This is a genomic window from Paenibacillus pinisoli (assembly GCF_003605435.1).
Lineage (GTDB): Bacteria > Bacillota > Bacilli > Paenibacillales > Paenibacillaceae > Pristimantibacillus > Pristimantibacillus pinisoli.
Window position 1 is genome coordinate 285,728 of the sequence record NZ_QXQB01000002.1, and the last position, 57,671, is coordinate 343,398.

Sequence of the window (57,671 nt, forward strand, 5' to 3'; positions counted from 1 at the left end):
TGTCATAAGGCTCACTCCATTCTGGCCGCTCTGCACAGCGATTCGTTCATCACTTGCTCTTCACGGCCGTCCGCCACACTTTATCGAGCGCAGCTATGACATCTTCCTGAGTAGCATCCTTCACGTAGTAGCTTTGAAGCTGCTTCGCCGCCTCGTCCGTCACGCCATTAGGCAGCTTAAGATCGAGATAGGCCTTGCCTTTGGATACGTATTCGCTAGCTTCGTTCACCCACGGGAACACCTCGTACGTATGCACCGTTGCAATCGGATTGAACTTCAGCTCCTCGAACAGCGCCGAGGAATCCTTATCGTCCAGCATATAGTTCAGCAGGTCCAGCGCCACCTCTTTGTTTGCGCTTTTTGGAGACAAAGCAAGAGAAGTCGAGGTCGCCAGATTGATCATGGTATCGGAAGCTTCGTTGCTGACCGGCAGCGGGGCTACCCCAAATTCCATATCCGGATTGACCTTCAGAATCGTCTCCGCATTCCAAGGGCCTTGCACCCACATTGCCGCCTTGCCGTTCGCAAAGTCAGCGGAGCCCGCTTCATTGCCTGTCTCGAAGGGCTTATCGGAGCCGTTCGCCATAATCAGATCGATAATATCGAATACCGAGCGGACATCGGCGTAGGACGCTTCGCCCGCATTCATCCCCTCAATCCAGTCAGGATGGGATGCGGACACCGTGCCGCCAAGCGAGAGCGCCATCATGAGCTGCGGAATCCAGGATTCCTGGAAGGCCAGCAGGAAGGGCTTGACGCCTGCCGCTTGCAGCTTCTCGGCAGCTGCTTTCATCTCGTCCAGCGTCTGCGGAGGGGTAATGCCGTTATCTCTGAAAAGCGTCTTGTTGTACAGATACCCCCACGACAAGCTCTCCATCGGAAGCGCAGCGACCTTGCCGTCATACTTCACCGTCTCGGCCACAGCCTCATACAGCTTGCCCACGAATGGCTGTCCGGTCAAATCCGCAATATAGCCAGCTTCATAATACGTTGGAATGTCATTGGCATGAAGCGTGAACAGATCCGGCGCATCGCCCGAGGACAACCGGGATTGCAGGATTTGCTTCGCCTGGTCGGCGTTCGGCATCTCGAGCTGGATCGTCACGTCGATGTTTTTCTCCGCCAGCTGCTTCTCCTTGAACTGGTCGAAGTATTGCTCGAATTGATCTTTGAAGCGCGGGAAAGTCATAAATACTTTCAGCTCTACCTTCTTCGGCGCTTCCGATACTCCGCTTCCGGCGGTCTGGCTCGGCGATGGCTTCGGTTCATTTCCTTTATTCCCCGAGCTGCAAGCGGAGACCAGCGTGAGGACCATCGTTAACGCAAGCAGCAGACAAAACGCTCTCTTCATTGTTCATTCCCCCTATTCGTAAGTTGCAGCTTCAGTATACCGAAGGAATGAAGCGCTTTCTTTTGAGAAATTTAACGTTTGCTATTGTACGATATTGATCCGTCCCCCCGCGTAGCGGCTGCCTCTAGTCCCGGCGCAGCTGTCCCGGGGTCATGCCAAAATGCTTCTTGAATACCCGGTAGAAATACGCAATGTCCTCGTAGCCGGCCAGCTGGGCCGCATGCTTGATCGACATGCCTTCGTCGGCGATCAGTCCTCTGGCCTTCTCCATCCGCCGCCGGACAATATAATCCGTCAAGTTCTCGCCGACGGAAGTCTTGAACATCCGGCTCAGATGCTCCTTGCTGACCAGGAACTGGCCGGCGACTGACTCCAGCGAGATCGGATTCTGGTAATGGGCATCGACATATTGCCTCACATCCGCCATATCCAGACGATTCCGCGATTGCCGGAGCAGGAGCAGCGCTTCGATCGCCTTTCCGTACAACGAGCCAACTTCCTTCAGCGGTCCTGCAGGACTTGTATCCCTGCCGATACGCGCCTCCTCTCCGGGCAGCAGCGACGCAAACGACAGCTCCTGCTCCGACAGAAATTGCTCCAGCATCAGCATCAAATCGTTGGCTATGCGGAGCGCGCTGCCCGCTTCCAGGCCTGCGCCCCGATCGTCCAACTCCTGCATCAGCTTGCCGCAAGTCGCTGCCGCCGCTTCTTTGTTAAGCTCCATCAAATACGTGTAGATGCGCTCCCGCATATCTCCGTACCGCTGCATATCCGCGCCGCTTGCAAATAAGGGCGCAAGCTCCCTCCACGCTGGCTGATTGGCACGTTCCAGCTCCGCCTTGCTCTGCGCAAGAGCAGCGTCCAGCTCCTCCGGCTTGATCGGCTTCAGCAAATATTCCACGGCCTTGGAGCGGATGGCTTGCTTCAAGTAGACAAAGTCGTCATAGCCGCTCATCACAATAATTTTCAGCTTCGGATAACGCCCATGCATAGCCTGCAGCAGCTCCGCACCGTCCGTTCCCGGCATTCGCATATCCGTTATGACAATGTCGGGCTGAAGCTCGCCAATTTTGCGCAGCCCTTCATTGCCGTCCTCCGCCTCGCCGATAACGCTCAGCTCCAATCGGGACCAGTCGCCAAGCGCCTTCACGACTTCTCTGGACCACGGCTCGTCATCGATGATGAGAACCTTATGCATCCCTCTCTCCCCCTCTCTGCTCATTTCCCGTATCCGGCTTGCTTCTTGTGACCGGCATCGTCAGCACAACCATTGTCCCTTCGCCGGCCCGGCTGAACAACCGCACGCCATACGGCTTGCCATACCGGAGCTGCAAGCGTGCATGAACGTTCTGCAAGCCGATTCCTTTCCGCTCCCGCATCTCTCCCGAAGCTGCATATGGCTCTCGCTCCCCTCCATCCAGCTCTGTCCTCAGCTCAGTCAATTTGGATGAGCTCATGCCAAGCCCATCATCCTTCACTATAATGGCGAGACGCCCTCCGATGACGCGAATACGCACATCCAGACGCCACTTCCCTTCCTTCCTCTGTAGCCCGTGTTCGAATGCGTTCTCCACAATAGGCTGCAGCGTGAATTTGGGAATGCGCGCATCCCCGGCGTCCTCCTGGGCAGTCAGTTCAACGGTGCAACGGCCGATAAACCGCTGCTCTTGAATAAACAAATAGTTCCCCGTATGGGCAAGCTCCTCGCTCAGGCTTACCGTCTGGTCATCATCCGAACGGATCGAATAACGAAGCAGGTCGCCGATCACATGCGTTATGCGGTAGATCTCCGGCGCTCCCTTGGCAAGCGCCATCCCTCCGATCATGTGAAGCGTATTATTCAAAAAATGAGGATTAATCTGGGCTTGCAGGGCGATCAATTGCGCGTTTTTCACTTCGATTTGATGCTGGTATTCATTTTCGATCAGCGATTTGATCCGGCCCATCATAAAGTTGTAGCCTGCTTCAAGCAGTCCGATCTCGTCCTTGCTTTGCACGGACTTCATCTCAAAGTCGTGAATATGCGACTTGCGCATCGTCTTGGCCAGGCTCACGATCGGACGGCTGATGCGCAAGGATACGATAATGGACAGCAGTATCGATACGGCTGTGAACACCGCTCCCGTCCACAGACCTGCCGTCATCGTTTTTTGCGCGCTTTGGTTGACCGTTGCAACCGGGATCGCCTTGACCACATCCAGCTGGCCGCTGCCGACACGCTTGGCGAACAAATAATAGTTCGGCGTCTTGCCGAAGGATACCGAGGCCGGCTCGATGTTCATCGCATGCAAGCCCTCCTTCAGCTCTTCCGTCAGAGCAGACATGGAGGAGCCCGGCAGCAGCTCGCCTTCATCATTTATGAGGAAGATGACGCTTTCGGGCTCCGATTGCAGGATCGTGGAAGCCTGCTCCCATACCCGGTCGTTGATCCTCACCGATATTCCTCCAACAAGCGCCTGCCCCAAAAATTCGTTCATGGAATGATAGGCGGCGAGCGTGTCTCCTGAAGCCTTGAAGTAAATGCCGATCGGCTCCGCCAGCATCCGGCTCCATGGTCCCTGCGCGATATCGAGCGAATGAACCATGCCGCTGGTGGCGAAGTGAACGGTATAAGCTCTCCCCGTCGCATGCAGGTACAAGGTCAACTGATCGATTTTGCGGGAAAACGAATAAAATGCGGTATTCAGCGAACCGAACAGCCCATTCTGCAGCTGATACCGTTCTCCCGCTTCCAGCTCTTCCGCAGCGGACAAGCCTTCCATCCATTCCGACTGAATATGAAGCGAATAGAACAGCGTATCCATCTGCTGGATCAGCTCAGTCAAATATTGGCTGGCCCACATCATGCGGGATTCGTTGGCATCCAGCATCTCTTTCTCCACTGAATCTCTTGTATTGTTCGTCGCTTGCCAAGTGACTGTTATGACAGGCAGCGTCGTCAAGCAAATCATCAGCAGCATGAGACGGAAGCGAATGCTTATTCCTCTGAGCGGCATAGTCTCCTCCTGCTCCCGGCTGGCGGGCAGTATGTGTTGCCACTTTCTTCGACTGGAAGAAAGCGTTTTCCTGCTGCTGCAAAGCGGATCCTGCCTTGTACTTTCTGACAATCGTCCGCGCTGCGGCCATTTCGATCTGGATACTATATACGATCAGGCTGCGATGCGCATTCTCCATTATTGACCTCCTTTATTGCATTTTTTTGATCCTATGAATGAGAGGCTTCCTATCAGAAACCGCATCTAATGAAAAGCCGCCGCGAAGGTTCCCCTCACGCGGCGGTTGTTCATGATGAATAGAATTTATTTGTTATAAATGCGGTACACGATGACAGCTGCTTCAGCGCGGGTCGTATGGCCCAGCGGATTCAGCTTGCCGTCGCTGCCCTTCACAATATCATTCGCCAGCAGAAGCGACGCGCTTTCCTTCGCGTACGAAGCCAGCTTGCCCAGATCGGAGAAGCCTCCCAGCAAGGATGCATCCCCGCCCTTCAGCGGCTTGCCGGATACCGCTAGCGCTCTGGCTGTCATCGCCATCATCTCTTGTCTCGTGATGGACGCGCCCGGATCGAACGTTCCATCCGCGCGGCCGGTTACGATGCCAAGAGCTCGGGCGGCAAGTACGGCATCATAGTAGTAATCCCCTTCGGCTACATCGGAGAAGCCGAGCATGCCTTCCACATTGGCCTTCGCTTCCCATCCAAGCGCCCTGGCAAGCAGCAGCAGGAAGTCTGCCCGCTTCACTTGCCGTTCAGGCGCATAAGCTTGCTCCGAGATGCCGTTAATGACGCCTTTGGCCGCCATTACTTCAATCTCATGCTTCGCCCATGCGTAACGTCCCAGATCGCCGAAGCTCTTCTCGACATACACGACTGCGAATGAGCTGAAGTGCGAGGTTGTGAATATGACTGCCTTGGAAGCAGACCTGTATTGGCCGCTTGGCACGGCATGCGCTGCGCCATCATTGTCGATGTACCGGACTGTCAGCCATTCAGTGTTGCCGCTCTCTTGCTCTGCCGGCTGATAAGGAACGGATACATGAACCGGCGCGTCCGGATTGCTCCATGGTACAGGAACGCCATCAATAGCCAGATGCAGCTCCACAACCGGGCGAGTGCCGATTTGCGCCTTCAGCTCGTCACTCAGATTCGTCCTGTCAGCCTCCCGAATAATGATCGACAGCTTCTTCGCTTCGGCTGCGGCAGATTGACTCACCATATGGCTAGGCACTTCAATCGTTCCCGTCGGCGTCACAATGACCAGATAGTAATCCAGTCCGCTGTGCGAGATGCTGTCCTTCGGCAATACCACCTCATAACCCTTCGCGCCGTCAGCTACTGGCACACGAATCGTAATCCGCTGTACAGTGCCCGATGTTCCGCCGGACAGTGCATCCTCCAGCGCCGCTGCCGTAATCTCCGTCGTCGCGATTCCGGTAGCTTCATCCACTACAGGAGCAGGAGCTGTAATTTCTTTGCCATCCACTACTTCCGGCTCTTCCGTCACCGGCGGCGTAATCACTTCGCCTCCGCCTGTGCCTGTGCCAGGTGAAATTTGATACGTGAACGGTGCGATAAAGCTGTCTTGCATGCCATCCTTCACCGCGATCGCGCGAATAACGGCAAGTTCGTTCATCACGATCGCCCTGCTGTATTTCTCGCCATTGCCTTTGCTAGGCACACTGCCATCCAGCGTATAGTAGATGGCCGCTCCTTCTGTAGCGGAGCTCAGCGTCACGCTGCGCGAACCGTTGTAGGCGCCAACTTTAAGCGATGCTTTCGGCAAGGCAACTGTGCCGCCTCCGCTTTCTTGCACCGGCTCCGACGGCTCCAGCGAGAACCAATCCAGGTTCGCCCCTTCGCCCCCAAAGTTCAGCCTTAATGTCTGCACGCCTGCTGGCAGCTGTACGACATGGGAAACTTCCTGATAGCTGTCCCAACCTCCGGTTGCTCCCATCGGTACCGTTCCGTACGACGCGCCGCTTTCGTTGCCGATTGTCATTCTGACGCCCGACTGCGGAGTCCCGTAACGGTATACGACCTTATAGTAACCGCCTTCTGTTACATGGACAGTATAATCGACATGGCCGCCGGCTACGGTAAAGCCGATATTGCGGAATTCGTTCGCCGCTCCGGCATTATTGGTCTGAACCGCTGCGCTGCTTGCTTTTGTATAGGTCTCTGCTTCTACCTTCAGCGTGCCGTTCCCTGCACCCGTCGCAGGCACGGCAAGCTTCTCGAACTTAATGCCTCTCAGCTCATAGCTGCCCGCTCCCGCAGCCAGTCGGATGCGCTGCTCGCCTTTCGACAGCTGCAGCTCCGTGCGCATTTGCACAACCTGGTTATACAGGTTCGGCACAGTCATGGCTGTTTTGTCCGCTCCGCCGCTCGTCTGCCATACAATGCCATTGTATGCCTGCGAATTGGAGGTCACAGTCAAGATGGCCATGTACTTGCCGGACTCTGGTACGTCGACCAGATATTCGGCATAGTCTCCCGCGTCAATGCCTGTGAGTCGGCTTGTTGCGCCGGAGCCGGATACGGTAAGCCCCTTCATGCTATGGAAGCGGTCAAGCGCGTTCAGATCAAGCAGGCCAATCGGCTCGCTCACATTGACCGTTCCTTCAAGGACGGTGTGGGCTGTCAATTCGCTGCCGCCCGCTGAATCGCCGTATGCGGTCACCGGCACATGAACGTTCAACAGAAGATCATCGTAATAGGTCGTGCCGTTCCAAGCCAGCTTCAGCTTCACTTGCGTTGCCGACACCCACTCGGCAGAAGCAAGGGATACGCCGCCGCGGTCAACAGCAGGTCCCGATAGGGTAATCGCATCAGCGTGATCAGCCAGCAGCTTGCCGCCGGTGATCGTCACTACGATTTCTTTGCCGTCTGCACTATAGCCTACTTGCGCTGGAGATACAGAGATAGACTCCGGATCATTCACCGCTGTGAACAGAATAGACGCGGTAAGCGTTCCTCCTGCTGCTCCGTCTGCTTCATCAGAAACCGCGGACAGCAGAGCTGTACGGTCAGAATCGTAATCCTCCACGGCTGCGCCTGCAAGCGTGACAACCGCAGTAGAATCATCCGTTCTCTCTACACTTGCTACAGTAATGCCATCAAGGCCGATAATAGACCAGTTGTCTTTGTTCAAATCTGCCGCAAAGCTACCGTTAAGCAGATGTACCGTTATTTGGGCCCCTGCTTCGCTGCCTTCTACGATCGGCTGCTGCTCCGGTACCAAAGCGGCTCCGATTGCAATGAAGTCAAGCCGGCTAACCGTGCCTGCGACATCCAGCCGGATCTTGTTGATTCCATCTCCAAGCGAGAGTGTGCCTGAAGCCCGGCCGAAAGCGCCTGTTGTGCCCGGCAGCGGCACAACGGATTGCTCTTCATCGTTGACGGTAACTTTAACTTCACCGCCAGCTGCTGGTGCTGCGTACTGATAGGTTACGCGGTAGTCGCCTGCACCCGAAGCGAGGACGGTATATTCCACCCAGTCACCCTGGTCGGCGCCGGTTAAGGAGTTCCCTTGCGTGACTACGCCATATGCGATGCTATAACGGCTGCCCTCTACCAAACCCGGCAGCGCAGTGACGCCCGAATCCGCCGCGCTCAGCGCGATGCTGCGGATGGTATAGCCGCTGCCGCCAGCATTCAGCGTCAGCAATTGCTTGCCGGCTTGAAGGCTAATCAGGCTGCGAACCTTCGCGGAATTGCCGCCTGTGTCCTGCACCAGCGCAATCGCTTCGCCTGTGCCGATCTGAAGCTCTGCTTCTTGCGGCGAGCCGCTATATTCAATATCCGCGTAGTAAGTTCCGCCTTCCTTCACTTCCGTCACATAGCGGAAGGCTGCTTGATCCGTCTCGGAGAATCCGCCAACCGCATCTCCTTGAACGGCATATTGCCCTTCCGCCGATGCGAATGCGCTGGCTGCAACTTCTGCCTTCGGCTGAAGCGCCTGGGCGCGGTCGAAGCGATAAGTCGCCACGGACTTAGCCGGCAATGTCGCGTTGATCTGCAAGCCGTCAACCAGAATCTTGAACGGCTGCGGATCGGCCGTACGGTTAATGACTACCGTTACGATCTCCTTGCCGTCCGGGCTTGCAAAAGCAACGTTCGTTACCGTCGATGCGGAGCCATAGTTGCTGTCGATGCGGACATACCCCGGCTTCACGAACTTGGTGTAATGACCCATCAGGTAGTACTCCGGCAAGATCCAGTAGTTGTCCGGATTCGAGGAATCCTGAATGACCGGCGTCGGATCCGGGATGCCTACCCATTGGTGGGTTGCAATATCGCTGTCGAGCATCGTCACCCAGCTGTTGTAGCTTCTTGCATAGTTGCGGAAGTATTGGGCGATCCGGTCTGCGCCAGTTGTTCCCCATACCGCTCTCTCTGTCAGGTATACGCTCTTCTCAGGGAACATCTCTTGCAGCACGCTCATCATGGACAGCTCGCCGCCGTAATCGTGGAACGCGGTTCCTTCGACTGCATCGTACGCGCCTTCCAGCTCGTCGCCCAACACCAGAGCTGGGAAAGCCATCGTGTCGCCAGGATTATGGTCGAACATCCACAGCTTCACGGATTGGATACGCGGATTGCTGTTCGCATCCAGCCGCTCTCTAAGCAGCTTGGCGAGTCTGGAGGTCTGCTGCCAGGACATCGCCGTGCTTGGATAATCGATCTCCAGCAGCGGCTCGTTCTGAAGCGTCATGCCTTCGAAGTAAATGCCGTGATCGGCATAAGCTTCCAGGAACTTCTCATAGTACTTCGCTACAAGCGGCAAGTACTCTTCCTTCACTTGGCCTCTGATCATGCTGTCCGTCGTCTTCATCCAGCCCGGCGGGCTCCATGGGGACGCAAAAAACTTCATATCCGGATTAATCTGCTGAATCTTCTTGACCGTCGGGATGATGCCCAGATCGATATCCTTCTGGATCGAGAAGTGCTCCAGCTTCTCATCCGTTTGGCCCGGAGGCATATCGTTGTACGAATAGAACTTCTGTGCCGTAAAGTCGGATGTGCCGATCGTCAGACGAATCAGGCTCATGCCGATGCCATCCTCCGGATGCACCAGCTTTCTGAGCAGCTCATCCTGCTTGCCCTGAGACATTTTCATCAAATTATAGATGGTTGATTCTTCCATGGACGAGCCTATGCCCATCATCGATTGGTACGTTTTGTCCGGATTAAGGGTAATCGCCGTCACATCGCCGCCATCCGGCAAGCGGAGATCCAGATTGGCTCCCGGCTCCAGCTTCTTGTCGCCCGGCTGGTAGCGGTCGCTGTAATACCATTTGCGGTCCGCAGCATCACGCTCACTGGAAATCCACGACTCTACTCCTCCAGCAATAATAACGTCGCCAGTGCCTTCGTTATCGATCGGGCCTGGACCTGTTCCGCCGCCGTCGCCGCCTGCCGGAACATCCCCCGTACGTGTAAACTCTACCCAGTTGAAGTTGATATCGCCCGCGACGAACTCCAGACGCAGCGTCTGCACGCCGCCCTTCGGCAGCACGATATCCTGAACTTCCGCAGTTACCCAGTTCTGCCAGCCGCCTGTTGAGCCGACACTCAGAGTACCGGCCGTTGCGCCGTCAGCTCTCTTCACGCGGATGCCTGTCGCGCCGCCATTGCCCGCATAGCGGAATGCCGCTTTATACGTGCCCGGCTCCTCGACATTGACCCGGTAATCCAGCCAAGCGCCAGCCGATGTCCAGCCGACATTCAATCCGCCGCCTTCATCCTGCGTCGTCTCGGTATTCAGCCCGTTGCTCTTCGCCGAGAAGGCTTCCGCTTCAATCTTGCCCGGAATGCTCTCTGCATGCGGCTGCGGCAATGCGGGCGCCTCCGGCAGCTCCGGCGTTTCCTCGGCGCGCTTCAGTCCATATCCCACATCGAACAGCAAGTTGTCGCTACCTGCCGTGAGCGGATAATTCGCGCTTACGTAGAATGGCCATTCAATCGGATTCGTGCCCTTAAAATCCTTGCTTCCCAGCAGCACATCTGCAACGCCGCGGCCTTCCGTACCCGGAAGCCAAGCCGCAACAAGACCTTGCCAATCGCCAAGCTGTCCGCTGATCGTCATCGGACGGCCGCTAACGAGCACAACTACGATTGGGATATTGGGATCGGATTCGCGGATATTGCGAAGCGTCTCCCTGTCCACCTCATCCAGATCCAGCGATGTACGGTCGCCGTCGGATTCTGCATACGGCGTCTCGCCGATGACGACAATCGCCACGTCATGGCCTGTCGCTCCGCGTCCGTGCTTGTTGTAAGTCACCGTCTTCGAGGTGCCGGCAGCGGCATCCCGAATGCCCTTCAAGATGGTCGTGCCTTCCGTAATTTTGCCCGATGCGCCCTGCCATGTAATCGACCAGCCGCCGGACTGAATGCCAATGTCATCTGCGCTTTTGCCTGCTACATACAGCTTGTTCATCTTCGGCAGCTGCGCCAGGATCGGCGTTCCATTCACCTTATCGTTCTTCAGCAGAACAAGCGATTCCGCGACAGCTTGGCGGGCGATATTCCGATGCGCCGCTGCGCCTGCGCTGCCTGCCAGATCCTTGTCCGCCTTCGGATATTCGAACAGACCTGAAGCGATCTTGACCTTCAGAATGCGGAGAACGGCATCATCCAGCCTTTCCTGCGTGATAGCGCCTTCATTCACAAGCGCGATCAAATGGTTCAGCGCATTCTTCCAGTCCCCCGTCAGCATGAACATATCGACGCCTGCATTGACGGAGACGCGAACCTGATTTTTGAGACCGCTTACAGCATTGCCGTTCTGATCTCTATTGATTTGCTGAATAGCGTTGTAATCGGAAATGACGAATCCTTTGAAGCCCAGCTCGCCCTTCAGCACATCCGTCAGCAACCGCTTGTTGGCATGCATTTTCAGCCCTGCGATGCTGTGGTAGGAAGCCATAACCGTCTGAACGCCGGCCGCAATCGCTTCTTCGTACATTTTCAGGTCATGGGCCAAAATTTGTTCTTCCGTATACTTCGTTGTGTCGCCCTGGTTCTTGCCGTTATCGGTGAAGCCCTCGCCGATAAAATGCTTTGCTGTGCCTACGGCTCTAAGAGGATTCCGCCTCTCGGCGTCCGTCTTGCCCTGAAGCCCTTCAATAAACGCCGCGCCAAGCGCGCCCGTTCTATCCGGGTCCGAGCTAAAGCCTTCATACGTTCTGCCCCATCGAATATCCTGCGGAGCTGCGATCGTCGGCGCAAAATCCCAGTTCGTGCCTGTCGCGCGCATCTCCTTCGCCGTAGCTTGTCCGATTTGTCTCATCAATGCGGCATTGTTGGCCGCTCCAAGACCAATGTTATGAGGGAACAGCGTTGCGCCCAGCACATTGTTATGGCCGTGAACGGCATCCACGCCGTACAATAACGGAATGCCTAGCCTGGTCGACAGCGCGCCGTCCTGGAAGCTGTCTGTCAGCTCGCGCCACTTCGTCTCCGTGCTGTCCGCTTGTCTATTGTTCGGGAATGATCCGCCGCCGCTAAGCACCGAACCGATAAAATATTGCTTAACCTCTTGTGGAGTAATATTCGACTTCTCCGGCTGGATCATCTGTCCCGCCTTTTCTTCAAGTGTCATCCTGCCGAGCAGATCCGCAGCTCTCTCATCCGCGCTTTTCGCCGGATTCAGATAGACGGGCAGACTTCCTGCCGCAGCCGCTTCCGCAGATGGTGCTCCTGCGGCGGTGAACAGCCCCGTTACCAGCGTGAACGCCAGAAAGGATGACAGCAGTCTCTTAACCTTTCTTCCCATTGCAAAAACCCTCCTCAACCCTTGTAGGTTTTCCCTAGCTTGTCCGATTGCAGATGGGCAAGGACAAAATTTCGGGATTCTCTACAAGTATAAAATTGAAAGGAGGGTGTTTACAGGCTTCATTTTTATGATGACCTGTACCATTTTTGCGAAATGCTAGCCATTCGAATTTTGGAACGCCTGATTATAGCATCTGCGGCAGACCGGCTTGTAATCCTCGTTGCCGCCGATCTGAATCTGCTCGCCGGAATTGACCGCCTGTCCGTCACGGAACCGTATGACCATCGTCGCCTTGCGGTCGCAATACCAGCAGATCGTTTTGATCTCTTCGATTTTGTCCGCATGCACCAGCAGATTATAGCTGCCTTCGAACAGCTGATTCCGAAAGTCGTTCTTGAGGCCAAATGCCATAACCGGAATATTCAGCTCGTCAACGACGCGCGTTAATTCCAAGATATGATGCCTCATCAGAAATTGCGCTTCATCGATCAGTACACAGTAGATGCGCCCGGAGGCGGCAACCTGCTCCTTCACATTGTCGAATAGATTGGTCGATTCCTCTACCGGAATCGCCTCTCGCTCGAAGCCGACCCGCGAGCCGACGCGATAGACGCTTTCTCTGGCGCCGACAGCGGGCGAATAGATGAGCACCGGCTTGCCTTGCTCCTCGTAGTTATGCGCTACTTTAATGATCTCGAACGATTTGCCGCTGTTCATCGTCCCGTATTTGTAATACAACTGTGCCAACCCGAATCTCCTCCACTAACCATCAAGTGGATTCCATTATACCGCTTTAACCGATTCATTGTCTTTGTTTTTGGACAAAAACCAGCCCAGCGCCGCAATAAGAATCAGTACTGCGTAGAACGTCAGCTTCCAGCCTGTCGATTCCGCAAAGTCATGCGAGATGACATGGATGGACGGATGCGCGAGCGTGTGAACCGCCAGCTTGACGCCGACCCAGCCGACGATGCAGAATGCCGCAATCTCAAGCCCAGGTCTGCTTTCCAGCAGCTTAACGAACAAGGTTGCCGCGAAACGCATAATGAGCAGACCGATAAAGCCGCCAAGGAAGATAACGATGAAATGTCCGCCGTCCATGCCGCCGATCTTAGGCAGGTTCGTGGTAGGCAGCGCAACGGCCAGCGCTACAGCCGCCAGAATGGAGTCTATTGCGAATGCAATGTCGGCAACCTCGACTTTGAAAACAGTCATCCAGAAGCCGCTCTTCTTCGCTTCCTTGCCCGCGCTCTTGTCCGCGGAATCCTCGCCCTTCTTGACAATAAGCTTTCGGAAAATATGATTGAGTGCAATAAACAGCAGATAGAGCGCGCCGATCGCTTGCACTTGCCATACATCAACGAGGAACGATATGGCGAATAACGAAGCGAATCGGAATACAAATGCGCCCGCAAGTCCATAGAATAGAGCTTTCTTCCGCTCCTTCTCCGGCAAGTGCTTCACCATAATCGCCAGCACCAGCGCATTATCCGCTGCAAGCAAGCCTTCCAGCGCGATGAGTACCAATAGCACCCATCCATACTCCAACAATAATCCAAAATCCATTACCATTCCTCCTACAATTAGTTATTCCCAAACCTCACGAGTCCATGAACACAAAAAGACCTTTGCCTAAGTGTAAATAAACACTAGACAAAGGTCTCGCAAACAGCGCGTGCTAGATGCGCTGCCAATAAAGCCGGAGAAGGTTATTCTCGTCATGACGACTTTACTGTATGAGCTACTCCCCTTTGGAGTATATAATTCATGGATATTCGGTTTACATGTGATCTATACGGGACAGCGTTTCAAAAGGTTCCACTTTTTTTTCGAAAAAAAATGAAAAAACTTTTATCGCCAAATAGAATGAATAAAATCCGCTATCCTCGGATTACTTATGAATTCTATTGTGGTGAGAAATTTGTTATGATGGGAAAACATGAATCGCTGACCGGAAAGGAGCCTGATGAATTGCCACTCCAAGAGCTTGCCGAAAAGGATCTTCTTCAACTGAATGGGGCCGATATCGCACGGGCGGCTATCCTGTTCACTACACCGATGTGCGGCACCTGCAAGGTGGCGGAACGGATGCTGGAAATCGCCGAAGCGGCCGGCATCGATTATCCGCTGTATAAAACGAATATCAACTTCACTCCCCGCCTGAGAGAGGAATGGCGGATCGGAAGCGTTCCGTGCCTGATCGTGCTGCGCAACGGAGAGCTGGTTAGACAGGAATATGCTATGCGCTCTGTAGACCATTTATACCGGCTGTTGAAAGATTAGCGAGGTCGCCGTACGGCGCTAGTTATTGGTCCAAATGCTCTAATTCCAGCTTAACGCTGCGAATTTCCTGCATCAGACTGCGGTCCTCCTCTTCCGACTGAAGCCGCTCCATTCCCATAAGCTGCGCAAGCCGAAGCTTCAGCCTGTCACGCTCGTACTCCCTCTGCAATTGCTCGGCTGACATGGCTCTAACCCGCTGGCTGGCCTCATATTCTTCAAAAGTGCCATCGAATACTAGAGGCTGGTCGCCTCCCTCCATTACTACAAGCGATGTTGCCAGCTTCTTCGTCAGATACCGGTCGTGCGTAACCAGCAGCACGGTACCCTGATATTGCCCCAGCGCTTCCTCCACCCGTTCTCTTGTATCAATGTCCAAGTAGTTAGTGGGCTCATCCAGCACTAGCAAATTGCATTTGCCGAAAAACAATCTTAGAAAAGCAACACGGCATTTCTCGCCCATGCTCAAATCGCCAATTCGCTTGAATACTTCCTCCTTGCGGAACAGAAAGCAGGCCAATATCGTGCGCGCATGAGACTGGGTCATGCCTGGCAGCTCCAGCAGACTGTCGAGCAAAGTTGTATCGGTATCCAACCGGCCAAGCTCCTGCTCAAAATAGCCGATCTGTGCGTGCGGATGGCGGATGACCGTACCTTCCGAAGGATTCAGGCTGCCGATCGCCAGCTTGGCAAGCGTTGACTTGCCTGCTCCATTGGGGCCGATGACTGCGATTCGCTCGCCTCTGCCCACATTGAGGTTGAACTGCTTGAGAAGAGCTTCGTGTCCCTCGTAAGCGAAGCTGACTCCTTCCATACGGATAAGCTGTGCCGCTTCGAACGACTCTGCTTCCAGCCTCATGTGAAGCTGCGCGTCCTCGCGCGGCATCTTAACGCGTTCCGCCTCTAGACGCTGCAGCGCAGATTCCTTGGCATGCAGCCTGGAGACGTTCTTTTTGGATTTGGAGCGCAGGAAGTCGTTTTGCCCCGCCGCTTTGTGCGCTTGCTGGAACCACTGCGCATACATGCGGATGCTCTCCAGCAGCTTCTCCCGCTCCTGCTCCTGTTTCTTGTGCTTCGCTTCAAGCGTGCGCAGCTCTACATCCTTGGCCCTTCGATAATCCGAATAGCCGCCTTCATACCTCTTGGCGCCTTCTCTATTCAGTTCAATCACCGCAGTAGCAGTGCGATCTATAAACATCCGGTCATGCGATACATACACGATTGTTCCTTTGTAGGAGACGACCCATTCCTCCAGCCATAACAGCGAAGCTGAGTCCAGATGGTTGGTCGGCTCGTCGAGCAGCAGCAGCTTCGGCTCCTTTAGCAACAGCGCGGCAAGCTGCGCTTTCGTCTTCTGCCCGCCGCTGAGGCTTGCATACGGCTGTGTCCATAGCTCCGGTCCGAGCTGAAGCTGGCGAAGCGCCAGCTCCGCTCCTCGCTCCCACTCATAGCCGTCGCATGCCGTGTATCGCTCCAATAGCAAGCTATATGTTGCCAGCTCTTGCGTGTTCGACTCTTTGTCCGCTCCCATCCTGCGCATACAGTCTTCAAGCTCTTGCCTCAGCTTGTAACGCTCCGGATAGGAGCTAGAGAGCACCGTATCGAGCAGCGACTGATTATGCGGCTTCTCCGGTTGCTGATCCAGCCATCCCCATTGCTCTATTGGGAGCAGCCGTTGAATTTGCCCTTCGTCTAGAGCTGTTCGTCCTGTAATGCAATGCAATAATGTCGTCTTGCCTGCTCCGTTCCTGCCGAATAAGGCAAGGCGTTCTCCCTCTCGTATATCAAAGCTGACGTCCTTGAACAACGTCTCGCCGTCCCAATCCTTAGCTGCTTGCTGTATTTTTACCAATAGCATATAGACATCCCTCCGCCTCTGCGAAATAAAAAAACCGTGGCTCGCGGCACACGGTCTGAAATACGCGGGGGATATCAGGCTCGCACCAAACAAACGTGCCGTGCCTAGCTGCATCTAAGCAGCATAAATGGTCACGGATGCTTGAATAAAGCAGCCTATCTAACTCGCAGCTCCCCAAAATGACACACGTATCCCCTGACCGACTCCCGCTTTATTGTGCGAGCTAGCCGCTTGTTGCTTTCAACAAGTTGTTCCTCAGGTTATCACGTGTCATTAATTCATCGGCGGAGGTCCTCCTGCATTCGTTAGAATTAGGTTTCATTATATAAGGCAGCCGCGATAGAAGCAATGGGCGAGTTCTTTTTAAAATGAATGTTTGGATTCTGCGGTTAGTTATTGACCGCCGGATTTGCTTCTGCAACGACGTCATGCACCGTTAGAACGCTCAATTCGCTGAATTTGCTTCTGCAACGACGCGACGCGTCGTTAGAGCGCTCAATACGCCGAATTAGCTCCTGTAACGACGCCACGCACCGTTAGATCGCTCAAATCGACGAATTTGCTTCTGCAACGACGTGACACACCGTTGTAGCGCTCAATTCACCGAATTTGCTTCTGCAACGACGCCACGCGTCGTTAGATCGCTCAATACGCCGAATTAGCTCCCGCAACGACACCACGCACCGTTAGATCGCTCATTTTACTAAATCAGCACCTGCAATGACGCCACGCGTCGTTAGATTGCTCAATACGCCGAATTAGTTCCTGTAACGACGCCACGCGTCGTTAGGTCGCTCAATACGCCGAATTAGCTCCTGTAACGACGCCTCGCACCGTTAGAGCGCTCATTTTACTAAATCAGCACCTGCAACGACGCCTCGTATCGTTAGAGCGCTCAATCCGCTGAATTTGCACCTGCAACGACGCCACGCGTCGTTAGAGCGCTCAATACGCCGAATTAGCTTCTGCAATGACGCCTCACACCGTTAGAGCGCTCAACCCGCTGAATTTGCACCTGCAACGACGCCATGCACCGTTAGAGCGCTCAATACGCCGAATTTGCACCTGCAACGACGCCTCGCACCGTTAGAGCGCTCAATCCGCTGAATTTGCACCTGCAACGACGCCACGCGTCGTTAGATCGCTCAATACGCCGAATTAGCTCCTGTAACGACGCCTCGCACCGTTAGAGCGCTCAATCCGCTGAATTTGCACCTGCAACGACGCCTCGCACTGTTAGATCACTCAATAAAGAAAAAGACGGCCCATTTTATCGGATCAGGTCGTTTAATCCTTGTAATGAGCCGTTATATTCTAAACGTATTTAAGTCGATTTACACAGTCTAATGAGCTTCCTAGTCTAAGACATGAATACACGTAAGCAGCCTATACTTCGCCCTATCCAGCCATCACCCAAAAGTAACGACTCTAGATAACGGCTCACTCCTTAATCTCTTGCCGTATCAATCGGCTTCAGTCCCGCCTCGATCCGCTCGCGATGCGGCTCCAGGAATGGCGGAAGCGATAACGATTCGCCCAGATGCTCCAGTTCTTCATCCGTGGCGAAGCCCGGACCGTCAGTGGCAAGCTCGAACAGGATGCCGTTCGGCTCGCGGAAGTAGAGCGACTGGAAGTAGAAGCGTTCCACAAAGCCGGAGTTGCCAATGCGAATCTTGTTCAAATGCTCCGTCCATTCGCGAAGCTCTTTCTCATCCGCTACACGGAATGCGACATGGTGGACGCCTCCGCTGCCCTGGCGCTCCCGAGGCAAATCCGTTCTGGTCTCCAAGTGAATCTCTGCGCCAGTGCCGCCTTCTCCAGTCTCATAAACAAGAATGTCCGGCTGCCCTTCCACAAGAGCCGGATAACGGCCTTTTCTGCGGAAACCGAGTACACTCGTCAAGATCAGATCGGTCGGCTCCGGATTCGCGACAGTCAGATGAACAGGACCGAGACCGATAATCGCATTCTCCGCTGGCACCGGACTTCCTCCCCATGGCGTTCCTCCCGATACGCCGCTGTTCCGCTCATCCGAAACAAGAATGAAGCGTTGTCCCTCTTTATCCCGGAATGCAAGCGTGTGACGCCCTGCTCTCCCTACAATATCGTCATGCTCGACGCTATACGAAGCCAGTCTATCCTTCCAGTAGTGAAGAGACTGATCGGAAGGAACACGAAGAGAAATAGCAGATATGCTGCTTACTCCTTCACGGTTCGGTCCCGCCATCGGTATTTCGAAGAAAGTTAGCTCCGTGCCCGGGCTCCCAGTCTCATCCCCGTAGAACAAATGATACATGGACGTATCGTCTTGGTTGACTGTCTTTTTCACCAATCTAAGCCCTAGCACTTCCGTATAAAATTTGTAGTTATCCGGCCCGCTTGCTGTAATCGCCGAGACATGATGAATGCCTTTTAACACATTTCTTTGCTCTTGCATGTGAATTCCTCCCTTATTCTGTTGTTCTAGCGCTCAGCTTCTTGAGCAAATGTAGAAACTGTTCCTTTTCCTCCCGATCGAGCGCATCAAAATGCGAGGCCTGAAACCTCTCCTGCATCGGTACTACTTGCTCATACAAGGCCTTGCCTTTATCCGTCAGCGACACATGCTTGACCTTCCAGTCTTGCTCCCGCCGAATTAATCCTGCTTGTTCCAATCTGGACAGCAGCTGCGTTATGTTTCCCTTCGTCACAAGCAGCTTCTCTGCCAGCTGGCCTTGGGTCAGACGCTTATTCAGGCCAATTTGGGCGATGACATCGAATTGCGCCACAGTCATATCCCAGGTCTTCAAATGCTGCTCCGACTCCCGGACGCTTTGATTATAAATACGAGAGAAGCGGTACCATATAAGCAGCGCCAGCCGCTCATCCCGTTTGTCCGGACTTGTCCCACACTCATGCTCCATAGGTTCACCTCGAATAGGTTTGATATACCATCAGTTTATATCTAAACTGATGATCCGTCAACCTTACTCCTACCCTTCTCATAAACAACGAGTCGCACATATTTTTATGCTCAGCCAAAAAATCATCACGACCCCCGTAATCATATTTCGCATCAAGCTCAACTGCTCATGTTTTGCATGACGCCAATATATGTTGAATGGGCCAAGCCCTGAATGAATCATCCCCGACCTCCGTACGTTGCGTTCGCGCCTGGCGTCCATTACGATAGAACCAACTATATTTTTCAAAGGAGACCATGAATGGCTCAAATGCACCAAGTCCCGCCTCCGCCTATACCGCCCCATTGGCAGCAGCAGCGCATTCCTTCGCGCCGGAAGCGGCTTCGAAACTGGATAATTCTATTGTTCTTAATTATGCTCGCCGCCTCCATATTCCGGAGTTGGAGCGATCGTGTCGAGCGGTCTATCCCATTCATCACCAGGGAAGCGCCGCCAATTATAGATCTGCATCCCTATGTCATGCTGAAAAGAGATGAACTGATCGCCGAAGCGGCCAAGCTTGGCATCTCTATCCTTATTACCGATGGCCACCGCAGCCACGAGGAGCAGGACGCCCTTTATGAGCAAGGACGCTCGACAAGAGGGCCAATCGTCACCCATGTAAAGGGCGGCGGCTCGTACCACAACTACGGGCTGGCGATCGATTTTGCGCTGTTAACGCCAAAAGGCAAAGCCATATGGGATCTGGAGTACGATGGAAACCGAAACGGAACATCCGATTGGATGGAGGTTGTAGCCATAGCAAAAGAGCTTGGCTTCAGCTGGGGAGGCGACTGGGAAGGTTTTAAGGACTATCCTCATCTTCAGATGGATTTCGGCTTTACGATCTCGGAATTAAGAAGAGGATTCCGGCCCCCGGACGATCCGGCCTTAGAGGTGGAGTAACACGCTAGTGGCGTTGCAGAAGCTAATTCGGCGAGTGGAGCGCTACAACGGTGGTGGCAGCGCTGCAGGTGCTAATTCGGCGAGTGGAGCGCTACAACGGTGTGTGGCAGCGCTGCAGGTGCTAATTCGGCGAGTGGAGCACTACAACGGTGTGTGGCGGCGCTGCAGGTGCTAATTCGGCGAATGGAGCACTACAACGGTGTGTGGCGGCGTTGCAGATGCTAATTCGGCGAGTGGAGCGCTACAACGGTGTGTGGCGGCGCTGCAGGTGCTAATTCGGCGAATGGAGCGCTACAACGGTGTGTGGCGGCGTTGCAGATGCTAATTCGGCGAATGGAGCGCTACAACGGTGTGTGGCGGCGTTGCAGATGCTAATTCGGCGAGTGGAGCGCTACAACGGTGTGTGGCGGCGCTGCAGGTGCTAATTCGCCGAATGGAGCGTTGTAACGGTGTGTGGCGGCGCTGTAGGTGCTAATTCGGCGATTTGAGCACTACAACGGTGTGTCGCCACGTTGCAGAAGCTGCATAAACTGCCTAGGCAAAAAAAGAAGGCTGTCACTTAAGGTCAATACGATTGACCAATGAGACAGCCTCTTCTTATTCGTTACAATCCCGCAATAATCTCATAGGAACGCAGTCGCGCTGCGTGGTCATAGATATGTGCGGCAATCATGATTTCATCGGCGCCAGTCGCCTCCACATATTGCTCCAGCTTGGCCTTCACAGTCTCCGGACCGCCGGCAATGGAGGAGCCAAGCTGCTGCTGCAGCATGTACTTCTCTTGCGCTGTCCAGATCTTGTCAATATCCTTCACTGGAGGCGGTAGCGGGCCCGGACGGTTGCGGATGAACCCGAGGAACAGCTGCTGCATCGAGGTTGCCAGATACATCGCTTCCTCGTCGCTGTCGGCAGCTACCACGTTAACGGCGACCATGCCGTACGGTTTGTCCAGCACGCCAGGCTGGAAGTTGTTGCGGTACAGATTCATCGCCGGGACGGTATACGTAGGCGAGAAGTGGCCCGCGAATGCGAACGGCAGGCCAAGCTGCGCCGCCAGCATGGCGCTGAAGTCGCTGGAGCCCAACAGCCAGATCGGCAGGTTCGCTCCCTCGCCCGGAATCGCTCTGACCGGCATCGCCACTTCGGCTCCGCTCGGATCAAGATAAGCCCTGAGCTGCTCCAATTGCTCTGGGAAGTTGCCGCCGTTGCTGCCTCTTACGCCGCGCAGCGCCGATGCCGTCAGCTGATCCGTGCCCGGAGCGCGGCCAAGCCCCAGATCGATCCGGCCCGGGAATAAGGCTTCCAGCGTGCCGAATTGCTCCGCAATAACAAGCGGCGCATGGTTCGGCAGCATGATGCCGCCAGAGCCTACCCGAATGCTCGATGTGCCCGCCGCGACATGGCCGATCACGACCGATGTAGCCGAGCTTGCGATGCTCGGCGAGTTGTGGTGCTCCGCCAGCCAGTAGCGGTTGTAATTCCAGCGCTCCGCATGCTGCGCCAGATCCAGCGTATTGCGAAGCGACTCCGCTACCGTTCCGCCTTGGACGATCGGAGATACGTCAAGCACGGATAGCGGAATATGGAAGGACGGACCCGCCTTGGCTCCATCCTTCTGTTCAATATTCATGGACATGGGTCTCACCCCTTGCTGTTTTCTGTTGGCATTGTCTAAGCCGCTCCAATACCGTCTGAAGCGTATTGCGCTCCAGATATTCCTCATAATAAAGCTCTGCTTCCCGGAAAAAACCGTCCATCACCAGCGCCATATTGGCGGATACCAGACACTTCTCCTCCGGGTTGCCTGATGACCAGTGCGGCTTCAAGGTGCCTCCGCATATAGACCTGTAGACCTCCGCCAGCGTCACCTCGGCCGGCTGGCAATTAAGCTCGTAACCGCCGCCGATTCCTTCTTTGGTTTTCACAAAGCCGGATTTTTTGAGCGTGCTCATAATTTTCCGAATACGCGTCGGATTCGTAGATACATTATGGGCAAGAAGCTCGCTGCTGGCCCGATGATCCGGCAAATAAGCTAGCAGCGCCAGACAATGGACCGCCACCGTAAATTCGCTTCGCATCGTTCCGCGGCCTCCTTTCGAACTATACTGTAATAATATTTCATACAGTTAGCAAAGTCAAACCCGCGCTATACCATCCTGCCATGCGGCATTCTTTTTGGATGGTATAGCGCGGGTCCATATCATTATGATCTTCCCCATCTGCGGGCGGCAACCGATGCAGCTGCCAGCCCCAGCCAGAAGCCGCTGATCGGCGAAACCACCAGCATGCCGATGTAATTGCCGGTCGAAGAAAAAAGCAGCTTGCAAGCAACGGTTGAAATAACGATAAGCGCTACAATAGCCCAGTACAACCATTTGGCTTGAGCAGACACACTCCCTTGGTTCCGTGCAGCTTCTGACACCGGTCTTATAAGCCAGACTAGCACCATCATGCCGAACACCGCCAAGCCCGTTAACGACAGGCCATGCTGCAGCAGCTTGTAGACGGGATAACCAAGCAGCATCTCATTTAAAAACGGCCACCGCACCACGAAGTACCCGTGCAAGTGGGTAAAAGCATCCAAAAACACATGAGTCCCAAATCCGATCACAACCGACACTAGGAAGACCAGCCAGTCTCTCCATCTCGCCATACGCCACGGATAGCGCCTAATCAGTCCTTTGGCTTTGCCCGATAAGCCGAAGCTGCCGGGCAGATGGTCAGCCAGCTGCACCTTGATCAAAAAATGAAACAAACACGCAAACAACAAGCTTAATGGAATAGCTTGCAAAAGCAGGCCAAGCCCGCTATGCCCGAATGTCTGATAAGGCTCCAGCGCAATAAAATATTCAAAGTCAGGCGACATGCTGCCCAGAATCAGCCCGGTCAGGCTGAACCATCCGGGCTTCGCCAGCTTAAGAGGAGCGGCGTATAGCGGATGTGCAAATGTAAAAGGCATTGCGTCGCCCCCCTTCCATGCTTACTTGTTTGGCGCTAATGATATGAACATATCAATTTCATTGTCCAGCTGGTCCGGCTTATACCGGCTTCCCCATAATTCCAAATCATACCCGCGCGGCTCGCGACCAAACTCGGCCATCCAATGGCCGTAAAGCAAGCCGTAGGAACGCCCAAGCTCCGATTCCAGGCCTTTATGCGTATACTTGGCATATTCGCCCGCTTCCATTGCTTGCTGAGATAAGCCATCTGGAACAGCCGAGCTTGGGCCGACAAGATAACCGATTAATTGGGTTACTGGATCTGCTTCAGGATTAAAATTAGGGGGATAGAGCTGCACCAAATAAATGTCTTCCGATTGCCTGCCCGGTATATCCTCTCGGCGGCTCTGCATATCCTGATAAGCTTTTCTGCCAAGCCCCGCCTCTTCGAGCTCCCTCAATACGCCGTGCAAGGCAATGCCCGTCACTGCAATATCCGGCATAGCAATGACGGCCGGTACCGCCGGCGTAGGCTTCGACGGAACGCCACTGCTTAGCGCCTCGCCAATTGCCCGAATTACCTTCTGATGATGCTGCTCTTCGCGTAACAGAAATGCTGCCATCTCTCTCATCGTCGACATGTCCAGGAACGGCTCGGCTAGCGGGGCGTCCAATTGGGACGGAAGCTCGCGGGCGATGTCATTCATCTGATTCCCCAGCTCTTGAATAATCCCCTCCCGAGTCGGCGGATACTCCCTCCAATCGAGAGGACTTGTTCCCCTTGGGAACATATGATGATAGACGGCTGGAATCCGTCTCTCGCGTCCAAGCTTAGGAAAGATGCCATGATCCCATGCCGCAAGCAAATGTCCGAGATTCCAACGAATGCTATTGTTGAAGCCGTCCGGCATCAAATCCAGATGCTGCGGCAGAGCGCCCTTGGCAAGCGCGATCGTCTCCTCCCGCAGCTCCCGAAACTCGCGAATCGCCTGCGGCTCTATGAGGCTATGATTCGTGTTCGCCATCTCCTGCTCCCCCTATTAATTAATCCAAGTCTCGGAATAATATTCTTTCATGAAATAGAACAGGGCTTCGAGCTGCTCCACACCTTTCGTCTCGGCAGCTTTCGCTTCCTTCAATAGCTTAATCGCCCGGTCCGCAGCCTCCGGCTCCTTCGGCGTTCCGCCATGCGGAAAAGGGAACATCTCTCTCAACTCGCCAAAAGCAACCGCGACCGCCTCATAATGCTTAGCCGCCTCGCCCATCCGGTTGCGCACGGTACGCTCCACAATATTGCTGCCATCCCAGCGGAAGGCTTGCTCCTTCAAGAACCTGGCAGCGAATTCTCTTGCATCCGCCACGACCTCTATATTGAAGCAATTGCCCGCTTCATCCGCATTGCGCCGCTCCATCACGCTAATCCAAGCGTCGTATCCCGCCAGCCCTTGCACAAACTTGCCTTCGAAAATATGCATCCATTCCTTCCCGCGGGCATGCGTCACAATCATGTCCAGCGCCATCCGGAGCATCTCGTATTTGGAATGGGGCAGGCTCTCGCCTATGGTCGTCACGAACAACAGATCGATGCTGGACTCTGCGAACTTGGCATATGTGATCGTGCCGTCCTTTGAAGCATCCTTGCCGTAAAACAATTGCTGCTCATCGTCATATCCGTACAGAAGCCCAAATTCAGGAATAAACAAATCGAAGGAGATGGCAGGGTAACCTCTATCGATAGAATCCTGCACGAGCGCCATTACCCGCTCCAGCTTCTCCGGCGGAACAGGCATGAGAGGATCGGCCAGATTGCTGATATACCCTAAGTTGCATAGATTTCGCCTTAAAATATAGCCGCCCGGAAAAGAGGTAGGCGCTGCGATATTAATGATTTCCGGATCGATGTTCATGCGGAACGCATGTCCAGTAAAGCCCATTACATCCGTCAGGGTCAAATGCTTTTTGTCCGTGTACGATACCGCACCATGGATTGCCCAGGCCGCTGAAGTCATCGTCTTGTTCCAATCTCTCTCCACAATTAGCGCCACACTGCATTCCTCCGTCATGTCGATTATGGGGGCGGGGCCAATATCTTCTTGCGCGGCAAGCCAAGCGCCGCTCTTCGCTCGACATACAGCCCGATGGATATCCGGATGCGCTCCCTCTGCAGCTTCGTGCGGGAACGGGACAAGGAATTGTAGATGCCGGCCGTCGTCGTGCCGAACATGGCGGCAATCTCCGACGGCGGCAGCTCGCTGAAGAACCGGGCTTCGAATATTTCTCTTTCCCGCTTGCTTAGGCAGCGAATCAGCATATGAATGCCCTCCAGCGTCTCCTTGCGCATCAGGAAGACATCCGGATTGGCGCTATGAATCGATGCCTCGTAGGCTTGCCCGGCGAGATGAAAGAGTATGCTGTCCATATCGCCCCAATCCACATTCGCCGGGTCGGTCACTCCGCCGCATGCTTGCTTCGCCATACCGCTGCGAAAGCTCTCGAACGGGCGCTCATTGCCGTATGGTCCGCCCCTTCTCAGCTTCATGTAGGCCTGATTGCGCACAATACGCTGCAGCCAGGCCGCGAAGCGGCTATTGTCCGACAGCGAGCTCAGATGCATGAAAGCCTTCATCAGCGCTTCCTGCACAATATCCTCAGCCAGATAGGCATCCTTCGTCATCGAGCCCGCTATGCCAAGCGCCTTCGCGCGGTGCATGCGCACCAGCTCGCCGAACGCCTCCTGATCGCCTTCGCGGGCGCGGGTCACCCATTCCTTCTCAAGCTCCGCTTGTTCCTCTTTTCCTTCTATCCACGATGCCTTCGCCGGTGCCAGAACATCCACTTCCATCCCCCCATATGACATAGATGCCATACTCTGCGGAAATCTATCGGATCACATTCGTAATTTTTTTCGAAAATGCTTTATAATGAAGATTGATTGTATTGTATCCTGACTTAGGACTCTATTCAAACATTTTCCATAAATCGCGTGTTCAGAAAGTCCGGTTTCAGCACATGAGCTTATGCTTCCGATGATGCGTTTTTTCAAAACGCTGTAGAGGGGATGAAGCCTGGAAATAAGGAGCGGAGCGTATTGGAAGCTTTGGTGAGCACCGGAAGTGCCGAGTGGCTTCCTGTACCCCTTCGTAAGATCAAAAGCGGACTTTTTGAACAACCTCATAAAGGAGATCGCAATGGTTTTTTCAATCACACAAGCCCTTATCCTGCAGCTATGCGGTCCCGAGCATTACGCTAGCGGGGCCGCAATCGAGCAAAGCGGCCAAGTGGCTGCAGTGCGCCAGGAAGGCAACAACCGTTATGCTGCCGTTGTCGCAAGCGGCAAACGGAATTATGAAGTAAGCATATGGCAGGGAGCAGATTCTTCCATTCAGGCGGAATGCACATGCCTTGCCTTTTATACCGATGACCACTACTGCAAGCATGCAGCAGCGGCATTCATTCACCTCTCGAAATCTATGAATCCATCCCGCCCTTCTACAAGATCTTTGAATGGGCCGAGAGGCAAAGTATACCTCAGCAGCGACTCCGACCATGATGTCGTTGAAAATCTGCTGGGACTATTCCAGGAGGAGCGCATCACACGGGGAGCCGCAGCAGGCAGGCTTCGCGATGATCGAGAGCCCCTCACGGTCGAATTCGGCTGCCGTCTTGTGCCTGCCGGAGGCGGGAAGTACCGGATCGGCATCGAACTGAAGATGGGGGCCGGGCGCCTCTATGTCGTTCAGCGCATGCAAGAGCTGCTGGAACGGATCCGCGACGGTCAATCCTATCCGTTCACCAAGCTGTTCGCGTATAATCCCCTGCTTCATCGCTTCTCAAGCGAGGATCATGCCGTGCTGGACAAGCTTACCCGGATGATCGAGCAAGATAATCATGCGGACGGTTCCGCTTCCTTCGCAGGAGCACCGGCAAGGCGCACGGCTGACAGCGAACGGCTGCTGAATGTCCCTCCTTTTGCGTGGAATGAGCTGTTGAACGCACTTATGCGGGCCAGCCATGTCCGGGTCAGCATGCCTTCCGGCCCAAGCGGCGGCTCTCAAGAGTATATGGGGGTGACGCTGGCCCGGGAGCAGGAGAAAGCTCCGCTGCGCTTTCACCTCGGCCTGGCCGCAGACGGCGAAGGCTATGAGCTGTCTGCCGAAGGGCTAAGCGAGCTCGCCGTACTGGACGCTTACGGCATGCTGTTCGCGGAAGGCATCTTCTATCATGTGCGGCATCAGCAACTGGTTCAGCTTGCCAGACTGAATGCCATTATCTACTCCGACACCCGAGATTCGGAGAAGATGAGCCGGGTCACGATTGCTCATGAACAGATCGAGCCGTTCATGCAGCGCGTCTTGCCCGGACTTCGCAAGCTGGGCTACGTCCAGGTATCCGAATCGATCGCCAATCTGATTCTGTATCAGCCTCTGCAAGCCCGCATGTATCTGGACCGGCTTCGCGGCAAGCTCCTCGCGGGACTGGAATTTCAATACGGCGACATTGTGCTGAATCCGCTGGAGCCGGACAAGCCAAGAGGCGCAGACCGCATTCTGATGAGGGAGCAGGAGAAAGAGCATGATATCCTCGCCTTGATGGAGGATGAGCGATTCGGCAAGACGGAAGGCGGATATTTGATCGAAGGCGACGATGCGGAGTTTCACTTCCTGCATGAGGTGGTGCCGCTGCTGGAGCAGCATCTGGCTGTATACGCCACCTCTGCTGTCAGGCTGCGGCTCGCCACCGATGTGCCGCCGCCCAAGCTGCATATTACATGGGAGGAGCGCACCGACTGGCTCCACTTCCGCTTCCAGATGGACGGCATCAGCGAAGAGGAAATCAGGGCAATCGTACGTGCTGTCGAGGAGAAGAAGCCTTACTTCAAGCTGTCGCGAGGATCGCTCCTGCCCCTCAATACCGGGCAATTCGACGCGCTTCTGCGGGTGATGAACGGAGTTGGTCTGCATCACCCGACACTGTTCGGAGAAGGAAGCGGCATTCCTGTAGGGCGCGCGATGGCGCTGCTTGATACGCCGCTCGAGCATGCCGGCATCAAGCTCGGACGGTCGCTGCGCGAGCTGCTGGACGATATGCGCCATCCGGACCAGCTCGACTTCCCGATTCCCGAGCAGCTGGAGCCGACCCTGCGCGATTACCAGCGCTACGGCTATCAATGGATGAGGACGCTTGCGCATTACCGCTTCGGCGGCATATTAGCCGACGAGATGGGGCTTGGCAAGACTGTGCAGAGCATCGCTTATCTGCTCTCGGCTGCGCCGGCCATTCGCGCATCCGGCCAACCGGCGCTTATCGTTGCACCGGCATCGCTGATCTACAATTGGCGCAATGAGCTGGAGCGATTCGCGCCGGAGCTGAATGCCATCGTAGCCGACGGCAACAAGGAAGAGCGCAATGACGCGCTGTACGATATTCGTGCAGCGCGACCTGCATCCAGTCAGCAAGACCATCACCAAGATTCAGTAACAAGGCCCGATGTCATCATTACCTCCTATCCGCTTCTTCGAAGGGATGTGGAGCAATACGCGAAGCAGCCCTTCCATACGGTAATCTTCGATGAAGCGCAGGCCTTCAAAAATGACACGACCCAGACCGCCGGCGCCGCCAGAGCGATTAAGGCAACCTATCGCTTCGCGCTGACCGGCACGCCTATCGAGAACAGGCTGGACGAGCTATGGTCCATCTTCCGCGTAGTCTTCCCGGAGCTGTTCCCTTCCAAGAAGGCGTTCGGGGAACTGACGAGGGAAATTGTAGCGAAGCGCAGCAGGCCTTTCCTACTGCGGAGGCTGAAATCCGATGTGCTGAAGGAGCTGCCTGAGAAGATCGAGACGAGAATTGCCTCCGAGCTGCTGCCGGAGCAGAAGAAACTGTATACCGCTTATCTGGCGAAGCTGCGCCAGGACTCGCTGAAGCATCTGGACAGCGGAGACTACGGGCGGTCGCGCATACGAATATTGGCGGGGATTACGAGACTCCGCCAGCTCTGTTGCCATCCTGCCTTGTTCGTGGAAGGATACCAAGGCAGCTCGGCCAAGTTCGAGCAGCTGATGGAGCTGGTGGAGGAATGCCGCAATTCCGGCAAGCGCGCGCTGATTTTCTCCCAATTCACCGAGATGCTGGAGCTCATCAAACGGGAGCTTGGCTATCGGGGCGTCAGCTTCTTCTATCTGGACGGCAGCACGCCTGCCAAGGATCGCGTAGAGCTGTGCAATAGATTCAACGATGGGGAGCGCGAGCTGTTCCTGTTATCGCTTAAAGCGGGCGGAACCGGACTGAATCTCACTGGCGCGGATACCGTCATTCTATACGACCTGTGGTGGAATCCCGCCGTAGAGCAACAGGCGGCCGACCGCGCGCACCGCATCGGACAGAAGAACGTCGTCCAGATTATCCGCCTAGTTGCGGAAGGGACGGTAGAGGACAAGATGGTCGAGCTGCAGCTGCGCAAGAAAGGGCTGATCGACGATATCGTCGAAGCCGGCAATGAATCCATCTCTTCCCTGACCGAGCAGGATCTCCGCGAAATTCTGTCGCTTCCAGACCAATAGAGCGCTCATCTATGGCAACTAAACTAGATCACCAATTCATTCTGTGCTCCAACATATAGGAGGGATATGACGATGAAACCCTATCGGATGGGCGTCGATATAGGCACAACCAGCACCAAAGCGGTATTATTCGATCGGAGGGGACGCGCGCTCAGCCGGCATGGCGAGGAGTATCCTCTCATGACTCCCGCGCCGGGAGTCGCCGAGCAAGATCCCGAGCTCATCTTCCAATCGGTGCTCCGATCTATTCGCGGCTGTCTGGAGCAAGCCGGGGCAGCTGGCGGAGAAGTGGGATTCGTCGCATTCAGCTCCGCCATGCACAGCTTGATTGTCGTTGACGGCAGCGGCCAGCCGCTCACGCCATCCATTACATGGGCAGATAATCGCAGCGCTGCCTATGCGGAGATTATTAAGACGGAGCATAACGGCCATGAAATCTATAGACGGACAGGCACGCCTATTCATCCGATGTCGCCGCTCGTCAAGCTGGTATGGCTGCGAAGCGAGCGGCCGGAGCTGTTCAAGGCGGAACACAAGTTTATCTCCATTAAGGAATACGTCTTTCATCGCCTTCTTGGTCAATATGTCGTCGATCATTCCATTGCATCCGCTACCGGATTGCTCAATCTGGAGACATTGGATTGGGATGAAGAAGCGCTCCAGCTTGCGGGCATTGTCGGCGAGCAATTATCCTTGCCGGTCGCCACGACGCATGCCATGTCTGGCCTAAAGCCGGAGTATGCGGTGGTAACAGGGCTGCCCGTCGACATAACCTTCATTACAGGAGCCAATGACGGCGTGCTTTCCAATCTCGGCGTAGCCGCGATCGATCCCGGCGTCGTGGCCGTGACTATCGGCACAAGCGGCGCAGTGCGGACGGTAACGGATAAGCCGGTCACCGATCCGGAGGGCCGCGTCTTCTGTTATGCGCTTACCGAGAAGCATTGGGTAATCGGCGGGCCCGTGAACAACGGAGGCATGATCCTGCGCTGGGTGCGGGATGAGCTGGCCGGTGCCGAAGCCGAGACGGCGAAGCGGCTAGGCATCGATGCCTATGAGCTGTTGACCGGCATTGCAGCCAAGGTGCCGCCGGGATCGGACGGCCTGCTCTTCCATCCCTATCTGGCAGGCGAGCGGGCGCCGATCTGGAATGCGAATGCGCGCGGCTCTTACTTCGGGCTTGGGATGCATCATAAGAAGGAACATATGATTCGCGCCGCCATGGAAGGCGTCATTATGAATTTATATACCGTATTAACGGCTCTCCAGGAGCTGATCGGTCCGCCCGCCCATGTGCTCGCCACTGGCGGCTTCGCCCGCTCGGAGCTATGGCGGCAGATGCTGGCGGATGTATTCGGACAGGAGGTCACGGTGCCGGAGAGCTTCGAGAGCTCCTGCCTGGGCGCAGTCGTGCTTGGCATGTACGGGCAAGGAGAGATCGGCTCGCTCAGCGAAGTGAAGGAGATGGTTGGGGGCATTCATACGCATAAGCCCGATGAAGCAGCGGCAGAGACATACCGCAAGCTGCTCCCGCTGTTCGCCGAGCTGCCGCGCTTGCTGGAGGCTCCTTATGCTGCGATTGCTTCCTTCCAGAGGGAGCAAGGTTAACGCTTGGCATCATAAACGGGTTATACCCATACGATTGGAGCGATTCCTGTGAAGCTGGAGAGACTTATCTCCATGGTCTATATGCTTCTGAATAATGAGATTCTGTCCGCTTCCGAGCTGGCGGATAAGTATAACGTCTCGCAGCGTACGATCTACCGCGATATCGAGACCATCTGCGCGGCAGGCATCCCTGTCGTGTCGTATCAGGGCGTCAATGGCGGCTACGGCATCATGGAGGAATACAAGATGGACCGCAGCCTGCTGGGCAGCTATGACGTCGATTCGCTCGTCACCGTCCTGCAATCGATGTCGACGGTCTTCCAAGATGAACGCGCCGCCGAGACCATTCGCAGGCTGAAGACCATTCAGGGCGGACAGCAGGGCTCCTCCCTGTCCCTGGATATCGGAGGACGCGCCGTTTACCGCAAATCGCTGCAATTGCTGCGCGACAGCATCGCCTCCTTAAGAATCGTTGAGTTCCAGTACATCAGTCTCAAAAACGAACGAATGGAGCGTACGGTTGAGCCGGTGCAGCTTCTGTACCGCAACGATTCCTGGTATCTGTACGGCTATTGCCGCAGCCGCCAGGATTACCGCGAGTTCAAGCTGTCCCGCATGGAGGAGCTGAAGCCGACCGGCCTGCACTTTGCAGACCGGCATCAGCCCAAAGACGATCGGAAGCCTTGGAACGGCTATCAAGCGGGGGACAGCAAAGCTGTGGAGGTCGTCATCCGATTCTCCGCAACCTCGCTGGCTAGAGCGCTCGACCGTCTGCATTTGGCGGAGAAGGAGTATCACGAGGACGGCTCGCTGACCGTCCGCTTCCAATCGGATGAGCATTCGCTCACCGGATGGCTTCCCCACCTCATTCTCGGCTTTGGCGAAGATGCAGAAGTCATCGAACCGCCAGCGCTCAGAGAGCATATGGCGCAAAAGCTTCAGTTAATGCTTGGCAAATACCAATAAAAAAGACTAGATGCAGAGCTGGCATTCCCGCCTTAGCCCATGCATCTAGTCTTTTTCCGTTAAGCCGCCTTATGCGCACATGCGCATTGATGGCGCTGAATACGAATGGCAGGACGTCCCGCCTGTGCGGAAATAGCCTTGAACAGCTTGCACTGTCCAATATGGCTCTCCATAGAGCAGATAAACCAGATCAGCGGCTCGCCCTTCCTCTAACGCCTTCACGGATTGGCTGATCGTCTCCCGCTCCTCCGCATCCGGCTCATCGGCCGCCGCTTCTTCACTCTCCATCGCTTCCTTAACCGCTCCAAGCGATTGCCGCGCGCGATAGAGAGCCGCCTTCACTGCGCCCTCCGTCGTATTCAGCCATTCAGCTGTTTCTGCAATGGAATATCCCATCGCTTCCCTGAGAACGAATACCGTGCGTTGTATAGGAGATAGCTGCCGGACGAGAGCTTGCATAGCCTGCTCTGAGTCATACTCCTTCGGAACCGGCGAATCCTGCCGGTATGAATGAACCATGCCGTCCAACAGCTCCTTGTACATCGACTTCCTCCGGCAATCGTCAATCCAGCTGTTTTTGGCCGTACGAAGCAGGAAAGCCTCCGGGTTATCATGCCCCCGCTCCCGCAGCCGCGAGATTGCCTTGCTCCAAGCCGTCTGCGACAAATCCGCCGCATCCCACTCCGAGCCGGTCAGCGCCAGGCAATAGCGGTAGAGGGCTCTCTGCAAGCCCTCCCAATCCGGCTCCTTCCGGTCAGTCCTATCCTTTGTCATCATCGTCATTGCACAGCCTCCTCGCGCGAAGATAAGCCTCTCCCTTTATGTCATAAACGAATGGGATCTCCCAAAAGATACGCCTTTTCTTATTTTTATTTTATGAAAAACATCGCGTATCTTTCAAGCGCTTCAATTCGTTTACCAAGCGTTACACCCCATCACTCATTTGAACGGAGGAACCATCATGAACATTCCAATTCCTTATGTGGTCGAGCAAACGAACCGCGGTGAGCGCTCCTACGATATCTACTCCCGCCTGCTCAAGGACCGGATCGTATTCATCGGCTCGGAGATCAACGATGCCGTCGCCAACAGCGTGATCGCCCAGCTCCTGTTCCTGACCGCCGACGACCCGGAGAAGGACATTCATATGTACATTAACAGCCCAGGAGGCTCCGTGACGGCAGGTCTCGCCATCTATGACACCATGCAGTATATTCAACCACAAATCCAAACGATCTGCACCGGCTTTGCCGCCTCCTTCGGAGCGATCCTGCTTCTCGCCGGCGAGAAGGGCAAACGGTTCGCGCTGCCGAACAGCGAGATCATGATCCACCAGCCGCATGGCGGCGCGCAAGGGCAGGCTGCGGATATCGCCATTAGCGCCAAACGGATTCTGGCTAATCGGGAGAAGCTGAACCGGATTACCTCAGAACGGACAGGGCAGCCGCTGGAGAGGATAGAGAGGGATATGGACCGCGACTATTTCATGTCCGCCGAGGAAGCACTGGCTTACGGGATCATCGATAAAGTAATCGCCAAAAGCTAGCAGGACAAATCTATCAACATTGTGACATTCACCTTTAGTCAAGAGTACAAGCAATTGCTATAGCACACTCATAGCATGTAGTACTTTAGAAGAAGAAGGTGTATAAATGTCAACTAACAGATTGTTGTTCACAACCCCGCGTAGAGGCTTTTTCATTCGTCCTGGCCAAACCAGACTGGTGACTCGCCGCCGCCGTCATGACCATCACGATCACGAACACGATCATGATCATCACCACGATCATGATCATCACCACCATCATCATCGTGATCGCGACAGAGATCGCGACAGAGATCGTGACAGAGACCGTGACCGCGACAGAGACCGTGACCGCGACAGAGATCGCGACCGCGACAGAGATCGCGACCGCGACAGAGATCGTGACCGCGACAGAGATCGTGACCGCGACAGAGATCGCGACCGCGACAGAGATCGTGACCGCGACCGCTTCCGCCGCCGTGACGGCATCGATGTCCGCAATTTCGAGACAATTCGGGTTAACGCACACAATCGCTTTGAATCCGTATCCTGCGTCATTATTTCGATCTTCACCAGCGCGGAGCGCGGCCGTGGTTTTAGCCGTCTGAGAAGAATCAAGCTGGCTCCAGGCGAATCGTTCTCCGAGACTTTCCGCGTACCTGGCGAAGTGCTTCACATCACGGCCCATGCGCTCTGCAAACGGAACCGCAGACTGAGAGGCTTCGACGTTATCGACGTATCCGTGTTCGGGCACCGCTAAGCATTAGCTGAATATGGCGGCTATCTGCTTGGCATATTCCGCAACATCAGATAGCCGCATACGGCAGCGGCCCATAAAAAGACATCAGCCATGAAACTTAGTCTCATGGCTGATGCCTTTGTCGTTCTATCATGACTCAAATCTTATACCATCACTTTGCAAATATCGTTGGTGAACTCGACCGGATCCTGAATCGGCAGTCCCTCAATCAGCAAAGCCTGATTATACAGCAGCTGCGTATACAGGTTGAACTTCTCCGTGTCTGATCCATATGCTTTCTTGAGCGATTGGAATACCTCATGGTTCACGTTGATCTCCAGCACCTTGTCCGCTTTCATGTTGCCGCTGTCCGGCATTGCCTTCAAGATCTTCTCCATCTCAATCGACAGCTCGCCTTCGGAGGACAAGCATACCGGATGGCTCTTCAGGCGCTTCGATGCCTTGACAGAGACAACCTTGCCGCCAAGCTGCGCCAGCATGCCGTCGAACAGCTCCTTGTTGTCGTTCTGCTCCGTCTCGTCTTTGGCTTCCTCGGAATCGGATTCAATGCCGAGATCGCCGCTGGACACCGACTTGAACTCCTTCTCCTTGTAGTTCGCAATGATCTTGATCGCGAACTCGTCGATATCGTCCGTGAAGTACAAAATTTCGTACCCTTTGTCAAGCACCAGCTCGATTTGCGGCAGCTTCTCGATCCGCTCGATGGAATCGCCCGCAGCGTAATAGATATACTTCTGATCCTCCGGCATGCGGGAGATGTATTCATCCAGGCTGACCAGCTTCTTCTCCTTCGAGGAAGTGAAGAGCAGCAAGTCTTGCAGATCGCCCTTATTCATGCCGTAATCATTGTACACGCCGAACTTCAGCTGGCGGCCGAACGCTTGGTAGAACTTCTCGTACTTCTCGCGCTCGTCTTTCAGCATAGATTGAAGCATGCTCTTGATTTTGTTTTTAATATTTTTGGCAATGAGCTTAAGCTGACGGTCATGCTGCAGCAGCTCTCTGGAGATGTTCAGCGAGAGATCCTCGGAATCGACCATCCCTTTCACAAAGCTGAAGTAATCAGGCAGCAGGTCCGCGCACTTGTCCATGATAAGCACGCCATTGGAGTACAGCTCCAGCCCCTTGGCATATTCCTTTGTGTAATAATCGAAAGGCGTATTCTCCGGGATGTACAGAATCGCGTTATAGACGACGGCGCCGTCAGCGCTAATATGAATATGCTTCAGCGGCTGGTCGAAGCCGTAGCGCTTCTCATTATAGAATGCGGCGTAATCTTCCTCGGTCAGCTCGTTTTTGTTGCGGCGCCAGATTGGCACCATGCTGTTCAGGGTCTGCTCCTCGACCACTTCCTCCAGCTCTTCCTCGCTGCCTTCCTTCGGCTTTTGGCTCTTCATATCCATCTTGATTGGATAACGGATGAAGTCGGAATATTTCTTGATAATGGCGCGCAGGCGATAAGGCTCCAGGAATTCGTCGTACTGCTCGTCTTCCGTATTCTCCTTGATCTTCAGCACGATTTCGGTACCGACGCCGTCCTTCTCCGCAGGCACAATCGTGTAGCCGTCCGCCCCCTTCGACGTCCAGCGATACGCCTCTTCGCTGCCAAGCGCCTTCGAGGTCACGACAACCTCGTCAGCGATCATGAATGCAGAATAGAATCCGACACCGAACTGGCCAATAATATTATGGCCGTCCTTTGCTTCATTCTCCTGCTTGAACGCCAGCGATCCGCTCTTCGCAATGACGCCCAGATTGTTCTCCAGCTCCTCCTGCGTCATGCCGATGCCCGTATCGGTCAGCGTCAGCGTACGCTGCGACGGATCAACCGCCACCTTTATGTAGTAATCTTCCTTGTTGAATACGAGGCTCTCATCGGACAGCGCCTTGTAATATATTTTGTCGATCGCATCGCTGGCATTGGAGATCAGCTCCCGCAGAAAAATTTCCTTCTGGGTATAGATCGAATTGATCATCATTTCCAACAATCGCTTGGATTCCGCCTTAAATTGCTTTTTTGCCATGAATGAACATGCTCCTTTCAATCTGAATGTTAGCACTCCTGTCATCAGAGTGCTAATTCTACCTTTTTATATACCATAACCGCAAAAAAGATGTCAACTTCCAAGAAGTTCTTTGTGTAATTTCCTTGAAGCTTTGACAGCTTGCACACAACATGTGATACGATAGAGTCGCCGACAATTTGCAACTTGGTTCGACACTTTTCAAGCGGCGATCCTACTAAAGACATGGAGTCCGATCATGATAGAATCTCGAATTACCGTCTATATTACCCTTGTCGCCATATCCGGCGTGCTCAGCATCTTTCTGTGCCTTTATTCGGTTTATAAGAGAAAAGACATTCCGGGCTCCCCTTATCTGATTCTGCTCACTGCTTTGCAAGCGGTTTATATCTTCGCCTTTGCCTTCGAGCTGGCCAGCGACACGCTGCAGGAAATCAAGCGCTGGGTCGTCGTCGAATACATCGGAATCGGCTTTGCTCCCGTTCTTGGCCTGCTTCTTGTGATCCGTTACATCGCCGCAGCGCTGCCCCGCCTGCTGACCTATTCCATGTTCGCCATACCGGTCATTACCCTGATTATGACCGCAACCAATGATTGGCATCATCTCTTCTATAAACATATCTATCTTCGCGATGATACCCCTACTCCGATGGCCGACGTCGTAATCGGCCAATGGTATATCGTCCAAGGCTCTTATACGTTCGGCTGCTTGCTGGCAGGCGGACTTCTGCTGATCTGGCAGTGGAGAAAAACAAATCGCGCTTACCGGCTGCAGCTGTTCACATTGATCAGCGGGCAGTTCGTGCCAATGATCGCTTCGTTCCTCTATCTGATGGGCGTTACGCCGGACGGGATGGACCCTGTGCCTTTCGTGCTCTGCATTACCTCTTCCATGTATATATGGGCAATGATGTCCACTCACATGCTTCGAATCTCACCCATTGCAAAGGAAAGCCTGTTCGAAAGCATGGCGGAAGGCGTTCTTGTGCTGGACTTGTCGGAGAAGCTGATCGACTACAATGGTGCGGCGCAGCGAATGCTGCCGCAATTGAAAGCCTCGATGATAGGGGATACGCTGGACACCGTATGGGAGAAAATGTGCGGGAATTCCTTCCCGATTGCGCGGGAAGCAAGCGGAATCCAAGGCCATATGAAGTGGCAGTTCCGCCACTCCAGCTCGGATTATGAGGTTAGATCGTCAGTGATTAAAGGAAAACGAGGCGATATCGTCGGCAGCCTGCTCATGCTCATCGATGCCACTGAGCGTTACCGACTGCAGGAGCAGCTTAAACAGCAGGCCTATTACGATGGACTGACAGGCATCTATAATCGGGCCCAGTTCATCCACAGAGCCAGAACGATGCTGGAAGCCACTGAGGCTAAGAGACAGCCGGTCTCGCTAATCCTGTTCGATATTGATTATTTCAAGCAATTCAATGATACCTATGGGCACGATACCGGAGATGCCGTCCTGATTCATACGGTGACGGCCTGCCGGAGTCTGCTGCCTGAGGACGCATTGTTTGGCAGATACGGCGGTGAAGAGTTCGTCGTGGCGCTGCAGGGTTATACAGGGAAAGAAGCCGTTCAGCTGGCGAACCGGCTGAGAGAAGCCTTGCCGGCTGCTCCATTAGCCTCTGCGCACGGTCCGCTGACCGTTACAGCCAGCTTCGGGGTCGCCGGGGCTGATCACAGCCAATATAACCTGGAAGCGATGCTTCGGGATGCGGATGAAGCGTTGTATGAAGCCAAACGGAGCGGCAGGAATACGGTTGGTATTGTCAGCCGTTCGCTTGCACCGGAATCCAGGCCAAAGCCCATCCCTTCATAAAGCTTCACTTCCGCATTATTGTACATGCTTCTGAATAAATCCAATTACCGCACGGTCGTACGAGCCAGGGTCGGTGTGCCTGGCGAGGCCATGACCAGCGCCCGGAATAATAAGCAGCTCCTTCTCCTCCGGTCCTTGTTCGTACAGCTCATTCACCATGGCCGTCGGAACGAACAGGTCCGTGTCTCCATGGATGAACAGAATCGGCGTCTTCGACTTCCTCACTTGCTTAATCGCAGACGCCTCGCCAAAGCTGTAGCCCGCTCTCCATTTGGTCACCAGACTCGTCGTTTGAAGCAGCGGGAAAGACGGAAGCTTGTACATTCTTTTCAGCTGGTAGGCAAGCTGCTCCCTCGCAGACGTATAGCCGCAGTCCTCAATAATCGCCTTAACCTGGTGCGGGAGCGGCTCGCCGCTTGTCATCATGACCGTTGCCCCGCCCATTGAGACGCCATGCAGAATGATCTGCGACTTCTCTCCGTTCCTCTCGACCACTTTCCGAATCCAGCCGACATAATCCCTTCGCTCCGGCCATCCAAAGCCGATATACCGGCCCTCGCTCCGCCCGTGCCCTCTGGCATCCGGAAGCAATACATTATACCCCAATTTTTCACTATACATTTGTGCATAGTTGGTCATGAGCGCCGCATGGCCGGAATAGCCATGTGCGATGATAACTGTTACAAAGGAAGGCTGCTTCGCCTCCAAATAATAGGCATGCAAGCGCAGGTCGTCCTCTGATTGCAGGTTCCATTCTTCGAATGACTGAGAGTCCCACCACTGGTCATTGCGCTCATAGGGATTTTCCGCGCTTGCGCCAACATCAAGGTCCGGGTTGCCGTCTAAAAAGCTTTTGTCGGTACGCGCGATGGCGACGTTATAGAAATACAAGCTGGCCCCTGCGATGCCTATAACAAGTATAACTACGATAATAGTAACGAGCATCTGCAAGCTCCCTTCGGTTATGGATCGATGATCTGTTATTGTTATCATAATGAAATAAAGGACCGCAAGGCAAGCTGCGGGAGCTTGCTCTGCGGACCTTGTACCTGCATGTTTTGTTAATGGGCGTATTTAAAAATGATTTGATCCTCTCCAACTTCTCTATCATAGCAAATTTTATGAAGAATGGAGTGGTTCCAGAATCGCCAATTGGGCCTGCTACAGCAGGCCCGCCTCCATCTCCTCAAGCTTCTCGCATATTTCGTTATGCCATACCATATCGCCCTGCTCATAGGCTACAAATGCCAGCGATTTCAAGGAATCGAGCTTGCGCACCAGCTCCAGATTTACCGTCAGGCAATGAGCGAGCTCCTGCTTCTCCACAGCTGAAAGCCGATCATAATTGCCCCCTATCGACTTCGCCTTCAAGGTTAATTCCGCTAGCCTGCGGTGTGCCGAATGAATGCCAATCATGTGTCCCACCCTACCTTCATACCGGATTTCCTGCCAATACTAACAGGATAGCCCGTCTGGCGTTGTTCATTCATGCTCGGACAACTATTTTGAATATTTTTATAGAATCTAGCATCAGAGGGTAGATTCTAGGCTTGATCACCTAAGCCGGAGCCGGATACAGCCCTTTTCTCCACCATCTCAAACGTATCATTGGCGCAAGCCGGACAGCCCACATTTTTCAGCTGCTCAATCGTCTCGATCTCTTCTTGGATGCCTACTAAGATTTGCCGCGCGCATTGCTTGCACGCATAGATGCGCAGCGTCCGCTTGACTTCTCCCGTATACAAGGCATCGGTGAAAGCGCCGCAATGCTCTGGTTCCGTCTGGTCTGTCGTGCGCAGAATGAACATCTGGCTGCGGTTCGCAATCATCTCGGCCCCTTCATACTCGTTGAAGTGCGGGAAGCTTGCGCACACCGTAAGACCCATCCGCACAAATTCCCGCTGCATCGCCAGCATAAATCCTGGCGATTTATGCGCGAAGGACAGGAAGACCGGCAGCCCCTTCGAATGGTTCAACGCCTGAATGCCGCGCGATAGGAACAGGCTCATGCCCTGCAGCGTATACGGCGGATCGGTGAAGAAACCATCATAACGACCGCATAGCGCCAGCGGCAGCGGCTCCCTGAAATCAACGTGATGACATGTGACAGGAAGGTCATGCTCCCTCGCCACCTCTTCAATGTAGCGGATAAACCGCACATCAATATCCATCACCTCAATATTCGTCGCCGCATGCCCCCCGCTTGGGAATAATCTCTGGAGCAGCAGCCCCATCGCCACGCTGACCAGATCATCGTCTCCTGCACATAATATCCGCTTGCCGATGAGCGCATGCTGCTGAAGGCAAAGAACGGCGCGGCGCAGGCTGGTCTCCGGCGTACACTTGGACTGGTCAATGCGTACGTCAACAGCCGGCCGCTCTGCGAACAACTCCTTAAGCTTCGCCAATATTCTGCTCAGTTCCTTATCCCATCCCGACATTTCCCGCATAGCCCGGTGGAATGAACGGTCGAGGCCCCGGTATCCCCACACTTCCTCCACCCAAGCCGTCCCCTCCGGAGTACAACGGACGCCCCGCTCCTGCGCCAATGCTCCCGCTTTAATCAGCTCCCGCTTGACAGCTGCAGCTACCGGGACGGGAAGCAATGTCTTCCTGGCCAGTTCCTTGGTTGAGATGCCCGGCTGCAAATAGCATTCCAGCAGCAATTGCTCAACCGCTTGCTCTCCTTCTTGCAGCGTCATCTTTTCGTTAACTATTTTGGTGTAGTGTTTCATTCTTTCATCCTCCAGTCTCGTATATAAAAATAGTTGTTCTCTGGTTCGCTCTTATCCGCACAATTGACACTGACATGTCATCACTCCTCATTTTTTGTATGAAACGCAATATAGGGCAGAGATGAACATACGTCATCCCTGCCCTCTATTGCAGATGCCTAATAACTCGCCATAAACGCAAAAAATCCGCACTGAACACAGTACGGATAAAGGCGCAGGTGGTATAGGCGTCCCCTAAGGTTTAGATTAATCCGTTGTTCTTAACTAATTCCGAAGCATCCCCTTGGCCATCAAGAAACAAACCACCCTCTACTTGAGCGCATGGTTCATAGCCTTACGGATACCTCTAATATGGAATTTGATTAGTTAAGAACGACCTGATTCATAAACTCTCTCCTTAAAGGGAATTACCTTTATGTTATCGTATTTGGATTGGTGGAGTCAAATTTGTTTGGTGGGATCCAATGAAATAACCATCGGTAATCATGTCATTATTTGTTTTAATATGTCTTAATTTAAACTAAAGGAAACTATGCACTCTATTGGTTCTATGGTACTATATAGTAAAATATTGAGGAGGATTACATATGTTAATTGCACTTATTATTCTGGCAGCTATTATTTTCCTTATCGTTTCACTGGTCAGAGGTCGATCAAAAGCAAAAAATCGCCAACAAAATATTGGCTCCAAATATTCGATTGCACTCGAACTTGTCGAAGGGCTCCCTGTCCAACCAACTTTTGCTACTCTTCACACTTGTGAGGATAAATTGATTATTGATGTTAAAAAACAATCTTTTGATATTCCTAACGAGAGAATTATTAGATTCAGCAACAAAAATCCAATGAGTATGGGCGCATTCGGAATGAAAACCCCACTATTTGTTGTATTCTATTACGATAAAAACGGTAAAGAACAAGCCATTACCTTCACAAGCTCCATATTAGATCCGCTTAGACTCATTCCTGAATTCAATAAAGCATTAAACCGCCCAGAAGCGAAGCTAGAGGCCGGTCCAGACGGAACTATTTCTTTGTAAAACAGTCCCGATATAAAAGCTAAAGCCTCCTATAAAAGGAGGCTTTTTTACTTGGGAAGAATACATTGATTCAACTGAAATAGTTGAGTAACAACTAATACGTCTCATACACCAGAGCACTGTCTAATTCCAACTCCGCCGAAAAGAGTGCGTAGATGTAAAGCTGTCCGGCTGGCGTCTCGCCCGCATCATATCCTAAGCGGAAGGCTCCATCCCTTTCAAATTCGAGGGCCGACAGCACCAGCTCATTCACATCCTCATCCGGATGCGTCCGGGCGATCAGCTCCAGCGCTTGCCCGACCAGTTCCTCCCTGCGTTCCCATGCCCCTCTAATCAATGGCGACAGCTGCTCCATATCCGCTAAGGTTGAAGCATCTACAGAAGCGGCAATTTCATTGTCCTTGTATATCAAAGTGGCAGAATACGAGGAAAAGGAATTGTCGTATTTGAACGTGCCCACTTCCTCTATGATATAGTCCGGCTCTATCATCAGATTATTGGAGGAATCCACTTTCACTAACTTAGGGTTATCACTCGTATCCAGCACCGATAATTTATTTTCAGAGCAATACAGCTCCATTAACCGGGCATTCCGGCTGATGTCCAGGCTCGCAATATGGTTGTTAAAGCATCTAAGACTCTCCAAGGCGGAGATCTTAGCCACATCCAATTGGACAAGATGATTGTGGTTGCAGCGCAACTCTATCAGTCCTATGCAATTCCCGATATTCAAAGTGCTCAAATAGTTATTGCCGCAATCGAGTCGTGCAAGCTGTCTGTTCTGCTCCAGATCCAGCGCGAATAAGGAATTATAGCCGCAATTAAGCTCCGCTAATTGCTCGTTGCTCTCTAGCCTCAGCTCCGTCAGAAGGTTCCAGTAGCAATGCAGCTTCGCAAGCTTGGGATTGCCGCTGACATCCAATTTGCGGATTCGGTTAAAACCGCAATCCAGCATCTCCAGCTCTGGAAGGCTGGTGAGATCTAGTCCATAAATATCGTTTTTATTGCAATTGAGCTCCTTCAACCGCACGTTATGACTAAGATTCAGCTCGCTCAGCCTATTATACGAGCAATTCAGTTCTTCAAGCGACACAAAATGCTCGATCCCGCTTAAACTGGAGAACTTGCGATTCTGAAGCTGAAGCGACAAGACATGCTCCACATCGCCACGCTCTATGCGATCTCGGCCTCCCGAGAAATTGTCCAGAACATAGCTCCTAAATCCTTCGTCTATGAATTCCCCAGTAATGTCCATCATACGCCTCCTTCAGCAAGCAGCTGCCTTGTTAGGCTTATTATAGCTTCCATCCCCGCCAGGGTCAGCGGTCTTATGACCTTATTGTTTGGTGAAAGATGGGAAAATAGACTTAGTTTTCACGATTTGATGCTTCTTTGCGCCCGTGCTGCGATTCGCTTGGTTGATGCCTCGCCGGATAACGCGAGCCATGTCTGGCATAAGCCAGCCACCCATTCCGGCCTGGACTTCGCCGCATCATTCAACCAATTGCCAACGGAATCCTGAACATACTTGGATGTGTCGGCTTTCAGAGGTTCAAGCAAAGGCAGTCCTAATTCAGGATTCACTTTCAACTCCGTAATATGCTTGGCCCACACCCCTCGCGGTCTAGTCGCTTCAACGGCAAATCTCCGAAGATTGGCGTCTTCTTCATGGACCCATTCACTCAATACTTGAATAGACAGCAGCAGTTCTTGCGAGACATCTGCCCGAATCGCCATCCATGCGATTTCGCGCACGCCAAAATGATGATCGGCAGCAAAGCGGCGAATACTCGCCAGCTTTTGTTCCAGATCCAGCGCTTCCAAGCCAATGATGTACGCCGCCCAGCAGCGCACGCTGTCCGACGTATGCGCGGCCAATCGTTCAACGATCTCCTTTTGCCCGTCCTTCTGCTGCCGCATCATTCCGAGCCATTCGCCAGCTACAGCGGGGATCACCTTCATGGCAGGCTGCCCCTCTATTCGTTCCAGAGCGGACATCATGGCAGCAGTGTGATGCTGCAAGCCAAGCTCCACCAGAACGGCTCTTAGCAGCTTTATATGATCAACGGCCAGCCATTCGGTTAAATTAACGGTTTGGATTTGCCCTCTGTTCAATAAATCGAGTGCTTCAGGTACGATTTCACTAGCTCTGCGCGGCCCTTTCCGGCCCGCAATAGACTCCGGCATTACGTTTGCCTCCACCAATTTGCAGCCTCCCTAATGACTTTCCTCCATCATAGGAGCAGTAACAGGTAAAAAGCTGTAAGGCAGATTACAAATGAAATCCATTCTGCTCTGTGAGAACATCGCGATGAAGGGCTATCGAACGGAATCCAACTTGCAGCACACCGGAATCCGCAAGCTCCTTTAACGCTATAGAGACAGCTTCCCTGGAGGCCCCCACAAGATGGGCAATCTCCGCATGCGATAGCGGCATATCAATTTTGCCGAATTCACAGCTCTCATCCCAAACGCCAAAGCGGCTGAACAGCTCGATTAAGGCATGAATGATTTTATCATGCAGCTTTCCAAGCGCCAGATTCTGGGCGAGACTGCTCATATTGGACAGACGCTCGCTGATGGCTTTCAGCATGTTCATCATGAATTGCGGATGCTGAATGACATAGGTCCGAAACCTTTCCTTGTCCATCATACAAATATCGCTCTCCACAATCGTTTCGATAAACAAACCTCGCGTGCCTAACGAGAATTCCTCCATCTCGCCAAAAATATTCCCTTCACCCAATATGTCCAGCGTGAATTGCTTCCCTTCCTCACTAAGCCGGTACAGGCGGACTTTTCCTTTTTTTATAAAATACAAGGTTTCAATGAAGGTATCCGGTGTCTGGATAAACGTATGCTTCGGGACTGTTGTGATGACGGTCAATTTGTCCATCTCTATCAAATCGCTCTCGCTAAGTGAATGCATCAAATTAAATTGCGATAAATACTGAATACGATCCATCGTTCTCCTCCCCGCTCATAGCGATCATCGCTTATTTTTGCGGACAACGCAATAAGCCGGTTCCATCGGCACGAGATTACTGGCGCAAAAAGAAAGCTGCCCCTATGTCGCTTCGGACATTCAGGACAGCTCCTTCTCGGCAATCAGATTATCGCTATGGATGGTTTGTCAAACGGGCGGCATTCATACCGCATGGATAGAAGGCCAATCCAGCTCAATACCCTCTGCTATCAGCCGCTTTTGGAATTGCTCAAGCTGTCCCGCATTGTTGCGGACATCACGCGGGCTGAGCCCCTTCTCTACGCAGTAAGCAGCCAAATAGCCCGCCGCTTCCCCTATATTCCACTCCACAGGATGCAGCCGGTAGCATCCATTGGTGATATGGGTCGTTCCGATATTTTTGCAGGCTGCCAGCAAATTGTCCATCCGCACAGGAATCAAGGCGCCTAAAGGGATATAGAAAGGCAAAGAAGCTACATCGATATAGGTGCGAAGCGATGTGCTTGGATGCAGGTCAATTCGGTAAGAACCGATCCCCACACTGTCCGGATAACGCTCCGCCTTCCCATCCTCGCGGCAATCTGGGCTTAAATGCTGCTCTAGCACGGTGCATTCCGCTTTGATCCGGCGCGATTCACGAATATAAGGCATCTTCGCCAAGCCATCTATCGTGCCGGCTGCATCGCCGCGAAGGCGAAGTCCGGGATAACCGGCGCCGCCATCAGGACGCGGAGCCTCTGTCTGCATCCAATAAAACAGCGATAAGCTTAGCTCCCTCGCATTGTTCAGATGCTTCGCTCTCTCCTTGTCGCTTACATCAATGATCGGCCCCAGCCAGTAATCATTTTGCGGCCAATTCACAACGGTCAGGTCGCTTTCGAAGGTGCCCGGAGCGAACTGCTGACGATCGATCAAGCGTCTATACTGCCATAAGGAGAAGTGCTTGCCATCCGGGAATAAGCTGTACGTTGTCGGCTGAAGAGTAGACGGCACTACTCCCGTCCAGCTCAGCTGCTTATCCGGCCAGAAGTCAGCGCGATAATTGCGCCAGAAATCATACTGGTCCGGCTTTCTTATCGTATAGTCCTCGCCATCGATATGGTCCATGGCGAAGCACCATGTTATGGCCTGCATATCCATAGGATCGGCCTCACCCGGCAGGGCATGGGGCTCGCCCGTGTCTTCCACCGACTCTGCCCCAGTTACGTACTCTACATTCGCTAGAGGCAAGACATCTCCTTCATCGGTTGCATCCAGGAAATAGGCTCCGGTCAACACCACTTTATCACCCGTCAGCACATGCCGCAATTTCGCCGAAAGGATCCGGTCGCCATCCGTCTCTACCTGCTGCACCTTATAATATTCTAAAACCGTCAGGCGGCCGCTGTGCACATAAGGAGCAAGCATATCGCGCAACACTGCAAGAGCTGCTCTTGGCTCATGCGATATTTTGCTGACGGATGCATTTCCGGGGTTAAAGGCCAATCGCATACGCGCTTCCGGCGTTACAGGAAAGTTATTCAGGTAATAATGCCGCACTCTATTCCGAAATTGCCGGTAGCTTGCCGTACAGCCAAATTGCTCAATCCATCTATTCTCGTCCGGGGGAACGGCCTGGCTGGTCAATTGTCCGCCAATCCAATCGCTTTCCTCTGTCATAATAACGCGCTTGCCCGCTTTGGCTGCTGCTAGCGCTGCCGCAACCCCGCCGGTACTGCCTCCGATAATGACGATGTCTGCATTCAAGTGTTGTACCATAATAAAAAGCCACACCTCTTCCGCTAATGTCTACTCCCATCAATGGAAGGCAATTGCACCCATTGATGAGGCTTCTCCATAGCCTTGATTCCATATTCAATGATCGTAATAACGGACAGCGTCTCAGACGACGCTACTGCAGGAATCGATGTTCTGAAAAAGGACACCATGCTTTCGATAAACAGCTCAAAAAATGGAGACTCAACTTTCTTCACGACAGTAGGGCCTTCTATATATTTTACGGCCATCATAAACGGGCACTCCCAGCCCAACTGGTTCAATGAAGCCTGTCTTCCGTTGCCAAAATCAATCAGCAGCGCGGGCGACGCAGCTGTACCCGTATACATCACTCTACTCGCGCCAGCCCCCATTAATGCCACAATTGGTTCAATTTGGTGAATGGCGTAAGTATCGAAGAGGCCTGGTCCCCAACTGCTAATCGTCTCCGCCTCTAATTGTGAATCTGCCGTATATTCAGCCGCATAACGAAGCGCGGACGTAGAATACATCGGCGTTCCATATTGCCCGGCAAGCTGGAACATTCTCTCTGCCGCCGCCCTGTCTGGAGCGAAGGTCTTATCGATATAGGTCGGCTTGCCGGACCTCAGCGGAAGATCGGACAGCTCCTCATGAAATTCCGGGTTATCCGGCGACAATACGATCAAATAATCGCTGCGCTCCACAACGTCTTCAATCGTGTCCAGCAATTCCACTCCATGGCTGCGGCACCACTCCGCATTGCTGATTCCGGCAGGGCTGTCAATTTTCCCGTAAGCATAAGCAACCCTCATCGTTCCGCCGGACGCCTCTTCAATCCATTTCGGATATTTGTTCGCATGGAATTCATCCAAGTAATAATCGATGAAGCCTATCTTTTTCATATCGCGCACTCCTCTCGCTAGAACGAGATTTCCCGGCCGTTGTCGGATGAATCATAAATCGCTTGAATAATTTTGGAAGACAGAATGACCGTATCAATATGAGACGGCAGTTTCTCGCCGGTCTGAATGCACTGGATGAAGCTGTCGATTTCATTCTGAAAATGATTGCCTTCCTTAAATTGAGGGATGGTCTCCAGCAAAGCGCCGTTCTGAGCGCTATAAAGCTTAAAGTCGGCGCCATACTGCAAGCGGATGCCCGCCTTATCGCCTAGAAAATCGATATAGGTTTCGCCAATTCCAATATTTTGCGCCCAAGCGCCGTTCAGAGATATGGTTGGGCCGGAGGTGCGGATCATCCCGGTAACAAAGTCGTCAACATCATACGTGCCGTCATATTTCGGCGGGCCTGCCCACATGCTTAGGTACGAATAATTTTTCATATCCTTGCCCAGCTTGGAGAAGGCTTGCCCGGACACGGTGCGCGGCTCCGGATCGCCGGCGCAGTACATCACAATATCCAAATAGTGCACGCCCCAGTCGATCAGCACGCCGCCGCCCGACACCGCTTTCGTTGTGAAGTCGCCGCCCAGGCCAGGAATGCTGCGCTGCGCGCGGAAGCTGACATAGACGTGATACAGCTCGCCCAGCTCGCCGTTTTGGATCATATTTTTAATAATATTCACGCTTGTATTGAAACGGTTGACGACCCCGATATTCAAAGTGACTCCCGTATCATGCTGAACTTTCTGCATCTCCAGCGCTTCTGCATAGGTTCTTGCCGCAGGCTTCTCGCACAGCACATGCTTGCCCGCTCTCATACACTCTATGGCAATCGACGCATGGACATTATTCGGCGTGCAGATCGATACCGCATCGACCTCAGGATCATTTAATAGCTCGCGATAATCCGTAATGGCCGTTCCGCAGCCGTATTCCTGCACCGCTTTTTCCGCTCGTTCCCCGTTAATATCGCAAAAATAGATGATCTCCGCATCCTCATTTTTCATATAAGACGGAATATGAGCATGATTGGCAATGGTACCGCAGCCAATAATCGCAACTTTTATTTTGGACATCCCGATTCCTCCCCTAATTCGCTTCTAGTTTTGAAAACTCGCCGGGCGTAACTCCCCAATACTTGCGGAATACCTTTGTAAAATAGCTTAAATCCCGATACCCTACTGCGCTTGCTGTATCGTATACCTTCGCTCCCTTTATCAGGATCGATTTGGCACGCTCCATCTTATGCTCCAGCACATAAGCTGAAAAGGATTTGCCCGTCTCTTGCTTGAACAGCCGGCTCAAATACGATGAATTGATAAATAGCCGCTCCGCCACATTGTACAGCGTCAAATCCTCTTGAATGCCGTCATCGATAATCTGTAGCGCCGCCTCAACCATGCGATGCCCCGCGCTTCCTCTTCTTGCGTGCTGATACGCAATGAAATGACGGATGATCCGCTGTAAGCATTCATAGACCTGTTCCTTCGTGGCAAAGGACTGCAGATTAAGCAGATAAGGAAAATCGCTTCCCGCGACCTCCTTCACCGAGCAGCCGCGCTGCTGAATCAGCCGCACGATCAAGCTGCCGAAATATAGGATGATCTCGTTGACCTTATCCATTGTATCCGCTTCCAACATAAGCGAATTCCATTGTTTATCAAACGCTTCCAATGCTTTGGCCAAATTCCCCGTTTCAATTCCGATCTCAAGCTCGCGCTCGCTATTCGGTTGGCCAAGGTCCAGCATATCCTGTTCGAATCGAGCTTGATAGGAAATGGCGATATGCTTCCCATACACAATGCGCCGCTGCAGCGCCTGACGCGCTTGCTCATAGAGCTTGTTCATGTCGATCAATTGATCGGAATACTCGCTGATTCCCGCACTGGCCGTTAGCTTGAGGCTTTCCTTGACAATGTTAAGCAGCTTGCCTATCGTCGCATTCACATAAAGGATAAAAGGCTCCGGGTCATGAACGGCAGAGGTATGAAAGAGAATGACCGTCGAGCCGTTCGAATCCAGAAACATCCATTCCGGCTCCAAATCCTGGCTTGCGATATACTTTAACGAAACTTGCAGCAGCGAGGTATCATCCGCTCGAAATCTGGTTTCGGCCGCCTGCAAGGGATCCATATCCACAATGGCCACGCAGTATAATCTTGGCGTTTCCAAGTCCATCATCATATCCGAGCTATGCTTCGCGATCTCCCATAGCGAATATTTGCCTTGCAGCCAGTTCATCAGAAACAGCTCGCGAAGATGAGGTAGATGCTGCGTCCACTTTTGAGTTAATAGAGACTGGTTATGAAGCGTATCGAGCTGCTCGCGCAATTCAGCGGCGCTCTCCAGAACAGCGTTCAGAATCTCACTGTCTCCGGCAGGCTTCAACAGATATTTGCTGATCCCCGTCTCCATGGCAATCTGGGCAAATTCAAAGTTGTCATGTCCGCTTAAGACAATCATTTTGATATAAGGATTTTTGAGCCGCACAAGCTTGGCAAGCTCAAGCCCGCTCATCCCGGACATTTGCACGTCCAGCAGCATAATATCAGGCTTCTTGCGGTCGAACAGCTTAAGCGCTTCTTCGCCGCTCTCCGCCAGCCCGATGACCTCAATCCCATGATCCTCCCAAGGAATCTCCAGCGCCAAATTGTTGCGCAGCCTTGGTTCATCCTCTACGATCATTAAATACATGAGCAGCCCTCCCAAGCGATATGGCATTGCCGACACGGATGTCCGCATATCCTTCATCATACCAGAAGAATCTTTGCCAACCATGGCAAAGATTCTCCCTTGGCTGCTAGAGGTCGTTCAACTTCCATTATAAGTGGTCGTTCAAAATGAATTACTTTTGCGTGCTAAACCATGCATTGGCGTCTTTGTTCATCGCATCGCCGCCATCTGCCTTCCATTTCGCCAAATAACTATCAAAGGTATCCAGTGACGCTGTTCCGGCGATGAATTGCAAATACGTATCGTTCGAGAACTTGGTCAGCTTCTGCGAATGCTCAGAGATGCTCGCAATCGGCGGAGCATTGGACAAACGGTCAATGACAAACAGTCCTTCTGCCAGCTGCTGCAGCTCTTCAAAGTAATTAAACAAGATCGGATCCTTCCTTACCCTCGCCTGCCAGTAACTCGCATAGACGCTTTCATCAACGCCAGTCAGATAGTAGCTTGCATTATTCAGATCATCAAAAGCGGGCAGAATCGGGAAGTATTTGCCGTCTTCGAACTTGTGATGAACGCCTTCTTGGCCGATAACAATCTCTTTGAATAAATCCTTTTCCAATTTAAGATTCATATAATTCATTGCATGCTCTTTATTTACGGACCATTTCGGAATGGCCATAAAGTACGTAATGCCCGTGTTGACGCCAATCGTCGATACGCCTTGCTCATCCTTCAAGAATGGCAGCGTGACGAAATCCGCATCAGGGAAGTTTTTCTTCAAAGCGTTCACGACCGATGGCGCACTCCACCAAGCCAAGCTCATCATGGCAGACTGGCCGCTTGTGAATCTCTCGATTGCAACAGAGCTTGTATTAATAGGCCACTCGGAGTCAAGCAATCCTTCTTTGTATAATTTATTCATGAAGGTCAAATATTCTTTCATCCTTGGATGCTCGGCCTGATGAATGACCCCTCCGTCCACTTCCAGCCAGGCATTGTTGGTCAGGGTGTTGGCAATTCCGAATGTGGATGCAATCTCAGGAATGACGCTCACCTGACCGGTTCCAGTGAAAGGAATAACCCCTTTCTTATCCTTGATGGCCTTGAGCACCGTGTACAGCTCGTCGCGGTTAGTAGGCACTTGCAATTGAAGCTCCTCGAGCCAATCCTTGCGAATGACAAGGCTGGAGCTGGCATAGATGCCGGTTCCGCCTTGCGGAATGGCGTAAATTTTCCCGTCTATCGTAGCGGCCGACCACGTCGTATCTTCAATGCCTGCTTTCAGATTGGAACCATATTTGTCAATCAAATCGTTCAAAGGCTCCAAAGCGCCCGCTTCTGCCAAAGTGAAAAACTGCTCTTTGGTCAGCCGCATAATATCGTATTTTTCACGATTGGACATCAGCAGATTCAACTTTTCATTGGGGAGCTCTTCAGGCAGCATATCGTAGGTCGTCTTATAGCCGGTTTTCTCCTCCAGGAATCCAGCCGTAAAGTAGGTATTAGGATCGAATCGGTCGAACGGCTGAAGCTGTCTGAGCTGCGGCTTCGTGCCGCTCAGGACATCCTCTGTGGATTCTGGCGCATTCGTCGCGTTCCCAGAGCTAGTCGGCGATGCCGTTTCCTTATTCGTGTTCTTTCCTCCATCGCCTGAGCTAGAGCATGCAGATACAATCATAACTGCGATCAACATCAGCAGAGTAATCGTTTTCTTCATATGGTCGTAACCTCCCTTTGAATTGAACCAGCCTTCGTGCAATACCGTTGCCTATTCATTTCCTCTATCCTTTTACAGAGCCAAGCATGACCCCCTTTACAAAATACTTTTGCAAGAAAGGATAAACCAGCAATATCGGTATGGTCGCGACGATGATCGACGCCGATTGAATCGCCTGCGGCGAAACATTCATCGCCATATTCACATCGATCGTATCCAGCTTCAAAAATATATTGTTGGCGGACGCCAGCAGTTCCTTGAGATAGAGCTGCAGCGGCTTCAGATCGGGACTATTGATGTAAATCATCGCGGTAAAAAAGTCATTCCAGAAGGCTACCGCATAGAACAAAGCAATCGTCGCAAGGACAGGCAGCGATAGGGGCAGCACGACCTGGAAGAGCGTTCGAATATTGCTGGCTCCGTCAATCTTGGCCGATTCTTCTAATGCTTCCGGTATGTTTTCAAAGTAGCTTTTAATAACCAGCATATTAAAAACACTGATCATGCCCGGCAAGAAAAGCACCGGCAGCGTATTCACGAGACCTAATTCTCTTATTAGCAAGTACGTAGGGATCAAGCCGCCGCTGAACAGCATCGTGAACACGAACATAAGAATAAAAATCTTGCGTCCCCGCAGCTTCGGCTTTGACAACGGATAAGCAGACAGCGATGTCATAATGAGACTGAGCAGCGTGCCGACCACCGTTACGATAATCGAATTAATAAAAGCGCTTTGAAACAATTTGTCGCTCATTACATAGACGTACGTTCCGAATTGCAAATCGACAGGCAGCAGATTGACTTGCCCCGATATAACCGCCGCCTCGCTGCTCAGGGACTTCGCTATCAAATTAAGGAACGGGAATATGGTGATAACGCCCATAAAGATAAAGAACGTATAATTCGAAGCCACAAATACCTTGTCTAGAACCGATGTCTTTTGCCGCATAAGAAGCCCCCTTTCTACCAAATGCCCCGTTTAAGAAACTTCCGGCTTAAATAATTTCCTGTAATGATCAGAATAAAACCGATTACGGAATCAAATAGTCCGACCGCTGTCGAAAAGCTGTAATCCTGCTGGCCAAGACCGATCCGATAAACGTAAGTGCCAATGACATCCGCAACCTCATATACGATAGAGTTGTACATGACGAGAATTTGTTCCGTGCCTGCCTCCAATATATTGCCGAGGCGAAGGATGAACATAAGGATAATGATCGGCACCAAGCCGGGGAGCGTAATATGCCAGATCTGTCTGAATCTGCTGGCTCCATCGATTTTGGCTGCTTCGTACAACTGAGGATCAATGGTGGCAATGGAAGCCAGATAAATAATCATCCCCCAGCCAACTTCCTTCCATCCCGCGGAGGAAATAAGCACCGACCGGAATACCTCCGTATTCATGAAGAACGCGATAGACTCTCCGCCTAATCCGACAATCATCTTATTAATCAACCCGCCATTAGTGGACAGGAGCTGCAGGAATAAACCGCTTACAATTACCCATGATAAAAAATGAGGCAAATATACAATCGTTTGGATTCCGCGTTTAAACACCATATTTTTAATCTCATTCATCAGTACGGCCAATATAATCGGCAAAGGAAATAGAAAGAAGATCTTGTAGATGCTAATAATCAAGGTGTTTTTAAACACTCTCGCAAAATCCTCGGATAAGAACAGCTTCTCGAAATGTTCCATGCCAACCCATGGACTTGCCGCCAATCCGTCATAAATGTTGAAGTCTTTGAACGCAATAACAATCCCATACATCGGCGTGTACTTGAACAGAAGTAAAAAGAGTATTCCTGGAATGAGCATCAGATACAAATCCCATTCTCTCACTACATCAAGCCGAAGCCTTTTAAAGTAGGATGGGGTCATTGAATCCCTCCTTTGCCTGTTGTTATCCCTCATTTTAGGGAGTAAAGGCATGAATGAATAGGGGAGGATGTTGCGGTGTTTTGGTAATTTGATGACTATGAAACAAAAAGAAAGGCCTGGACAGAGCGTCTATACGCTCCGTTCAGGCCGGCTTCTCCATCAATCTTTCGAGTGGGATTTGCAGGGTTATCGTCGTTCCTTCCTGCCAGACGCTATCCATGAACAGCATCGCGTCTATGCCATAATAAAGCTTCATTCGTCCAACTACGTTTCTGATGCCGAATAAATCCTTCACTGAGTTTTCCGTAATCGTCACCAAATTTTCCTGGCGATTCAGCTTTTCGATTTCGCTGCGAATAAAGTCGAGCCTCTCCTCGCTGATGCCCATTCCATTATCTTTCACCGTCAGACAGAGGCTGCCCTCCTGCAGGCTGCTCGATATGACTAATTCCCCGCCCGTGCCTCGTTTCTCGAGGCCATGCAGTATCGCATTTTCTACAACGGGCTGAAGGAGCAGCTTCAAGACCCGGAGCTCTTTCGTATCCTCCGCAATATCGAAGCGGACCGTGAACTGGTCCATAAAGCGAAACTGCTGTACGCGCAAGTAGTATTCAAGATGCGTAACCGTCTCCGCTACTGTAAATACCTCCCGTCCCTTGCTTAAGCTCAGACGGAAGAACTTCGATAGATTCAGCACCATTTCACTAATTTCGTTCACATCATAGTTTTTTGCGGTCCAGTAAATGGAGTCCAGCGTATTGTACAGAAAATGGGGATTAATTTGCGAATGCAGAAATTTCAATTCGGTTTTGCTGGATTGCAGCTGATGCTCATAGACATCACGAATAAGCAGCTGCTGCTCGGCGATCATCTGATTGAAAGCGTCCGTCAACGCGCCGAATTCATCTGACCGTTTACGGGTTAGCCGGATGCTCAGCTTTCCCATCCTCATTTGCTTCATGCCGAAGATCAGCTCTCTTAAAGGCGATGAAATCCACTTGTAGACACCATAAGAAATAAACAGGGCGAGTATAATGCTTATTCCAATAATAAGATTCGTAATTTGAGAGAGCTGCCTCGATTTCTGATACAGCTCCAGCTCGGGCTGGATCATCACGATCGACCATCCGGTGCTCTCGGACTGCATCCGCCATACAAGCATATCTTTGCCTGCCCGCTTCTCTCCGCTGCTGGAATCCCCCCACTCATCCCTCAGGTAGTTCTGATCCGTGCCCGCTACGAGCTCGCCATCAGCCGAATACAAATAGATGGAAGAACCGGGGGACGGCTGCACGCTTTGAATCCGCTCCTGAAGCAGCCCTCTATCTACCGTTAGCACCAGAACATTGGCGGCATCCTCTTTATTTTGCAAATCCATCAGTCTCATGAAAGAAATCGTCTCCAGACCGAAGAGGTTCTCTTCACCCGGGAGGGGGTTGTAAAGCACCGTTTTGCCATTGGCCTTCAGGACGGCTTGATACCAAGATTCGTTATCGTGCTCCAGTATTCTCGCGCCATATTGAGTAGATATCAGCATGCCCGATGCGGAATGCAGAATCGAAACCTCCCGAATATGTCCATTAATAGCCACAACATTCGTCAGACGATCCATAACCGAATATAAGCCGTACAGATCCGATGTTAATAGAATAGCGTTCGCTTCGTGCAAAATCGGCTTTATGCTATAATCCATCGACAGCAGAACAATTAAATTTTCCAGATCCTGAAGGGAAATATCGATATTGTCCAACACCGATTGCAAGCTGGTTTCTGTCCGCTCATCCGTCTGCTTCTCTAAAATATCCATGGAGCTAATGTTTGAAAACAAGCTGATGCCCACTAGCGGGACCAAGATAAGCAAAAAATAAAGGGTCAGCCGGATTTGGATACGCTGGCGGTAAGCACTCGAAAGGGTGGTCCATACTTTTTGCAATCTCTTAGTCCGCCCCTTTCGTATGAAGCCTATACCAATCATTCACTTCATTCGTAATTTCCCAGCCGCCATTCGTAATCCACTGCTTCGCAAACTTTTCGAATTCCTGGTCAACGCTTAATCCCATAATGATTTTCAAATAGGTCTCTTCCTCCAGCTTCAGAAGCTGGGAGCCGTATTTTCTCATGGACACGGTCTGGGGTCCGCGATAATCGCTGTGAAGCACATTTTGGACGATATACTCCACGTTTTCATTCAAATCATATTGCTCGCCGAGAGAGCTCAGACGATCCCTGCGAACAGCCCCATCATTCGGATCAGCTAATGCATGCAGCGTGCCGCGATAGATATGTTTTTCATGCTCCTCGAAATTGGTGACCATCATGCCGTTCTGCTTCGTCCATACTTCGCCCTCGAAACCCAGCTTTAATTCCCGATATCCTTCTCCTGCAATGAAATGGAGCACTTCAATCACTTCCTTCGCATGAAGGCTCCCCTTCGGAATGACACTATAGGACTGAATCAGGTCATATTCAGCGGTCCCGTATTCTCCATCGTAGCCGATAGGGTATTCCAATCGAATCCACTCCGCCTTGGGATCCTTTTTCATATTTTCAAGAATAGGCCCCCGCGTATCATACCAAGCAGCCGAAAACAAACCTACCCGGCCATCAATAATTTTGTCTTTGAAGCTGCTCAATTTGTTCAGAATAAACTCCCTGTCGAGTATCCCATCCCCGTACAGCTTCGCCAGATAAGCAAGCGCGCTTTTCGCTTCCGGTAAAATCCCGCTGTATACGAGCTTCCCGTCCCTTTCCTTCCACATGCTGATTTGACTTAGCCCGCGCGGAACTCCGAAAGCGCCGAAGAATGGAGCTGTGCGCGACAGCCCTGATGGAATAATGGTAAGCCCATAGGTGTCATTCACTCCGTTTTGATCGGGATCTCCATATGTAAACGCATACATGACATCGTAATATTGCTCCAATGTGCGCGGCGGCTCTAAGCCCAACGCATCCAGCCAGTCTTTGCGCGCATAGATCACTTCATTGCCGGATACTTCATTCAGGCTGGGGATTGCATAGATTTGGCCGTTAAAGGTAACCGCCTCCCATGCTTCCTTCGGGAATATCTGGAACAGCTCTGGAGCGTGGGCTTCAATAAGATCATCAAGCGGCAGCAGCGCTTGCTCCGTCACATATTTGTATACCCACATTGGATCCGCTGTTTGAATGAGATCCGGCTGATCCGATGAATTCATAATCGTATTCAGCGTTTCTTGATAACCATTGAACGGCGGAAGCATGAAAGAGATATTGATTCCTGTGGCATTCTCAATGTAACTCAGGTAAGGATTATGATTTTCATCCATTCCCTCTGGAAATTTGCGGTCTGAATTATTGACTACCATTCTGATCGTTTTCCTGCTGCTATCGGATATTCCATCCCCGCTTTCGTCTGCTGACAGGGAACCAGAATCACAGCCAGCCAAGAGACTAATGGCCATGACAACGCTTAGCTTGATGATCGTCATCGGATGTATGCTCACAGCGATGCCTCCTTCACTCCTTGTAGATTGAATAGAGCGGTATCCTTAAGTAACTTTGACATCGCTTTTACATTTTCCTCTTTTAGAGCTTCCCGATGCTGACAACCGGACTTTTGGAACACGCGCTTTTCAGGTGCTTCCATTACAAATGTCATCGATGTTCTATAAGTTGTCATCATCGCCCCTATAATCCGGAAAGCGCCCCCGC

At 52.6% G+C, this 57,671-nt stretch carries 42 protein-coding genes (1 of these 42 cut by a window edge); 8 read left to right on the plus strand and 34 right to left on the minus strand.

Features of this window, described 5'->3' with window-relative positions; genetic code table 11:
- The 7 genes from D3P09_RS08810 to D3P09_RS08840 form a co-directional block, all read right to left on the minus strand.
- Window positions 1-6, minus strand: the 5' end (the start) of a protein-coding gene (locus tag D3P09_RS08810; RefSeq protein WP_120109057.1) for a carbohydrate ABC transporter permease. It extends 876 nt beyond the left edge of the window; 6 of the gene's 882 nt are visible here — the first part of the coding sequence; it begins with the start codon at window positions 4-6; its stop codon lies beyond the left edge, outside the window.
- Between the two features lie 43 nt (window positions 7-49).
- Window positions 50-1,351 (minus strand): ABC transporter substrate-binding protein, encoded by a 1,302-nt coding sequence (locus tag D3P09_RS08815; protein WP_120109059.1) that lies wholly within the window; start codon window positions 1,349-1,351, stop codon window positions 50-52.
- A gap of 124 nt (window positions 1,352-1,475) precedes the next feature.
- Complete coding sequence (locus D3P09_RS08820) at window positions 1,476-2,549, minus strand: response regulator transcription factor (protein ID WP_165867362.1); 1,074 nt, start codon at window positions 2,547-2,549, stop codon at window positions 1,476-1,478.
- Window positions 2,542-4,347, minus strand: a complete 1,806-nt coding sequence (locus D3P09_RS08825; protein ID WP_120109063.1) for a sensor histidine kinase — start codon at window positions 4,345-4,347, stop codon at window positions 2,542-2,544. The genes D3P09_RS08820 and D3P09_RS08825 overlap by 8 nt, the downstream gene beginning before the upstream one ends.
- A 303-nt stretch (window positions 4,348-4,650) precedes the next feature.
- Window positions 4,651-12,129, minus strand: a complete 7,479-nt coding sequence (locus tag D3P09_RS08830) for a glycoside hydrolase family 3 N-terminal domain-containing protein (protein ID WP_120109065.1) — start codon at window positions 12,127-12,129, stop codon at window positions 4,651-4,653.
- A gap of 156 nt (window positions 12,130-12,285) precedes the next feature.
- On the minus strand, window positions 12,286-12,876 hold the full coding sequence (locus D3P09_RS08835) for a thymidine kinase (protein ID WP_120109067.1): 591 nt from the start codon (window positions 12,874-12,876) through the stop codon (window positions 12,286-12,288).
- Between the two features lie 36 nt (window positions 12,877-12,912).
- Window positions 12,913-13,695: a TerC family protein gene (locus tag D3P09_RS08840; protein WP_120109069.1), complete on the minus strand. Its 783-nt coding sequence runs from the start codon at window positions 13,693-13,695 to the stop codon at window positions 12,913-12,915.
- Between the two features lie 201 nt (window positions 13,696-13,896).
- On the opposite strand from D3P09_RS08840, the gene D3P09_RS08845 reads away from it, so the two are divergent.
- A complete protein-coding gene (locus tag D3P09_RS08845; protein WP_243644010.1) occupies window positions 13,897-14,412 on the plus strand; it encodes a thioredoxin family protein in 516 nt (171 codons plus the stop codon).
- A 22-nt stretch (window positions 14,413-14,434) separates the two neighbouring features.
- On the opposite strand, the gene abc-f is transcribed toward D3P09_RS08845, so the two are convergent.
- The 3 genes from abc-f to D3P09_RS08860 form a co-directional block, all read right to left on the minus strand.
- Complete coding sequence (gene abc-f, locus D3P09_RS08850) at window positions 14,435-16,267, minus strand: ribosomal protection-like ABC-F family protein (RefSeq protein WP_120109071.1); 1,833 nt, start codon at window positions 16,265-16,267, stop codon at window positions 14,435-14,437.
- A gap of 1,447 nt (window positions 16,268-17,714) precedes the next feature.
- Complete coding sequence (locus D3P09_RS08855) at window positions 17,715-18,704, minus strand: ring-cleaving dioxygenase (protein WP_120109073.1); 990 nt, start codon at window positions 18,702-18,704, stop codon at window positions 17,715-17,717.
- A 13-nt stretch (window positions 18,705-18,717) separates the two neighbouring features.
- Complete coding sequence (locus tag D3P09_RS08860; RefSeq protein WP_120109075.1) at window positions 18,718-19,170, minus strand: MarR family winged helix-turn-helix transcriptional regulator; 453 nt, start codon at window positions 19,168-19,170, stop codon at window positions 18,718-18,720.
- Between the two features lie 309 nt (window positions 19,171-19,479).
- On the opposite strand from D3P09_RS08860, the gene D3P09_RS08865 reads away from it, so the two are divergent.
- Entirely contained in the window at window positions 19,480-20,115 is a 636-nt protein-coding gene (locus tag D3P09_RS08865) for a M15 family metallopeptidase (RefSeq protein WP_120110655.1), read from the plus strand.
- Between the two features lie 604 nt (window positions 20,116-20,719).
- Here D3P09_RS08865 and D3P09_RS08870 read toward each other — a convergent pair.
- The 6 genes from D3P09_RS08870 to D3P09_RS08895 all read right to left on the minus strand — a co-directional run bounded on the left by D3P09_RS08870 (window position 20,720) and on the right by D3P09_RS08895 (window position 25,890).
- Window positions 20,720-21,745, minus strand: a complete 1,026-nt coding sequence (locus D3P09_RS08870) for an LLM class flavin-dependent oxidoreductase (protein WP_120110658.1) — start codon at window positions 21,743-21,745, stop codon at window positions 20,720-20,722.
- Complete coding sequence (locus D3P09_RS08875; protein WP_120109077.1) at window positions 21,735-22,193, minus strand: Rrf2 family transcriptional regulator; 459 nt, start codon at window positions 22,191-22,193, stop codon at window positions 21,735-21,737. Before D3P09_RS08875 ends, D3P09_RS08870 begins: the two co-directional genes overlap by 11 nt.
- Window positions 22,194-22,318: 125 nt before the next feature.
- Window positions 22,319-23,074 carry a DUF4184 family protein gene (locus D3P09_RS08880; RefSeq protein ID WP_120109079.1) on the minus strand — a complete coding sequence of 252 codons (756 nt, stop codon included), beginning with the start codon at window positions 23,072-23,074 and terminating at the stop codon, window positions 22,319-22,321.
- 21 nt (window positions 23,075-23,095) lie between these two features.
- Window positions 23,096-24,079 carry a DinB family protein gene (locus D3P09_RS08885; RefSeq protein ID WP_120109081.1) on the minus strand — a complete coding sequence of 328 codons (984 nt, stop codon included), beginning with the start codon at window positions 24,077-24,079 and terminating at the stop codon, window positions 23,096-23,098.
- A gap of 15 nt (window positions 24,080-24,094) precedes the next feature.
- Entirely contained in the window at window positions 24,095-25,099 is a 1,005-nt protein-coding gene (locus D3P09_RS08890) for a hypothetical protein (protein WP_243644012.1), read from the minus strand.
- A gap of 23 nt (window positions 25,100-25,122) precedes the next feature.
- Window positions 25,123-25,890: an RNA polymerase sigma factor gene (locus D3P09_RS08895; RefSeq protein WP_165867363.1), complete on the minus strand. Its 768-nt coding sequence runs from the start codon at window positions 25,888-25,890 to the stop codon at window positions 25,123-25,125.
- Window positions 25,891-26,242: 352 nt separating this feature from the next.
- On the opposite strand from D3P09_RS08895, the gene D3P09_RS08900 reads away from it, so the two are divergent.
- The 3 genes from D3P09_RS08900 to D3P09_RS08910 all read left to right on the plus strand — a co-directional run bounded on the left by D3P09_RS08900 (window position 26,243) and on the right by D3P09_RS08910 (window position 32,188).
- Window positions 26,243-29,614, plus strand: a complete 3,372-nt coding sequence (locus D3P09_RS08900; protein ID WP_120109087.1) for a DEAD/DEAH box helicase — start codon at window positions 26,243-26,245, stop codon at window positions 29,612-29,614.
- Window positions 29,615-29,680: 66 nt separating this feature from the next.
- Window positions 29,681-31,222 (plus strand): gluconokinase, encoded by a 1,542-nt coding sequence (gene gntK / locus D3P09_RS08905; RefSeq protein ID WP_120109089.1) that lies wholly within the window; start codon window positions 29,681-29,683, stop codon window positions 31,220-31,222.
- Between the two features lie 48 nt (window positions 31,223-31,270).
- Complete coding sequence (locus D3P09_RS08910) at window positions 31,271-32,188, plus strand: helix-turn-helix transcriptional regulator (protein WP_120109091.1); 918 nt, start codon at window positions 31,271-31,273, stop codon at window positions 32,186-32,188.
- A 69-nt stretch (window positions 32,189-32,257) separates the two neighbouring features.
- Here the strand turns inward: D3P09_RS08910 and D3P09_RS08915 are convergent, their stop codons facing one another.
- Window positions 32,258-32,971 carry an RNA polymerase sigma factor gene (locus tag D3P09_RS08915; RefSeq protein ID WP_120109093.1) on the minus strand — a complete coding sequence of 238 codons (714 nt, stop codon included), beginning with the start codon at window positions 32,969-32,971 and terminating at the stop codon, window positions 32,258-32,260.
- A gap of 178 nt (window positions 32,972-33,149) precedes the next feature.
- Here D3P09_RS08915 and clpP point away from each other — a divergent pair, with 178 nt between their 5' ends.
- Window positions 33,150-33,734, plus strand: a complete 585-nt coding sequence (gene clpP, locus D3P09_RS08920; RefSeq protein WP_120109095.1) for an ATP-dependent Clp endopeptidase proteolytic subunit ClpP — start codon at window positions 33,150-33,152, stop codon at window positions 33,732-33,734.
- Window positions 33,735-33,843: 109 nt separating this feature from the next.
- Here the strand turns inward: clpP and D3P09_RS27615 are convergent, their stop codons facing one another.
- Both D3P09_RS27615 and htpG read right to left on the minus strand, forming a co-directional pair.
- The gene (locus tag D3P09_RS27615) at window positions 33,844-34,401 is read right to left on the minus strand and encodes a hypothetical protein (protein WP_165867364.1); all 558 of its coding nucleotides are present in this window, start codon (window positions 34,399-34,401) and stop codon (window positions 33,844-33,846) included.
- A gap of 215 nt (window positions 34,402-34,616) precedes the next feature.
- Complete coding sequence (htpG, locus tag D3P09_RS08930; protein ID WP_120109097.1) at window positions 34,617-36,497, minus strand: molecular chaperone HtpG; 1,881 nt, start codon at window positions 36,495-36,497, stop codon at window positions 34,617-34,619.
- Between the two features lie 238 nt (window positions 36,498-36,735).
- Between htpG and D3P09_RS08935 the strand changes: the two genes are divergently transcribed.
- Window positions 36,736-38,328 carry a histidine kinase N-terminal 7TM domain-containing diguanylate cyclase gene (locus D3P09_RS08935; protein WP_243644013.1) on the plus strand — a complete coding sequence of 531 codons (1,593 nt, stop codon included), beginning with the start codon at window positions 36,736-36,738 and terminating at the stop codon, window positions 38,326-38,328.
- Between the two features lie 15 nt (window positions 38,329-38,343).
- Here D3P09_RS08935 and D3P09_RS08940 read toward each other — a convergent pair whose 3' ends face one another.
- The 3 genes from D3P09_RS08940 to D3P09_RS08950 form a co-directional block, all read right to left on the minus strand.
- The gene (locus D3P09_RS08940) at window positions 38,344-39,273 is read right to left on the minus strand and encodes an alpha/beta hydrolase (protein ID WP_120109099.1); all 930 of its coding nucleotides are present in this window, start codon (window positions 39,271-39,273) and stop codon (window positions 38,344-38,346) included.
- A gap of 216 nt (window positions 39,274-39,489) precedes the next feature.
- Window positions 39,490-39,744: a DUF7667 family protein gene (locus D3P09_RS08945; RefSeq protein WP_120109101.1), complete on the minus strand. Its 255-nt coding sequence runs from the start codon at window positions 39,742-39,744 to the stop codon at window positions 39,490-39,492.
- Window positions 39,745-39,872: 128 nt separating this feature from the next.
- A complete protein-coding gene (locus D3P09_RS08950; RefSeq protein WP_120109103.1) occupies window positions 39,873-41,063 on the minus strand; it encodes a bis-aminopropyl spermidine synthase family protein in 1,191 nt (396 codons plus the stop codon).
- A gap of 587 nt (window positions 41,064-41,650) precedes the next feature.
- Between D3P09_RS08950 and D3P09_RS08955 the strand changes: the two genes are divergently transcribed.
- Entirely contained in the window at window positions 41,651-42,103 is a 453-nt protein-coding gene (locus D3P09_RS08955; protein WP_120109105.1) for a hypothetical protein, read from the plus strand.
- A 94-nt stretch (window positions 42,104-42,197) separates the two neighbouring features.
- Here D3P09_RS08955 and D3P09_RS08960 read toward each other — a convergent pair whose 3' ends face one another.
- From D3P09_RS08960 to D3P09_RS09015, 12 genes are all read right to left on the minus strand, one after another.
- Complete coding sequence (locus D3P09_RS08960) at window positions 42,198-43,361, minus strand: leucine-rich repeat domain-containing protein (RefSeq protein ID WP_243644015.1); 1,164 nt, start codon at window positions 43,359-43,361, stop codon at window positions 42,198-42,200.
- 116 nt (window positions 43,362-43,477) lie between these two features.
- Entirely contained in the window at window positions 43,478-44,290 is an 813-nt protein-coding gene (locus D3P09_RS08965) for a DNA alkylation repair protein (protein ID WP_120109109.1), read from the minus strand.
- 85 nt (window positions 44,291-44,375) lie between these two features.
- Window positions 44,376-45,068 (minus strand): Crp/Fnr family transcriptional regulator, encoded by a 693-nt coding sequence (locus D3P09_RS08970; RefSeq protein WP_120109111.1) that lies wholly within the window; start codon window positions 45,066-45,068, stop codon window positions 44,376-44,378.
- 183 nt (window positions 45,069-45,251) lie between these two features.
- Entirely contained in the window at window positions 45,252-46,826 is a 1,575-nt protein-coding gene (locus D3P09_RS08975; RefSeq protein WP_120109113.1) for an FAD-dependent oxidoreductase, read from the minus strand.
- A gap of 23 nt (window positions 46,827-46,849) precedes the next feature.
- On the minus strand, window positions 46,850-47,707 hold the full coding sequence (locus tag D3P09_RS08980) for a Gfo/Idh/MocA family oxidoreductase (RefSeq protein WP_120109115.1): 858 nt from the start codon (window positions 47,705-47,707) through the stop codon (window positions 46,850-46,852).
- Window positions 47,708-47,724: 17 nt separating this feature from the next.
- On the minus strand, window positions 47,725-48,783 hold the full coding sequence (locus tag D3P09_RS08985) for a Gfo/Idh/MocA family protein (protein ID WP_120109117.1): 1,059 nt from the start codon (window positions 48,781-48,783) through the stop codon (window positions 47,725-47,727).
- A 13-nt stretch (window positions 48,784-48,796) separates the two neighbouring features.
- Window positions 48,797-50,485 (minus strand): response regulator, encoded by a 1,689-nt coding sequence (locus D3P09_RS08990; RefSeq protein WP_243644017.1) that lies wholly within the window; start codon window positions 50,483-50,485, stop codon window positions 48,797-48,799.
- A 67-nt stretch (window positions 50,486-50,552) separates the two neighbouring features.
- Window positions 50,553-52,097: an extracellular solute-binding protein gene (locus D3P09_RS08995; protein ID WP_120109119.1), complete on the minus strand. Its 1,545-nt coding sequence runs from the start codon at window positions 52,095-52,097 to the stop codon at window positions 50,553-50,555.
- A 64-nt stretch (window positions 52,098-52,161) separates the two neighbouring features.
- Window positions 52,162-53,046, minus strand: a complete 885-nt coding sequence (locus D3P09_RS09000) for a carbohydrate ABC transporter permease (RefSeq protein WP_120109121.1) — start codon at window positions 53,044-53,046, stop codon at window positions 52,162-52,164.
- A 14-nt stretch (window positions 53,047-53,060) separates the two neighbouring features.
- Complete coding sequence (locus tag D3P09_RS09005) at window positions 53,061-53,981, minus strand: ABC transporter permease (protein ID WP_243644019.1); 921 nt, start codon at window positions 53,979-53,981, stop codon at window positions 53,061-53,063.
- Between the two features lie 142 nt (window positions 53,982-54,123).
- On the minus strand, window positions 54,124-55,914 hold the full coding sequence (locus tag D3P09_RS09010) for a cache domain-containing sensor histidine kinase (protein ID WP_165867365.1): 1,791 nt from the start codon (window positions 55,912-55,914) through the stop codon (window positions 54,124-54,126).
- 4 nt (window positions 55,915-55,918) lie between these two features.
- On the minus strand, window positions 55,919-57,463 hold the full coding sequence (locus D3P09_RS09015; protein ID WP_243644021.1) for an extracellular solute-binding protein: 1,545 nt from the start codon (window positions 57,461-57,463) through the stop codon (window positions 55,919-55,921).
- Window positions 57,464-57,671 lie beyond the last annotated feature (208 nt).

Coding starts and splice junctions, on each gene's coding strand:
- D3P09_RS08815 (WP_120109059.1), bottom strand. CDS start 1,351: ATGAAGAGAGCGTTTTGTCTGCTGCTTGCGTTAACGATGGTCCTCACG.
- D3P09_RS08820 (WP_165867362.1), bottom strand. CDS start 2,549: ATGCATAAGGTTCTCATCATCGATGACGAGCCGTGGTCCAGAGAAGTC.
- D3P09_RS08825 (WP_120109063.1), bottom strand. CDS start 4,347: ATGCCGCTCAGAGGAATAAGCATTCGCTTCCGTCTCATGCTGCTGATG.
- D3P09_RS08830 (WP_120109065.1), bottom strand. CDS start 12,129: ATGGGAAGAAAGGTTAAGAGACTGCTGTCATCCTTTCTGGCGTTCACG.
- D3P09_RS08840 (WP_120109069.1), bottom strand. CDS start 13,695: ATGGATTTTGGATTATTGTTGGAGTATGGATGGGTGCTATTGGTACTC.
- D3P09_RS08845 (WP_243644010.1), top strand. CDS start 13,897: ATGGATATTCGGTTTACATGTGATCTATACGGGACAGCGTTTCAAAAG.
- abc-f (WP_120109071.1), bottom strand. CDS start 16,267: ATGCTATTGGTAAAAATACAGCAAGCAGCTAAGGATTGGGACGGCGAG.
- D3P09_RS08855 (WP_120109073.1), bottom strand. CDS start 18,704: ATGCAAGAGCAAAGAAATGTGTTAAAAGGCATTCATCATGTCTCGGCG.
- D3P09_RS08860 (WP_120109075.1), bottom strand. CDS start 19,170: ATGGAGCATGAGTGTGGGACAAGTCCGGACAAACGGGATGAGCGGCTG.
- D3P09_RS08865 (WP_120110655.1), top strand. CDS start 19,480: ATGCACCAAGTCCCGCCTCCGCCTATACCGCCCCATTGGCAGCAGCAG.
- D3P09_RS08870 (WP_120110658.1), bottom strand. CDS start 21,745: ATGAATATTGAACAGAAGGATGGAGCCAAGGCGGGTCCGTCCTTCCAT.
- D3P09_RS08875 (WP_120109077.1), bottom strand. CDS start 22,193: ATGCGAAGCGAATTTACGGTGGCGGTCCATTGTCTGGCGCTGCTAGCT.
- D3P09_RS08880 (WP_120109079.1), bottom strand. CDS start 23,074: ATGCCTTTTACATTTGCACATCCGCTATACGCCGCTCCTCTTAAGCTG.
- D3P09_RS08885 (WP_120109081.1), bottom strand. CDS start 24,079: ATGGCGAACACGAATCATAGCCTCATAGAGCCGCAGGCGATTCGCGAG.
- D3P09_RS08900 (WP_120109087.1), top strand. CDS start 26,243: ATGGTTTTTTCAATCACACAAGCCCTTATCCTGCAGCTATGCGGTCCC.
- gntK (WP_120109089.1), top strand. CDS start 29,681: ATGACGATGAAACCCTATCGGATGGGCGTCGATATAGGCACAACCAGC.
- D3P09_RS08915 (WP_120109093.1), bottom strand. CDS start 32,971: ATGACGATGATGACAAAGGATAGGACTGACCGGAAGGAGCCGGATTGG.
- clpP (WP_120109095.1), top strand. CDS start 33,150: ATGAACATTCCAATTCCTTATGTGGTCGAGCAAACGAACCGCGGTGAG.
- D3P09_RS27615 (WP_165867364.1), bottom strand. CDS start 34,401: ATGGGCCGTGATGTGAAGCACTTCGCCAGGTACGCGGAAAGTCTCGGA.
- htpG (WP_120109097.1), bottom strand. CDS start 36,497: ATGGCAAAAAAGCAATTTAAGGCGGAATCCAAGCGATTGTTGGAAATG.
- D3P09_RS08935 (WP_243644013.1), top strand. CDS start 36,736: ATGATAGAATCTCGAATTACCGTCTATATTACCCTTGTCGCCATATCC.
- D3P09_RS08940 (WP_120109099.1), bottom strand. CDS start 39,273: ATGCTCGTTACTATTATCGTAGTTATACTTGTTATAGGCATCGCAGGG.
- D3P09_RS08945 (WP_120109101.1), bottom strand. CDS start 39,744: ATGATTGGCATTCATTCGGCACACCGCAGGCTAGCGGAATTAACCTTG.
- D3P09_RS08950 (WP_120109103.1), bottom strand. CDS start 41,063: ATGAAACACTACACCAAAATAGTTAACGAAAAGATGACGCTGCAAGAA.
- D3P09_RS08955 (WP_120109105.1), top strand. CDS start 41,651: ATGTTAATTGCACTTATTATTCTGGCAGCTATTATTTTCCTTATCGTT.
- D3P09_RS08960 (WP_243644015.1), bottom strand. CDS start 43,361: ATGATGGACATTACTGGGGAATTCATAGACGAAGGATTTAGGAGCTAT.
- D3P09_RS08965 (WP_120109109.1), bottom strand. CDS start 44,290: ATGCCGGAGTCTATTGCGGGCCGGAAAGGGCCGCGCAGAGCTAGTGAA.
- D3P09_RS08970 (WP_120109111.1), bottom strand. CDS start 45,068: ATGGATCGTATTCAGTATTTATCGCAATTTAATTTGATGCATTCACTT.
- D3P09_RS08975 (WP_120109113.1), bottom strand. CDS start 46,826: ATGGTACAACACTTGAATGCAGACATCGTCATTATCGGAGGCAGTACC.
- D3P09_RS08980 (WP_120109115.1), bottom strand. CDS start 47,707: ATGAAAAAGATAGGCTTCATCGATTATTACTTGGATGAATTCCATGCG.
- D3P09_RS08985 (WP_120109117.1), bottom strand. CDS start 48,783: ATGTCCAAAATAAAAGTTGCGATTATTGGCTGCGGTACCATTGCCAAT.
- D3P09_RS08990 (WP_243644017.1), bottom strand. CDS start 50,485: ATGGTTGGCAAAGATTCTTCTGGTATGATGAAGGATATGCGGACATCC.
- D3P09_RS08995 (WP_120109119.1), bottom strand. CDS start 52,097: ATGAAGAAAACGATTACTCTGCTGATGTTGATCGCAGTTATGATTGTA.
- D3P09_RS09000 (WP_120109121.1), bottom strand. CDS start 53,046: ATGCGGCAAAAGACATCGGTTCTAGACAAGGTATTTGTGGCTTCGAAT.
- D3P09_RS09005 (WP_243644019.1), bottom strand. CDS start 53,981: ATGACCCCATCCTACTTTAAAAGGCTTCGGCTTGATGTAGTGAGAGAA.